Origin of the sequence: Paenibacillus sp. YAF4_2, from assembly GCF_052113225.1 — a bacterium.
In the GTDB taxonomy this organism is placed as follows: domain Bacteria; phylum Bacillota; class Bacilli; order Paenibacillales; family Paenibacillaceae; genus Pristimantibacillus.
The window spans coordinates 346,028-403,698 of the sequence record NZ_JBFRCT010000006.1; the positions used below are offsets into that span (position 1 = coordinate 346,028).

General features: G+C 47.2%; 46 protein-coding genes (2 of these 46 running past the window's edge). 37 read left to right on the top strand and 9 right to left on the bottom strand.

Annotated features, from left to right (window positions below; translation table 11 throughout):
* The 3 genes from pheT to AB4Y93_RS16735 all read left to right on the top strand — a co-directional run.
* Positions 1-1,412: the 3' portion of a phenylalanine--tRNA ligase subunit beta gene (gene pheT / locus AB4Y93_RS16725; RefSeq protein ID WP_441893840.1), read on the top strand. Its footprint begins 1,036 nt before the window's first position; 1,412 of the gene's 2,448 nt are visible here — the last part of the coding sequence; its start codon lies off the left edge, out of view; the stop codon is at positions 1,410-1,412.
* Positions 1,413-1,625: 213 nt separating this feature from the next.
* The gene (locus tag AB4Y93_RS16730) at positions 1,626-5,531 is read left to right on the top strand and encodes a hypothetical protein (protein ID WP_441893842.1); all 3,906 of its coding nucleotides are present in this window, start codon (positions 1,626-1,628) and stop codon (positions 5,529-5,531) included.
* Between the two features lie 184 nt (positions 5,532-5,715).
* The gene (locus AB4Y93_RS16735) at positions 5,716-5,943 is read left to right on the top strand and encodes a hypothetical protein (RefSeq protein ID WP_441893844.1); all 228 of its coding nucleotides are present in this window, start codon (positions 5,716-5,718) and stop codon (positions 5,941-5,943) included.
* A gap of 137 nt (positions 5,944-6,080) precedes the next feature.
* On the opposite strand, the gene AB4Y93_RS16740 is transcribed toward AB4Y93_RS16735, so the two are convergent.
* The 3 genes from AB4Y93_RS16740 to AB4Y93_RS16750 form a co-directional block, all read right to left on the bottom strand.
* Positions 6,081-6,761, bottom strand: a complete 681-nt coding sequence (locus AB4Y93_RS16740) for an SDR family NAD(P)-dependent oxidoreductase (protein WP_441893846.1) — start codon at positions 6,759-6,761, stop codon at positions 6,081-6,083.
* A gap of 288 nt (positions 6,762-7,049) precedes the next feature.
* Entirely contained in the window at positions 7,050-7,403 is a 354-nt protein-coding gene (locus AB4Y93_RS16745) for a cytochrome C oxidase subunit II (protein ID WP_441893848.1), read from the bottom strand.
* Positions 7,404-7,561: 158 nt separating this feature from the next.
* Positions 7,562-7,930, bottom strand: a complete 369-nt coding sequence (locus AB4Y93_RS16750; RefSeq protein WP_441893849.1) for a phage holin family protein — start codon at positions 7,928-7,930, stop codon at positions 7,562-7,564.
* Positions 7,931-8,089: 159 nt separating this feature from the next.
* Between AB4Y93_RS16750 and AB4Y93_RS16755 the strand changes: the two genes are divergently transcribed.
* From AB4Y93_RS16755 to cysK, 5 genes are all read left to right on the top strand, one after another.
* On the top strand, positions 8,090-10,462 hold the full coding sequence (locus AB4Y93_RS16755) for an endonuclease MutS2 (RefSeq protein ID WP_441893851.1): 2,373 nt from the start codon (positions 8,090-8,092) through the stop codon (positions 10,460-10,462).
* Between the two features lie 49 nt (positions 10,463-10,511).
* Positions 10,512-10,934: a DUF350 domain-containing protein gene (locus AB4Y93_RS16760; protein WP_441893853.1), complete on the top strand. Its 423-nt coding sequence runs from the start codon at positions 10,512-10,514 to the stop codon at positions 10,932-10,934.
* Positions 10,935-11,231: 297 nt separating this feature from the next.
* On the top strand, positions 11,232-11,747 hold the full coding sequence (locus tag AB4Y93_RS16765) for a hypothetical protein (RefSeq protein ID WP_441893855.1): 516 nt from the start codon (positions 11,232-11,234) through the stop codon (positions 11,745-11,747).
* 158 nt (positions 11,748-11,905) lie between these two features.
* Entirely contained in the window at positions 11,906-13,189 is a 1,284-nt protein-coding gene (locus AB4Y93_RS16770; RefSeq protein WP_441893857.1) for an MFS transporter, read from the top strand.
* Between the two features lie 190 nt (positions 13,190-13,379).
* Entirely contained in the window at positions 13,380-14,297 is a 918-nt protein-coding gene (gene cysK / locus AB4Y93_RS16775) for a cysteine synthase A (protein WP_441893859.1), read from the top strand.
* A gap of 22 nt (positions 14,298-14,319) precedes the next feature.
* Here the strand turns inward: cysK and AB4Y93_RS16780 are convergent, their stop codons facing one another.
* On the bottom strand, positions 14,320-15,384 hold the full coding sequence (locus AB4Y93_RS16780; RefSeq protein ID WP_441893861.1) for a CotH kinase family protein: 1,065 nt from the start codon (positions 15,382-15,384) through the stop codon (positions 14,320-14,322).
* 316 nt (positions 15,385-15,700) lie between these two features.
* On the opposite strand from AB4Y93_RS16780, the gene AB4Y93_RS16785 reads away from it, so the two are divergent.
* From AB4Y93_RS16785 to AB4Y93_RS16875, 19 genes are all read left to right on the top strand, one after another.
* Positions 15,701-16,507: a hypothetical protein gene (locus tag AB4Y93_RS16785; protein ID WP_441893863.1), complete on the top strand. Its 807-nt coding sequence runs from the start codon at positions 15,701-15,703 to the stop codon at positions 16,505-16,507.
* 73 nt (positions 16,508-16,580) lie between these two features.
* Positions 16,581-17,246: a DUF2642 domain-containing protein gene (locus AB4Y93_RS16790; RefSeq protein WP_441893865.1), complete on the top strand. Its 666-nt coding sequence runs from the start codon at positions 16,581-16,583 to the stop codon at positions 17,244-17,246.
* Positions 17,247-17,355: 109 nt separating this feature from the next.
* On the top strand, positions 17,356-18,462 hold the full coding sequence (locus tag AB4Y93_RS16795; protein ID WP_441893867.1) for an endospore germination permease: 1,107 nt from the start codon (positions 17,356-17,358) through the stop codon (positions 18,460-18,462).
* Positions 18,463-18,476: 14 nt separating this feature from the next.
* On the top strand, positions 18,477-19,973 hold the full coding sequence (locus AB4Y93_RS16800; RefSeq protein ID WP_441893869.1) for a spore germination protein: 1,497 nt from the start codon (positions 18,477-18,479) through the stop codon (positions 19,971-19,973).
* Positions 19,974-19,999: 26 nt separating this feature from the next.
* Positions 20,000-21,142: a Ger(x)C family spore germination protein gene (locus AB4Y93_RS16805; RefSeq protein WP_441893871.1), complete on the top strand. Its 1,143-nt coding sequence runs from the start codon at positions 20,000-20,002 to the stop codon at positions 21,140-21,142.
* A 64-nt stretch (positions 21,143-21,206) separates the two neighbouring features.
* On the top strand, positions 21,207-21,431 hold the full coding sequence (locus AB4Y93_RS16810; protein ID WP_243865575.1) for a hypothetical protein: 225 nt from the start codon (positions 21,207-21,209) through the stop codon (positions 21,429-21,431).
* A 23-nt stretch (positions 21,432-21,454) separates the two neighbouring features.
* On the top strand, positions 21,455-21,835 hold the full coding sequence (locus tag AB4Y93_RS16815) for a spore coat protein (RefSeq protein WP_441893873.1): 381 nt from the start codon (positions 21,455-21,457) through the stop codon (positions 21,833-21,835).
* A gap of 94 nt (positions 21,836-21,929) precedes the next feature.
* On the top strand, positions 21,930-22,421 hold the full coding sequence (locus AB4Y93_RS16820; RefSeq protein WP_441893875.1) for an Lrp/AsnC family transcriptional regulator: 492 nt from the start codon (positions 21,930-21,932) through the stop codon (positions 22,419-22,421).
* Between the two features lie 13 nt (positions 22,422-22,434).
* Positions 22,435-23,643: an aminotransferase class I/II-fold pyridoxal phosphate-dependent enzyme gene (locus tag AB4Y93_RS16825; protein ID WP_441893877.1), complete on the top strand. Its 1,209-nt coding sequence runs from the start codon at positions 22,435-22,437 to the stop codon at positions 23,641-23,643.
* Between the two features lie 130 nt (positions 23,644-23,773).
* Positions 23,774-24,346, top strand: coding sequence for a cob(I)yrinic acid a,c-diamide adenosyltransferase (locus AB4Y93_RS16830; protein ID WP_441893879.1), 573 nt, complete (start codon positions 23,774-23,776; stop codon positions 24,344-24,346).
* A complete protein-coding gene (locus AB4Y93_RS16835) occupies positions 24,343-25,293 on the top strand; it encodes an RluA family pseudouridine synthase (RefSeq protein WP_441893881.1) in 951 nt (316 codons plus the stop codon). The genes AB4Y93_RS16830 and AB4Y93_RS16835 overlap by 4 nt, the downstream gene beginning before the upstream one ends.
* Before the next feature lie 53 nt (positions 25,294-25,346).
* Positions 25,347-25,709: an arsenate reductase family protein gene (locus tag AB4Y93_RS16840; RefSeq protein ID WP_441893883.1), complete on the top strand. Its 363-nt coding sequence runs from the start codon at positions 25,347-25,349 to the stop codon at positions 25,707-25,709.
* A 4-nt stretch (positions 25,710-25,713) separates the two neighbouring features.
* Entirely contained in the window at positions 25,714-26,910 is a 1,197-nt protein-coding gene (locus tag AB4Y93_RS16845; RefSeq protein ID WP_441893885.1) for an aminotransferase class I/II-fold pyridoxal phosphate-dependent enzyme, read from the top strand.
* A gap of 709 nt (positions 26,911-27,619) precedes the next feature.
* The gene (locus tag AB4Y93_RS16850; protein WP_441893887.1) at positions 27,620-28,477 is read left to right on the top strand and encodes a 5'-3' exonuclease; all 858 of its coding nucleotides are present in this window, start codon (positions 27,620-27,622) and stop codon (positions 28,475-28,477) included.
* A 274-nt stretch (positions 28,478-28,751) separates the two neighbouring features.
* The gene (locus AB4Y93_RS16855) at positions 28,752-36,452 is read left to right on the top strand and encodes an S-layer homology domain-containing protein (RefSeq protein WP_441893889.1); all 7,701 of its coding nucleotides are present in this window, start codon (positions 28,752-28,754) and stop codon (positions 36,450-36,452) included.
* Positions 36,453-36,623: 171 nt separating this feature from the next.
* Complete coding sequence (locus tag AB4Y93_RS16860; protein WP_441893891.1) at positions 36,624-37,109, top strand: GNAT family N-acetyltransferase; 486 nt, start codon at positions 36,624-36,626, stop codon at positions 37,107-37,109.
* The gene (locus tag AB4Y93_RS16865; protein ID WP_441893893.1) at positions 37,106-37,621 is read left to right on the top strand and encodes a phage tail protein; all 516 of its coding nucleotides are present in this window, start codon (positions 37,106-37,108) and stop codon (positions 37,619-37,621) included. The genes AB4Y93_RS16860 and AB4Y93_RS16865 overlap by 4 nt, the downstream gene beginning before the upstream one ends.
* Before the next feature lie 28 nt (positions 37,622-37,649).
* Entirely contained in the window at positions 37,650-38,147 is a 498-nt protein-coding gene (locus AB4Y93_RS16870) for a phage tail protein (protein ID WP_441893895.1), read from the top strand.
* A gap of 18 nt (positions 38,148-38,165) precedes the next feature.
* Positions 38,166-38,690, top strand: a complete 525-nt coding sequence (locus AB4Y93_RS16875; RefSeq protein WP_441893897.1) for a phage tail protein — start codon at positions 38,166-38,168, stop codon at positions 38,688-38,690.
* A gap of 50 nt (positions 38,691-38,740) precedes the next feature.
* Here AB4Y93_RS16875 and AB4Y93_RS16880 read toward each other — a convergent pair whose 3' ends face one another.
* Both AB4Y93_RS16880 and AB4Y93_RS16885 read right to left on the bottom strand, forming a co-directional pair.
* Entirely contained in the window at positions 38,741-39,013 is a 273-nt protein-coding gene (locus AB4Y93_RS16880) for a hypothetical protein (protein WP_441893899.1), read from the bottom strand.
* A 59-nt stretch (positions 39,014-39,072) separates the two neighbouring features.
* Positions 39,073-39,369 carry a DUF3055 domain-containing protein gene (locus tag AB4Y93_RS16885; RefSeq protein ID WP_441893901.1) on the bottom strand — a complete coding sequence of 99 codons (297 nt, stop codon included), beginning with the start codon at positions 39,367-39,369 and terminating at the stop codon, positions 39,073-39,075.
* Positions 39,370-39,574: 205 nt separating this feature from the next.
* Here AB4Y93_RS16885 and AB4Y93_RS16890 point away from each other — a divergent pair, with 205 nt between their 5' ends.
* Positions 39,575-40,558 (top strand): HRDC domain-containing protein, encoded by a 984-nt coding sequence (locus AB4Y93_RS16890; RefSeq protein ID WP_441893903.1) that lies wholly within the window; start codon positions 39,575-39,577, stop codon positions 40,556-40,558.
* 43 nt (positions 40,559-40,601) lie between these two features.
* Here AB4Y93_RS16890 and AB4Y93_RS16895 read toward each other — a convergent pair whose 3' ends face one another.
* Positions 40,602-41,579, bottom strand: a complete 978-nt coding sequence (locus tag AB4Y93_RS16895; protein ID WP_441893905.1) for a zinc dependent phospholipase C family protein — start codon at positions 41,577-41,579, stop codon at positions 40,602-40,604.
* A gap of 168 nt (positions 41,580-41,747) precedes the next feature.
* Here AB4Y93_RS16895 and AB4Y93_RS16900 point away from each other — a divergent pair, with 168 nt between their 5' ends.
* The 6 genes from AB4Y93_RS16900 (at position 41,748) to AB4Y93_RS16925 (ending at position 47,978) form a co-directional block, all read left to right on the top strand.
* Positions 41,748-42,209, top strand: a complete 462-nt coding sequence (locus AB4Y93_RS16900; RefSeq protein ID WP_441893907.1) for a chemotaxis protein CheX — start codon at positions 41,748-41,750, stop codon at positions 42,207-42,209.
* A gap of 103 nt (positions 42,210-42,312) precedes the next feature.
* Positions 42,313-43,086, top strand: a complete 774-nt coding sequence (locus AB4Y93_RS16905; protein ID WP_441893909.1) for an SDR family NAD(P)-dependent oxidoreductase — start codon at positions 42,313-42,315, stop codon at positions 43,084-43,086.
* Between the two features lie 24 nt (positions 43,087-43,110).
* The gene (locus tag AB4Y93_RS16910) at positions 43,111-44,544 is read left to right on the top strand and encodes a DEAD/DEAH box helicase (RefSeq protein WP_441893911.1); all 1,434 of its coding nucleotides are present in this window, start codon (positions 43,111-43,113) and stop codon (positions 44,542-44,544) included.
* A 115-nt stretch (positions 44,545-44,659) separates the two neighbouring features.
* A complete protein-coding gene (locus AB4Y93_RS16915) occupies positions 44,660-45,865 on the top strand; it encodes an S-layer homology domain-containing protein (RefSeq protein ID WP_441893913.1) in 1,206 nt (401 codons plus the stop codon).
* A gap of 125 nt (positions 45,866-45,990) precedes the next feature.
* Positions 45,991-46,737 (top strand): ABC transporter ATP-binding protein, encoded by a 747-nt coding sequence (locus AB4Y93_RS16920; protein WP_441893915.1) that lies wholly within the window; start codon positions 45,991-45,993, stop codon positions 46,735-46,737.
* Positions 46,734-47,978, top strand: a complete 1,245-nt coding sequence (locus tag AB4Y93_RS16925) for an ABC transporter permease (RefSeq protein ID WP_441893917.1) — start codon at positions 46,734-46,736, stop codon at positions 47,976-47,978. The genes AB4Y93_RS16920 and AB4Y93_RS16925 overlap by 4 nt, the downstream gene beginning before the upstream one ends.
* A 229-nt stretch (positions 47,979-48,207) precedes the next feature.
* Here the strand turns inward: AB4Y93_RS16925 and AB4Y93_RS16930 are convergent, their stop codons facing one another.
* Positions 48,208-49,503 carry an aminotransferase class I/II-fold pyridoxal phosphate-dependent enzyme gene (locus tag AB4Y93_RS16930; RefSeq protein WP_441893956.1) on the bottom strand — a complete coding sequence of 432 codons (1,296 nt, stop codon included), beginning with the start codon at positions 49,501-49,503 and terminating at the stop codon, positions 48,208-48,210.
* Positions 49,504-49,840: 337 nt separating this feature from the next.
* Between AB4Y93_RS16930 and AB4Y93_RS16935 the strand changes: the two genes are divergently transcribed.
* The gene (locus AB4Y93_RS16935; protein WP_167279552.1) at positions 49,841-50,626 is read left to right on the top strand and encodes a helix-turn-helix domain-containing protein; all 786 of its coding nucleotides are present in this window, start codon (positions 49,841-49,843) and stop codon (positions 50,624-50,626) included.
* A 304-nt stretch (positions 50,627-50,930) separates the two neighbouring features.
* Here the strand turns inward: AB4Y93_RS16935 and asd are convergent, their stop codons facing one another.
* Positions 50,931-51,713: an archaetidylserine decarboxylase gene (asd, locus tag AB4Y93_RS16940; protein WP_441893918.1), complete on the bottom strand. Its 783-nt coding sequence runs from the start codon at positions 51,711-51,713 to the stop codon at positions 50,931-50,933.
* A 188-nt stretch (positions 51,714-51,901) separates the two neighbouring features.
* Between asd and AB4Y93_RS16945 the strand changes: the two genes are divergently transcribed.
* Complete coding sequence (locus AB4Y93_RS16945; RefSeq protein ID WP_441893920.1) at positions 51,902-53,194, top strand: glycosyltransferase family 4 protein; 1,293 nt, start codon at positions 51,902-51,904, stop codon at positions 53,192-53,194.
* 131 nt (positions 53,195-53,325) lie between these two features.
* Positions 53,326-57,671: part of a hypothetical protein coding region (locus AB4Y93_RS16950; protein ID WP_441893922.1), annotated on the top strand (this coding region is incomplete at its 3' end). The annotated region continues 246 nt past the right edge of the window; the window shows 4,346 of its 4,592 annotated nt.

Consider the following 57,671-nt stretch of genomic DNA (forward strand, 5'->3'; position numbering starts at 1 on the left):
GATTTGACGGTGGTACGGTTCGCAAAACCTCCCGTCAGCTTGGTCTCCGTTCGGAATCAAGCATCCGCTTCGAGAAAGAAGTAGATCCTGGCCGCGTTATTCCAGCTCTGAACCGCGCTGCAGCACTTATTGCTGAGCTTTCAGATGGACTGGTTGCAGAAGGAATTGTTGAAGTGGTTACCGCTGAGGCGAAGCCGGCTGTTGTTGACGTGACACTTGCGAAGATCAATGGCTACCTTGGAACGGAACTCTCGAGACTGGAAGTGGAAACGATCTTTGGCCGCCTTCACTTTGGTTTCCGTTTAGCAGATGCAGATGATCGTTTCTCCGTAACAGTACCAACTCGTCGCGGCGATATTACGCGTGATGTAGATTTAATTGAAGAAGTAGCTCGTTTGTACGGCTATGACAATATTCCAACGACGCCTATTCACGGTGATGTGACGCCTGGCGCGTTGACGAAGCCACAAGCGATTCGCCGCGAGCTTCGCAGAAGACTGACGGATGCAGGTCTGCATGAAGTGATGAGCTATTCATTCACTGGCCCTGCTCGTACGGAAATATTCCCTGATCTGTCTGGCGCGGGATTAAAGCCAGTGAAACTGGCGATGCCGATGAGCGAGGACCGCAGCGTCCTTCGTACAACGCTTCTCGCACAGTTGCTTGAGACGGCGACTTATAATCGTAATCGTAAAAATGAATCCTCTGCTATTTTTGAAATCGGCAGTGTATTCCACACGGAGGAAGAGGAGCTCACTCGTCTTCCACATGAGAAGCATCGCCTCGCAGTTCTTCTTACTGGTAACCGCGTTGATGCACAGTGGAACCGCAAATCGGCTCCGGTTGATTTCTATGATGCCAAAGGCGTCCTTGAGACCGTTATTGATGTTCTTGGCTTAACGGCTAAAGTACGTTATGAATCGGCGCAGCCTGTGAACTTCCATCCAGGAAGAACAGCAGCTGTAATCGTGGATACAGCACATGGACCGGAAACAATCGGTTATGTTGGCCAGCTGCACCCTACACTGCAGTATGAGAGCGATCTTTCTGACACTTATGTAGTTGAGATAGAGCTGGGCAAATTGTATGAGCTGGCAGATTCCAGCATTGTATACAAGGCGCTTCCTCGTTACCCGGCTATGCAGCGTGACATTGCGGTTGTGCTCGATGCTGCCGTTCCGGCTGCGAAGCTTACAGCAACAGCTTGGGCCGTTGCCGGTGAATTGCTCGAGTCTGTTCGAGTGTTTGACGTGTTCACAGGTGAGAAGCTTGGAGTAGGCAAGAAGAGCGTTGCTTTGTCGCTCCTTTACCGTCATGCGGACCGTACGCTGACCGACGAAGAAGTGACAGAACTGCACGGTAAAGTTGTTGCAGAACTAGAACAATCTTTTGCGGCAGAATTAAGGAAGTAGGCAGGAAACCTTTTAAGTCGCATCGAAATAGTTCCTTGTGAACTTTCGATGCGGCTTTTTTTGTGTTTTTTGCCCATGAAAGGCTTCTCAAAATGAGTTTTTTCACATAAATGAAACTTTAGCTGTCGTTTCTTGTTACATAGATGAAGGCAAATGATTGAATTTGATGAAGCACCTTAAAATGTGAGGCAGATAAATAGGAGGTTACCCAGTATGGATACTGATCAAACCGTTGTAACCGTTGATATATACGGACATCAATATAAGCTTAAGGGCCACAATAATGCTGATTATATTAAAAGGGTAGCCAGCACGATTGACGATGCCATGAAAAAGCTCGCGATCGGCTCTCCTCGTCTTGATATGCCTAAACTGGCTGTTCTGGCTGCTGTGCAGATGACAGAGGAAGTATTCCGTCTGCGCCGCGAAAATGATACTTTGCATGATGCGGAAGCAAAGCGTCTTGTACTGGTAGATTTGCTTGAGCAGGCAAGTAGACTTGAGGTATCACTGCGTGAGGAGCTTACTGCCGTTCAGCGTAAGTCGAAGACTGAGCTCGAGGAGCTTCGCGGCGAATATGAAACCGAGATTGCCGCAGCGAAAGCGGCTGCTGCTGAGGAATTGACCACAAAGCTGGAAGAAGCAGCTGAGCTGCTTGCACTTGCTCAAGCGGAGGCAACTGAAGAGATCGAGCGTGTACAAGCTTTTGCAGCAGCTGAGCTGGAGCGGGAATTGGAGATTTCACAAGCGAAAGCTGAAGCTGAGCTGGAGCGTGAGCGTGCAGAAGCCGCGGTTCAAATCGAACAAGAGCGGGAAAAAGCTGCGAAAGTGTTAGCGGAGCAGCAGGCAGCAGCAGCGCAGGAACTCGAGCGCGAGCGAGTAAGAGCTAGGGAAGCGGCAGACGAGCTGGCGTTAGCACAAGAGCTGGCTGCAGAAGAGCTGGACCGTGAGCGTACGCAGGCTGCGAGAGCGTTGGTTGAGCATGTGGAACGTGAGCGCGAGAAAGCAGCGAGATCGTTAGCAGAGCAGCTCGAGCAGGAGCGGGAGAAAGCGGCAAGAGCGTTAGCGGAGCAGCAAGCGCAAGCGGCGCAGGAGCTGGAACGCGAGCGAGTAAGAGCAGCCGAAGCGGCCGAGGAGCTGGCGTTAGCGCAAGTGCTGGCAGCGGAGGAGCTGGAGCGTGAGCGTGCGAAAGCGGTGGAAGCAGCCGAGGAGCTGTCACTGGCACAAGCGCTGGCTGCGGAGGAGCTGGAACGCGAGCGTGTGAAAGCAGCTGAAGCGTTGGCGGAGCAAGTGGAGCGTGAGCGCGAAAGAGCAGCGAGAACGTTAGCGGAGCAGCAAGCGCAAGCGGCGCAGGAACTGGAACGCGAGCGAGCAAGAGCAGCCGAAGCAGCCGAGGAGCTGTCACTGGCACAAGCGCTGGCAGCGGAGGAGCTGGAGCGTGAACGTGCCAAAGCGACGGAAGCAGCGGAGGAGCTGGAGCGCGAGCGTGCTAAAGCGGCGGAAGCGTTAGCGGAGCAGCTTGAGCAAGAGCGCGAGAAAGCAGCAAGAGCGTTAGCAGAACAAGTGGAGCGTGAGCGAGAAAGAGCAGCGAGGGCGTTAGCCGAGCAGCAAGCGCAAGCAGCGGAGGAGCTGGAACGCGAGCGAGCGAGAGCAGCGGAAGCAGCCGAGGAGCTTACGCTGGCACAAGCGCTAGCTGTTGAGGAGCTGGAGCTTGAGCGCGAGAAAGCAGCGAGAGTGTTATCCGAGCAGCAAGCGCAAGCAGCGCAAGAGCTGGAACGCGAGCGTACGAGAGCGGCTGAAGCGGCCGAAGAGCTGGCACTGGCCCAAGCGTTAGCTGCGGAAGAGCTAGAACGTGAGCGTGAGCAGGCGGCAAGAGCGTTGGTAGAGCATGTGGAGCGTGAGCGAGAAAGAGCAGCGAGAGTGTTAGCCGAGCAGCAAGCGCAAGTGGTGCAAGAGCTGGAACGCGAGCGTGCTAAAGCAGCAGAAGCAGCCGAGGAGCTGGCGTTAGCGCAAGCGCTCGCTGCTGATGAGCTGGAGCATGAGCGAGAGAAAGCAGCGAGAGCTTTAGCTGAGCAGCAAGCGCAAGCGGCTCAGGAGCTGGCGCTGGCCCAAATGCTCGCCGCAGAAGAGCTGGAACGTGAGCGCGAAGGTGCGGCGCAGGAGCTGGAACGCGAGCGAGCAAGAGCAGCAGAAGCAGCAGATGAGCTGGCGCTCGCCCAAGCGCTGGCCGCAGAGGAGCTGGAGCGTGAGCGTGCGAAAGCGGCAAACGTATTGGCAGAGCAGTTGGAACTGGAGCGTGCAAAAGCCGCGGCTGCTTTGGCTGAGCAGCAAGCGCAAGCAGCGCAGGAGATTGCGCGTGAGCGAGACAAAGTAGTAGAAGCCGCTGATGAACTTACATTAGCTCAAGTCATTGCTGCTGAAGAACTGGAGATTGAACGTGCGAGAGCACTCGAATTAATCCAATCAAAGGAACAACAATGGCAAGAGCAGATCGCTCAGCTTGAGCAGGAGTTAAAGGCTGATTTTGAACGCCGCCGTAATAACTGGATTGAGGAGCGTACAAGGCTGCTGACGAAAGCAGCCGAGCTTGAGCAAGCCTGGAACCAAGATAAGCAGTCTCATGAACTGCGTCTGCAAGCAGCTGATGATCATTTGATGCAGGCACTGGAGCAGGAGGAAGCATTGCGTGCTTCTATTCGAGTTCTGGAACAGGAAGTGCAAGAGCTTGGTCAGCAGTTTGCTGAGACGCAGGAGCAATTAGAAGAACAATCACAGCAATTAATACAATCGCTTGAAACAATCGCGCAAATGGAACTGCAGGCTGGTAAACAGCAGGAGCTGCAGACTGCTATAGAGGCTCTTGCAGCGGAACAAACGGAGAAGCTGCAGCAAGTGCAGGAGCAATATGTGTATCTTCAAGATGAACTAGAGAAACAGAAGCGTCAGTTTGCTGCGGAACGTTCAGCTATCGAGCAGATTCACGCTGATCGATATAGTGAAGCGGAGAGCCGGCTCGAGGAGCAAGCACGTCAGCTCTCTGAGGCCAAAGCTATCTTTGAAGAGAAGGAAATTGAACTGGAGCTTCAATACGAAGAAGATAAATATAAGCTGCAGCGTAAGTATGAAGGGCAGCAGGAGCAGCTTGAACTACGCCATGCTGAGCAGCAATTTGAATTAAAAGAACGTTATGAAAAGCAATATGCGGAACTTCAGCATCTGTTAGAAGCTTACCAACTGACGCAGAAGGAACTGGAAAGCCAGCTTGAGCAGCAAGGCCAAACAATGGCTAAACAACAGGAAGAAAAACTCGCTGAGCTCGAGCAACGTCATCAAGAGCAGCTTCGTACGCTGCAGAAGCAATTTGTTGATCAAACAGAACTATTGGAGCTTCAGCATATGGAGCAAATGGAACTGCTCGAACGTCAGCAGCAAGAGCTTAAGGTGGAGCTCGACGAGCGGGAGCATAACCATTCCCGTCAAATCGAACAGCAAAGATTACATTTGGAACAACGCTTCGAAGAGCGTCAAGCTGAAGCACAGGAACGTTATTCCGAGCTTATGGCGAAGCAGGAAGAACAGCAGCGTAATCTGCGTGCTCGAATTGAAGAGCTTCAATTGTCGATAGAAGATGTTGAGCTTCGCGGACTGGAAATGGAAGAGCAACTCGCAAATTCTATGGAACGTGAGAACCAGCTCTTGGAACAGCTTGAGTATACGGCAGCTCGTGAGCGTATCACTGTGCAGCACCTGGAAGCAGCATCATCAAGAGTTCAAGCATTAACGGAGCAACTGGAGAAGGAACAAAAGCTAGCCCGTCAAGCAAGGCAAGAAGCAGAGCGGCTGTCCGAAGCTGAACGTGCCCGTGAAGCCGCAGAGAAGACACTCTTTGCTCAGCTTGAAGCGGCACGCTCTGAAGCAGCGGCAGCGGCTGAATTGCGGGTGATGCTTGAAGAGCGGACACAATCACTGGCAACAGAGCATAATGAAACTTCGGGCGAAACGGATGCCCTTCGTGAGGAGCTTCAATCGCTCACTCATACACATCAGAAGCTGGAGATTGAATACCGCAAGCTTCAAACCGAGTATAATGAGTGGATCGAATTAATCGAGCATAGCTAAATAAGATACAAAAGAGAGTCATCTGAGTTATTTCGGATGGCTCTCTTTTCGCCGTGGCCGAACGATGTGATCTGAGATAGGAGAAAAACGAACCTATGAAATTGAAGTAACTAAAAGGGGGGAAGTTACGATCCAGTATATTAATTTCTACTTATCTTACCCCCTTCTCCAATCTAATGGGGCTATGGAAAATTCCTATAAAATCGAAGGCGTAACAAATGATAGTCAGCCTATTATTCTAAAAAGCGGTGAGAAAATAGTATGCCGGGTGAGCGCTCCTATTACTGAAGTGTTCGGAAATAAGAGTCTGCTGGACTTCAACAATCCGAATATCGAACTAAAAGGTTATGTGAAAGTTGGAGGCAAAGATAGTCCGTTTGGAATGGCGGGCAATTTAGAGGCCTTTCAGTAAATAAGGGTTATCTACCTGATGCGCCGCGCCAAATAAGACGGAAAATCTGTATTGCAGTGATGGAATAAGCGGATGGGGTAATAAAAAAAGCCGGTCCAACGTTTAGTATTGGAACGGCTACCTCTATAAACTCTCTATTAACCGTAACTCACGATGGTACCGGTTGGGCCGCCTTGCGGCAGACTGGCTAAGCGGATGAGGTCGGGTGTGACAATTGCCGGATCTTTGCCAGTTGCATGCATTTCGGTTCGCAGGGTGCCGGGATTATATAAATTAACGAGGATGCCATGCTCATGCTCTTCGTCAGCAAGCGTACGCGTTAGAGACTCAAGCCCCGCCTTGGCTGCACTATAGGCTGCATAGCCGCCGGCTCCGTTCCAAGACAGGCCTGTAGTTATATTAATGATACGGCCATATTTGCTTTTGCGCATAGCCGGAAGAACAGCTTTGGTCAGCAGAAAAGGGCCTGTTAAGTTAGTAGCTACCTGCAGATGCCATTCCTCAGACGTTAACTCAAGTACAGAGCCAGGCTCTAATACAGCGGCATTATTTAACAAGACATGTATGGAACCCCATTGGTCCACGATCTGCTGGACTGCGGTCTGAATTTGGTCTTCTTGTGTAACATCGGTAGGGATGATAAGTGCTTCTTGGCCCGTTGTTTGTTTGATAAGCGCCGCAGTTTCTTGCAGCTTGTTCTCACGGCGGCCTAATAAAGCAACTTCAGCCCCTTCCTTAGCGAATGACAGGGAAGCTGCCCTGCCAAGTCCAGAACCAGCACCGCTAATGACGGCAATCCGTCCGTTTAATAAGCTCATATGATCATACCCTCCTCAAATGAAAATAGCCAAGTATGAGCTATAAATGATTATTCATACATCGTAAGCATATTCATTTTTCATAAACATTGGCTAAGATGGATTTATGAATCATCTTATCAGACCGGAAGGTGATAGGGGAAGAGGCATGACGATCAGTCTTTCTTACTTATTTGAAAAGGAATCATTATAATTCCTATGTGGCTTATGGCCACGCTATGACAGCGAATATAAGAAGAACCTCCCGGCTTCTTAGCCAAGAGGTTCGATTACTAATTCCATAACTGCTTATTCAACAATAAGCTTGGCTGACATTTTCGAATGTCCACCACCGCAAGGGATGTTGCAGTTGATTTCATACTCGCCAGCGTCGAGCGTAACGGTTTTTGCTTTATTGTTCGTCAGCTTTAGATCTGTTTTGGCAACTTGTACGCCATGCACGCCATCGATTAATTCCAGCTCCAGCGTCTGGCCCTTCTTAATATGATATTCTGGCTGATCGAATTCCCAGCTGCTTGCTTTAATAACGACGTCTGCCGGAGTTGAGCTTGCTGCTTCTGAATTGCCATTGTTATTGGATCCGCAAGCGGCAATAACGAATACCAGGCACAATACAGATGCGAATAGTAACCATTTTTTCATCGAGAATACCCCTTTCATTGCCAAATAGCTTTAAATACATTCTTGTACTATTGTAACTTATCCCCATTTGATTTGCAGTGACAGCTACGTGACAAAAAAACTCCCCTGCCCATCGTTTCCGACTGGGCAAGGGAGCTCATGAACAACATCTGGATAGGTTATTCCCGATTGCGGTAATCGCTTCTGCCAGCCTCATATGGCGTGCTGACTGGAATAAAGAGGTCGATAATCCCTATGACAAGAGCGGCAAGAATTGCTCCAAGCCAAGTTACCTGTACCCCTCCGACGATAAATTGAGCTATCCAGATGACGGCTGCGCTGGCGATAAAGCCAACAATACCGCGTCCAAAAGGTGTGACTTTCTTGCCGAAGATACCCTCGATGATCCAGCCAAGCGCTGCAATGACCAGCGCAAGCAGGAGCGCACTCCAGAATCCACCGACACTAAACTGTGGAACGATCCAGCCGACAACCATAAGAACAATGGCCGCGACGATAAAACGGACTACATGACCAAGAAAACTCATATCGTTAGCCTCCTCAAGTTAGGTTAGCCTAAGTATGGTGCGCTTCTTTTTCCACTTCTATTATGACCATATTTCGGGGAAACATGTATGAAACAAATGGGGATATCGTGCATCCGCAACATTGTTCAGCTATAATAAAAGGGCGAGAGGAGTGTTCACTTGGACAGCAAAATTTTATCCACTTTGGAATTTCATAAAATAACTAATAAATTGGTACAGCATGCCTCTACTTCGCTTGGGAAAAGTGAAGCAGAACGCCTTGCTCCCGTCTCCGATTTGGAGGACGTGAAGCTCATGCTGCAAGCAACCGATGAGTCCTTTAAGGCGGACCGGTTGAAAGGCAATGCACCGTTTGGCGGCGTTGTAGATATAAGCGCTTCCCTGCACCGGTCGCGGATCGGCGGAACGCTGAACCCTGTTGAGCTGCTTGATATTGCAGCAACAGCAAGAGGCGCGCGCCGCGTGAAGAGACATATCGACAACTTGCATGAGGATGATCCGATTCCGCTGCTCTTCCAACTGGCTGATCAATTAGCCGAGCATAAACCGCTGGAAGATGCGATCTTCGACTGCATTGATGATCAAGGCGAGGTTATGGACAGCGCAAGCCCGGAGCTTGCTTCCATTCGCAGAGAGCTGCGCAGCGGGGAATCACGTATACGTGAGAAGCTTGAGTCGATGCTTCGCTCCTCTTCGGTACAAAAAATGCTGCAGGATGCCATCATCACGCTTCGGAATGACCGATATGTTATTCCAGTCAAGCAGGAGTACCGTTCCCATTTTGGCGGAATCGTCCATGATCAGTCGGGCTCCGGCGCTACACTCTTTATTGAACCGGAAACAGTCGTAGCGATGAATAACAAGCTGCGGGAGACGAAGGCGGCTGAACTGCGCGAGATCGAGAAGATTTTGCAAAAGCTGACTGCAAAAGCTGCAGAGCATGTAGAGGATTTACTCTACAACCAAGAGCTGCTTGGCAAGCTGGATTTCGCTTATGCGAAAGCTCGGCTCGCACATGAGATGAAAGCCACGCTGCCTCGTATGAATGACCGGGGCTTCCTTAAGATTAAGCGTGGACGTCATCCTTTAATTGCACCTGAGAAGGTTGTACCGCTTGATGTAGAGCTTGGCAATCAATTTACAGCCATTATTGTCACTGGACCAAATACAGGCGGTAAAACGGTATCGCTGAAAACAGTTGGACTACTCAGCCTAATGGCGATGTCCGGTTTGTTTGTTCCTGCTGAGGATGGCAGTCAGCTATGTGTGTTTGACTCGATTTATGCCGATATTGGGGATGAGCAAAGTATCGAGCAAAGCCTAAGTACATTCTCCAGCCATCTGACCAATATTATTCGCATCCTGAAGTCGATGACGTCGAAAAGCCTCGTACTGCTTGACGAGCTTGGTGCGGGGACAGACCCTGCCGAGGGCTCGGCACTAGCGATTGCTATTTTGGAGCATATCCATAAGCTGGACAGCCGTATTATCGCGACTACCCACTACAGTGAATTAAAAGCTTATGCCTATAACCGGAAAGGCGTTATTAACGCCAGCATGGAATTTGATGTTGCTACATTAAGCCCTACTTACCGTCTGCTTGTTGGCGTGCCGGGCCGAAGCAATGCGTTTGCGATTGCAGAACGGCTTGGTCTTAGCCGAGACATCATCGATCATGCACGAGGTGAAGTTAGCGAAGAAGACCTGCGTGTGGAGAATATGATCGCTTCACTTGAGGAAGATCGTCTTAGTGCTGAGTCTGACCGTAATACAGCGGAGTCTATGCGTAAGGAAATGGAAGCGCAAAGGGCACGCCATGAAGCAGAGCTCGAGCGTTTCGAGGAGCAGCGGGATAAGATGCTTCAGAAAGCACAAGAGGAAGCACATGAAGCTGTCGCAAAGGCAAGACGAGAAGCCGATCAGATCATTACGGACTTGCGCAAGCTTGCGCTTGAAGAAGGTGCATCTGTCAAGGAGCATAAGCTTATTGAGGCGAAGCGGAGGCTGGAGGAAGCGGCGCCAGAGCTTACGTCGAAGAAGAAGCGTCCTGCAGGCAGCGCTATCAAGAAGCCGGCGAAGATTGGAGCAGGAGACGAGGTCATGGTCTACAGTCTCAATCAGAAAGGCACAGTTGTAGAGATCGGTAGCTCGGACGCTATGGTACAGCTTGGCATTATGAAGATGAAGGTTGCGCTGGATGATCTGGAACTGATCAAGACAGTAGCGCAAGTTAATAAACAGCAACAGCCAAAACAAACGGCAAGCCTCAAGCGTACCAAAGACGACAATCTGCGAATGGAGCTTGATCTTCGTGGTGCGAATCTGGAAGAAGCGATTATCGAGGTTGACCGTTTCCTGGACGAAACGTATTTGGGCGGCCTTGGCCAAGTGTACATTATTCATGGAATCGGGACGGGTGTGCTTCGCGCGGGTATACAGCAATATTTGCGCAGACATAGCCTTGTGAAGAGTTACCGGCTTGGACAATACGGTGAAGGCGGCGCGGGCGTAACAGTGGCGGAGCTGAAATAGCTTCGCTGCTCCACTTGCAGGAAGGTAGCAAGCCATAGGAGTGATAAGGATGGGTACGGAAGTCGATCGTTTGCTTAGCAATTCGTATGCGGCATCACTCGTTTATGTATCGCTGGTCGTGTTGTCGCTTATCGTCTTTTTGTCCGTGTTTGAGCTGGTGACCCGTTATAACTGCTGGAAGGAAATCAAGAACGGCAATATGTCGGTCGCAATGGCTACAAGCGGGAAAATATTTGGGATATGTAATATTTTCAGATTTTCAATTGAGGCTAATGTTTCGGTGTATGAGAGTCTGATCTGGGGCTTATTCGGCTTTATTATTTTACTTGCTGCTTATTTTTTATTTGAATTTCTAACTCCGGTATTTCGTATAGATGACGAAATAGCAAAGGATAACCGGGCTGTAGGATTAATCGCAATGGTTATTTCTATTTCTTTGTCTTATGTAATTGGAGCAACGGTTATTTTGTAAGTGGCTCAGCAATTCTTTGGGCTTATGCTTTCGAAGTAAGAATTGCTTTGCAATTCTTTAAGCTTATGCTTTCGAAGTAAGAATTGCTCTGCAATTCTTTAAGCTTATGCTTTCGAAGTAAGAATTGCTTCGCAATTCTTTAAGTTTATGCTTTCGAAGTAAGAATTGCTTCGCAATTCTTTGTAGGAGGGCAGTCATGAAATACTTATGGGGGATTTTACTCGCGATTGCTATTATATTTTTTGGTCTTGGTGTTATCTATATGATGAATAATTAAGCTTTGGAGGTTATTAAGGAATGGAAGAGCAAAACATTTGTCCGTGGTGTTATACAGAAATCGTATGGGATGAGGAAATTGGGCCGGAGAAACACTGCCCACACTGCGAGAACGAGCTTAGCGGCTACCGCACGATGCAATTTGGAATTGATCGTCCAGATGACGACAATGATGAAAGCTGGGAAGACGAGGAAGAGGTACAGGAGCAAGCAGATTCCGAGGAAACAGATGATAATTCAAATGGGGGCTACCGTCAGGTGAATCTCTCGTGGCTTGCTGCGGAAGAGACGATTCGTCAAATTACGGACAGCCAGGACGAAGCACCGGAATGTCCGACATGCCGCGAGTATATGCTGGAGGCTGGAAAGCAAAGCATTTCGTTGCAGCCGACTGTTCACACCGTGACAGGAAGAGCTGTTATTCAATCGCCGGTTGAGACCGTAACCTATATTTGTCCGTCTTGCTTCCAAGTATCGACGATTCTAAGCCAGGAAGCCCGCGATCAGATGCTGGCTTTACTTGCGCCTAAGGAATAATTAGCTTGAGCTGGTAAAGAGAGGACGGCATGACCCCTGCTCTTTTGGGAATTCTAACAGTGGATAACCATTGTTAGGTGATCCTTACGAACAAAGAATGACCACAAGCAGCTTTGATGAGGCTTATCGTGTGGCAATTCTTTTTAGGAGGAATCGGATTGAAGCAGAGTCATCATGGCGTTAAGACCGGCGGACGTCTAAGCGGCGCAGGCCGAAGCGTCACAAGTTCACGCCAAGGCGGAGCGCTGGGATCACAGGCGATCTTGCTGCTTGCTGTTCAAGGCTTGTTCGGCATCGCAAGTGCGCTGTCCGGGACGTTCATACCGATCTATCTCTGGAAAGCAAGCCAGTCTTTTATGCTGATCGGTTGGTATACACTTGGCCAATATGTGACAAGTGGTATTGTCTTCTGGCTGGCAGGCAAATGGGTGAAGGAACATCATAAGATGTACAGCCTCCGTCTTGGCATTGTGCTGTCGGGGGCGTTTTACTTTACAGTACTCCTTTTAGGTCAGCAGGCAAAAGTCTACAGTATTCCGCTTGGCATGTTAAGCGGTATGGCTCTTGGCTTCTATTGGATGGCTTATAATGTTGTTTATTTTGAAATTACGGAGCCGGATAATAGGGACCGTTTCAACGGAATTGCCGGTATACTTGGCGCCTTGTCCGGTATTATCGCCCCATGGGTGTCTGGATACTTAATTACGTCGCTTCAAGGTGAGAGCGGCTATAAGCTTATTTTCACCATATCGCTTGTCATCTTCGGATTAAGCATGGTTGGAAGCTTCTGGCTTACCAATCGAGGAGTCCAAGGCGAGAAGTACAAATGGTTACTCGGTATTGATCAATTGAAAGAGAAGGGTAATCCATGGCGGAGAATGTTCGGAGCTATAGTGACGCAGGGTGTCCGCGAAGGCGTATTTATGTTCCTTATCGGGCTGGTCATCTACATTGCGACTAAAAATGAAGGCAAGCTGGGTAATTTCTCGCTTATTACCTCTCTTGTTGCGTTGATCAGCTTTTGGTTTGTAGGAAAACGCCTCAAAGCAAGCAATCGGAAAATCGCGATGCTGATTGGAACGATTATGATCGGGTTGATCGTTCTTCCTTTGTTCATTAAAGTGAACTATAGCACTCTGCTTATTTTTGGTATTGGCACCTCGTTGTTTATACCACTGTACATTATCCCGATGACATCGCGGGTCTTCGACCTAATCGGCGATTCTGAGGAAAGCGCTAAGAACCGTGAGGAGCTGATCGTCCTCCGTGAAGCCGGTCTAATTATCGGCCGTGTCATCGGCCTAGCTGCTTATCTGATCGTCTTATCCCAGACGCAGACACCAGCGGCAATCGTTACCCTTATGTTCTGTGTTGGTATCGTCCCCATCGCCGGATGGTTCTTCATCCGGCCCTTCCTATCTGCCAACAATAAATTTCGTTAATAATTTTTGAACTGTAATCAAATCGTAGCGTGCGAAACGAAACTATTAGGAATGAGAAGTGCAACGTTCGCCTTTGTCCCGAATTTCAACCGCTAAAGCGGTTTACAAATGAAGAAATTCGGGACAACAGCGATCGAATCCTAATAGTTTCGTGAAGCGCAGCCTCACGATTTGAACTAAAGGAGAACTTATGCCACGAATAGTGCAAACCATCATTGACCTCATCGGCGATACGCCAGTCATTAAGCTCAATCGGCTTGTAGAAGCCGGAAGCGCAGACGTATTCGTAAAGCTTGAGCGGTTTAATCCTAGCGGCAGCGTAAAGGATCGCGCTGCATCAGCACTTATCCAAGCAGCTGAACAAGGCGGACAGATTAAGCCAGGCAGCACCATCATCGAGCCGACCAGCGGTAATACCGGCATCGGGCTCGCGATGAACGCAGCTGCCAAGGGCTATAAATTGATTCTTATCATGCCTGACAATATGTCGGCAGAACGAATCAAGCTGCTTCAGGCTTATGGGGCAGACGTTGTATTAACGCCTGCTGCCGAGAGAATGCCTGGTGCAATCCGTAAAGCATTAGAGCTGCAAGCTCAAATTCCGGGCAGCTTTATCCCGAATCAATTCGAGAATCATGCTAACCCGGATATCCATCGTACGACTACGGCAGTAGAGATTTTACGGCAAACCGAAGAAAAGCTTGATGCCTTTATTGCTACGGCAGGAACTGGGGGCACTGTTACAGGTACGGGCGAGACGCTTAAAGCAGCTCTTCCGAATCTACATATCGCGGTTGTTGAGCCTGCCGGTTCACCTGTCTTGTCTGGTGGTAAGCCGGGGCCGCATAAACTGGTTGGAACAAGTCCTGGATTTGTGCCAACGATTCTGAATACGAATGTGTATGATGAAATTATTCAAGTAACCGACGAGGATGCGCTTCAAACCATGCGAAGCCTGGCTCGTCTGGAAGGACTATTACTTGGACCGTCATCCGGTGCCTCCGTATGGGCGGCCATGCAGGTTGCGAAGAGACTTGGTCCGGGCAAACGAGTATTGTGTATTGCTCCCGATACAGGTGAACGTTATTTGAGTATGGATATATTCTAATAAGAAGCGAGGCCCTTAAAGCTTATTTCCAAGCTTTAAGGGCTTCTTTTATAAGGCCTCGCCGTTCGCGTACATAATCAAGAATAAAGGAAGGCTCATCGAGATACGTATCAAAGCTGCTTTTCCTCGTGAAGTCATCCCGGATTGCAGGTGTAATCTCTTTGTACATCCGGTTAATGATGGGATCGATTCGTTCGACTGTAAAGGCTGTTCGTAATAAGTTTAGCAGAATTGCACGATATTTCTGCCGGCAGGAGGCAAAGGTAAACAGCTTGCCGGTTAATTGATTGTAGCCCTGTAAACGTACCAAATCACTGCCGCAAGGTTTTCCGTAGCAATTCCTTCCCCAGGTCCCTTCATAATCCCAAGGAATAATACGGTATTTGCGGCTATTCTTATGTTCGTATAAGGCGTAGTTCTGATCGAATCCATCATAGTTGCCGGTGAGAACTGCTCCTGCCAGCCACAATAAATACTGGTTGATATCCAGCCGTTTGGCGGTGTATACGTTTAGTTGTTTGCTTGTCATGGTATTAATATTGCGGATGAATCGGACCAGACGATATTTGGTATTTGTCTCTCCCTTAACGATTTCATATCCATCAAATAAGGAGTTCTTCTTTTGATTGGAGTTCTGATCAATAAGGCTGAAATCCGCACTGTCATTGACGGCATAAATAATGGAGTTATAGCCTATTCCTCTCTTTTTGAAAAATCGCTGATCAACCGCCTCGATTTCTAAGTATACCCCTTGCGGATAACCGTTAATTTCGACGGATATATGCGTTGTTTCCGGAGAGGGCACGCCAATGGTATTAAAGAATGTAAAAGATAACGCATTACGGATCATGGAAGGATCATCAAACTCTGCATTCCAGTGCAGTGTTTTTCCTCCATCTAATCTGACCTCGAAGGATTTCTTGTTGTAATTACGCGTATGACCGCCTCGAATGCCGAATGTCGCTGTATAAAGTTTCCCATCTAATTCGATATGAATCGGCTTGAAGGATTTACTCCAAGGGTTATTTTTTAGCTCCTTTAGATCATCCTCGTCAATCTCGATTTTGCGAATAGGCAGCGTTGCCACGGGCTTCACCCCTTAGACCGAAGTCAAAGCCTATCGTGGCTGATAGGCTTTTGTGCTTATTTACCCTATTCGGGTATCGGGGCAAGTGACACCATTTACGTCATTATTTTGCTTATTTCTCCCTTTTGTCCAGATAAATGGTTACTAATCTAGTACCTCTCATATACGGGTTACATATAAATATATTACAAACCGTCACCAATGGTAGATGACTAGAAAGCAAACAACAGCAAGATCAGCCTATTAGTGGCAAAAGGTCAATTGGATGGTACGGTTGTAAATCTATTAATGCGAGAATCATCGGAGGGATTTACACATGTATGATGGCAATCACTGGCAAGGACAACAATGCCACAAGAGTCACAAAAGTCACAATAGTCATGTGAGCACAGGAACAACAACACCAACAAACGGCGGCAACACTCAAATCAGAAATTTGGTAGGTGAAATGGTTAAAATTAACCGTGGCGGCCCGGAATCATTAGTAGGAACTCTGTTGGCAGTAAAAAGCGACTACCTGGTTCTTTCGACAAGAGGTGGAGTCGTATACGTTGATCTTAGCCATGTAAAGAGCGTAACAAGGCTTGCAGATGGTGGAAGAAGCGGTGGTATTGGCAATGACTTCATCAATGCTGATAACTTTAGAGGAGTAGTAAGAGCATTACAAAAAGAATTCGTGCAAATTAACTGGGGCGGACCGGAGAAAGTAGAAGGCTTCCTCGCTGAAGTACAAGGCAACACAGCACTTATAGCTGTGAAAAATGAAGTGGTCTATATCCTTATTGATCATATCAAAACAATCAAAAAACTTAGCTTCAACAAATCAAATGGCAACAAATCCGGAGGAAACAACAACAACAATAATCAATCCGGCGGCAACAACAACAACAACAAAAACAACAATAACAACAAAAACAAAAACAACAAATCCGGTAATCAAGGACAATCGGGCGGTAACAAGTCTGGCAACAAATCAGGTGCACAAGCGCAAGGCCAATCAGGCAATAAAACAGGCAATAGAACAGGTAATAGAACAGGTAATAGAACTGCAGCTCAAACACAATCCACTGGCAATAAATCGAATAAAAAATCTGGAGGCGGCAACCGCTCGAAAAAAGGCTAATCGGAGGATGCCGGGCATGATTACCTGTGCCCGGCATCAACTTCAGATTCGCTTTTAAAAGGAGGTCGAGCAGTTGAAGAACCGTCATCCACTTTTAGATTCACAGGTTGAACTCGTTATTTCCGGGAAGGCGGGGATAAGAGGGAAAATCATCGATTTTGGACCGGATATATTAGTGCTGTATAATGGCATTCAGTTTTTCTATATTCCACTTATTCACATGCAGCAAATGAGAATTGTAAATGATGAGGAAGAGAGCTATGGCAGCACACCTGAATTGCCCTTTGAACCTTATAATGATTCCATTTCATTCCGCAAAATTTTATTGAATTCCAAAGGGATGTTCTCTGAAATCTATATTACAGGCAATCAATCTATCCATGGATATGTGACGGCTGTCATGAATGATTTCTTTGTTTTCTATTCTCCTATCTATCATTCTGTTATGATCTCGATGCGTCATCTTAAGTACTTGGTTCCATATAACGCTAATGTAACCCCTTATTCCTTATCTGCTGAACAATTCCCACTTAAGCCTACACCGTTAACCCTTGCCCGGACCTTCGATCAGCAGCTTCGCAAACACATTGGGCAATTTGTTGTTCTTGATCTAGGAGAGAACCCGAGAAAAACTGGCGTTCTCAAAAACGTTGATCTTAACTTGCTCGAACTTGCGGATGCAAGCGGATCATCGGTATTTATCCATTATGACCATGTAAAAACGCTTCATCTGCCCTAACAAATAAAGCCCTTTTAATGGCGATTTGCCAATCTGAGGGCTTTTTTTTATGGAGAAAAACATGCATCACTTTCCTTCCTTAGGGGAATGCTGGAAGCGAAGGATGTGAATGTCTGTGCAGCTTGCTTCCAAACCTATCGGGTTATGGCCAATCGTTATGATGACTCTGCTAAGTGTTGGCCTTGTTAATCACGTCATTGTTGTTCCAATGCTGCTGGCTGAAGCCAAGAGAGACGCCTGGCTGTGCATTCCGGTCGCGCTTATTATTGCCCTTCCGATTGCCGCTTTTCCTCTGCAGCGGGTTATGTTCAAGATGAACAGGGTACGCTTTGATGAGTGGCTTAAACAACATGTTCCGGCCTTTTTTGTATGGCTGATTCTTGCAATTATTAATCTCGCGTTACTGTTTGTTGCCTTTGGTACATTAGTGGATGTTGTTTCCTGGACGTCAAATACTTACTTGCCGGAGACCCCTCAAATAGTCGTTCTTTTTGTCTTTTGCTTTATTTGCATGTTTGCAGCAATGAATGGACTGCGCACCATTACTTATGTTTCTTGTATCTTACTTCCCATTGTTGTTGGATTAGGGGACTTTGTGATGTCGGCTAATATGCCCGTCAAAGACTATCGGTATTTGCTTCCGATGTTCGAGATGGGTTTCTCCCCGATATTCAAGGGAGCGGTACATTCACTAAGCGCCTTTATGGAACTGTCCTTCTTGCTGCTCATCCAACATGAGATGACGAAGAGCTTTAAGAAATGGCATCTTATTCTTCTGACGGTCATGCTTATGGTACTTACGATTGGTCCTACAATGGGAGCAATCACTTTGTTTGGACCAAACGAAGCCAGTCTCATGCGTTACCCGGCTTATTCCCAGTGGCGGCTCGTGAAGATTGGCAAATATTTCGAGCATGTTGATTTCTTTGCTGTTTTTCAATGGCTCTCAGGTGCTCTAGTCCGGATATCACTGCCGCTTTATCTGATTCAGATTTATGGCCCGTTCAAGAAGCTGAAGAACAAGTGGATAAGCATGCTTATCACGGTTCTTATCCTGGCTGTTGCAAGCTTTATCGTCCTTATGAAAATGAAGTGGTATATGATCCTGATGCATGCTTATTTCTCGGTTGCCTGGATCATATTTGGCATCCTTTTGCTGCTGCTGTGGATGCTTTCTTTCCGAAAAGTGAGGAAAACAGCAGAGCCGAAAGCTTAAGGGGGTTAAAAGCTATGAGTCGCGAATCGAATGAGCAAGATCGCAAATGTGATCGTCTAGATATGATTTATGATGAGCTGGCTGGTTCCGGCGATGTCGTCAACCAAACAATTGAGGTCGGTGAAGATCCAAAGCGGGTATTCCGCATTCTCATGTGCAGTGGCATGGTAGATATGCAGACCGTATTTATTGCTTTATTACCACAGCTGGACAAGCTTGCTGAAAATTTAAATAGAAATAGTAGTCAGCCAGAGCATGACGACCACGAATATGCTCGGGTCACAATGGAAAATTACCAATCGCATAAAGAGGGCTTTTCGTTTGGCGCACGCCTGTCATTCGATAATGAAAGGGAGACTGCCCATTTCTTCTCTAACCTCTATTCGGGAAGTGTTATCGTTATCGATGAAACTACGCGATCCGTCTATTCCTTTGATATCGCCAGCATCCCGGGCCGCCAGCCGGAAGAATCAACAATGGAGTTGTCTGTTAAAGGACCGCGGGACGGGTTTGTTGAAGGAATAGCTACGAATATTGCGCTGATTCGAAGGAGGCTAAGGACCCCCGACCTTTATGTGGAATATTTGAAAATCGGGACTGAATCACAGACAGAAGTCTCCATGATGTTCATGAAAAGCAAAGCCAAAGCCTCTCTGGTCAAAGAAGCTAGGAAGAGGCTTCATGCCATTCATATCGAGGCGCTGTACAGCTCATCCGAGCTGGAAGAACTCGTATCGGACAGGCCGAACAGTCTGTTCCCGCTGGTTGATTATATTGGTCGTCCTGACTATGTTGTTCAAGCGCTTATGCAAGGCAGAGTATGTCTATTGATAGATGGTAATCCATCTGTCATTATTCTTCCTGGCAATTTGACGCTGTTGATTAAATCGCCAGAGGATGCTCACCTTCCCTATTATTATGTGTCGCTTGAACGGATTCTCCGCATTATCGGTTTTGTTCTTGCTATTTGTCTTCCAGGCTTTTGGATCGCATTATCGGCCTATAACACGGATCAAATTCCGTTCACGCTCTTGGCTACGGTAACAAACTCCCGGATCGGACTCCCAATGTCTGCAACGATGGAAATGTTTCTAATGATGGGGATGTTCGAGTTATTCCGGGAGGCAGGTGTCAGGCTGCCGAGGCCAGTTGGCCAGACGGTGTCCGTCGTAGGTGGTCTTATTATCGGGGATGCCGCCATCCGGGCAGGCATAACCTCTCCGACCATGCTCGTGGCAGCGGCTGTGGCAGCCGTCTCAACCTTTACGCTGGTTAATCAAACGTTAAGTGGTACAGTGAGCATCTTAAGGTTTTTCGTGTTAATTCTCTCTTCGATATTTGGGATATTTGGTTTCTTCGTTGGTGTGTTTATAATCCTGATCTATATGTGTTCGCTGGAAACGTTTAATCAGAACTATATGCAGCCGCTTGCCCCAATCAAATGGAGGGAGCTCATAACGGGATTACTGCAGAAGCCTTGGAAGGCCAAAGCCAAAGGTGAGAAACCATGACCATTCATGCCAGGATGCGAAAATATGTGAAGTCTCTTAAAGTAAGCTTGATATTAGGTACAATGCTAATAACTGGAGGCTGCTGGGACGAAGTGAATCTGCAGGATGTCACTTACATTTCAGCCATTGGTGTTGACTATGTAGATGAACATTTTGTCGTGTATGCCCAGATGATTTCATTTGGCGTTATCGCCAAGCAGGAGGGGGCACCGCCACCAGGCAGTCCGATATGGGTAGGGAAACATGAAGGGGATACCAATCTGGCTGCCATATTTAACCTGATGGATTCTTCCCAATACAAGCTGTCGCTTAATCATCTGAAGTCGGTCGTAATCCACGAGCGTGCTTTCAGCGAAATTGAACAGATTATCGACAGCCTTAACCGGTTGAGCTCCACAAGATTTAATTCGCTTGTATTTGGAACCAAAACAGACATTAATGATTTATTTACGATGGATATGCTATTCAACAAAACACCATTAACGACCCCGCTGTATGCACCACATATTGAGAATAATCAGAACAGCTATGTTGTGCCTATGACGCTTCAGACGTTGGTACGCGGAGCACTTGAGCCTGCTATGACAGTAAAACTGCCTTCCCTTTCCCTCTTACCGGATGACTGGGAGAACAACAAAAAGATGCTGAAGTTTTTAACCATTAACGGAACGTTTCTATTTAATGAAAAGAAATCAGCTGGCTTTGTATCACGAGAGAAATCCAAGGGACTGATCTGGACGAGTGAAGGTTTCAAGCGGTCGCTCGTTCCGATTCGGGTTGATGATCAAAGAGCTTCTGTTATCATTGATTCGGCCAAATCAAAGATTAAGGTTAAGTGGGATAACAATAAGCCTCAATTTGTATTAAAGACAAGTCTGACGGGACACTTAATTGAAGCATCGACCGATTTTACAGATCAGGAGCTTAGATCTCATGTGGAACAGGTTGTAAAGGCTCAGTTGGAGGATACCTATTTGAAGGGGTTAGCCATGAATGCCGATCTTTATGATTTGGAGCACGAGCTTTACAGGCATAAGAATAAAGAGTGGAAACGTCTGGTTCAAGAGGAATGGAAGCCTGGCCCAAAGGACTTGATCATCGAGGTGAAATGTCGGATTACGAAGGAATCGGAGCTTCGCTCGAAATCAGAACTCCAATTGCATACATAATCCATGGGATTTACGCCCATAATACGTATGCTTCCATAATCTTGGCATGAAGGAGACGAGACATATGCTTCAAGCTCTAACCGCGAAAGAATTGGAATATATCGCGGATTCACTATCCAATGAAGATTTGTTGATTAAGCAAAATGCCCTGCTGGCATCGCTTGCGATGAACCCACAGTTAAGACAAGCAGGTGCCAGTGAATTGCAGACGCATCAGCATCATTATCAAATGCTGATGCAGGCACTGCAGCAGCACCAGCACATGGCGCCGACACAACCGCAGCAGTAATAAGATAGGGAGGAATCTAAACCATGTATCAACAACATCATTTACCAGACGAGGATTTAGCGTACACGGTATTATCGGATCTGAAGCGTGTCGTTCGTGAATATGCAACGGCTGCAACGGAATCGAGTTGCCCGGAAGTACGTCAAATGTTTACTCAATTACTGAACAGCACATTGAAGCTGCAAGGGAACCTTTTCACAACGATGCAATCGGCTAATATGTACAACACAGCATCACCTGCTCTGCGCCAAGAGATCGACAAGCAGACGAAAGAATATCAACAAACGCAGCAAAAGACATCACAATATTTACAGCAGCGTATGGGCACAGCACAGCCATCGTTCATGCAATACGGGCAATCTCAACAGCCGCAGCAACAGTCTCATCAGCCTTTCTACATGTAAAGACCCTTCGGGGTCTTTCGTTTTTTTTCTTTGCAGGAACCTTTAATTCGTTGTAAAATATTTTAATAACCGCAGTTTTGGAAGGAGTTTGACGATGAACGAACTACAGCTGAAAGTGCTGGAGCTGCTGAAGGAAGACGCGCGCCGTGATGCGGAGCTGATCGCCGCCATGTTGAATGAGCCTGTGGAGAGCGTGAAGCAAGCGATTGCATACATGGAAGAAGAACATATCATCGTTAAATATGCGACAGTTGTGAACTGGAGCAAGGTTGATGACGAGAAGGTTACGGCATTAATCGAGGTTCAAATTACACCTGAGCGCGGGCGCGGCTTTGAAGGCATTGCCGAGCGCATTTACTTATATCCGGAAGTGAAGTCAGTCTATCTGATGTCCGGGGCTTATGATCTGCTTGTAGAAATCGAAGGAAAAAACTTGAAAGAGGTTGCCTCTTTCGTTTCCAATAAATTATCTCCAATCGACAAAGTGCTGTCGACGAAAACAAACTTTATTCTGAAAAAATACAAACAGGACGGAATTATCTTCGAGGAGCATGAAGGCGACCATCGACTGATGATTTCGCCGTAAAAGGATGATGGCTATGATTAAAGACGAGGTTACATCCAATCATCGCCAATCAATGGCAGAATATTTATCGCCTCTTGCACGGAGTATTAAACCGTCAGGTATCCGGCGCTTTTTTGATTTGGTAAGTACCCGTAAGGATGTTATTACTCTTGGCGTTGGCGAGCCGGATTTCGTAACGCCATGGCATGTGCGTGATGCAGCTGTATATGCGTTGGAGAAAGGTAAGACTCAATATACATCCAATGCAGGTATGCCGGAATTGCGTGAAGCAATCGGGCAATATTTGAATGATTCTTTTGCTGTATCCTATAATCCAGCTAATGAGATTTTGGTAACAGTAGGAGGCAGTGAAGCAATTGATCTGGCGCTTCGGGCGTTGATTAGTCCTGGTGATGAGATACTGATCCCTGAGCCATGCTATATTTCTTATTCTCCGATTACGACATTAAGCGGCGGCAAAGCAGTGGGTATTGAGACGTTCGCGAAAGATAATTTCAAGTTGAAGGCTGAGTCGCTGCAAGCGGTGATTACGCCAAAATCAAAAGTCCTTATTTTATGTTATCCAAGCAATCCAACCGGCGGCATTATGACGTATGAGGATTGGCTGCCGATTGCCAAGGTTGTTGAAGAGAATGACCTGATCGTGATCTCGGATGAGATTTATGCGGAGCTTACTTATGGCACGAAGCATGTGAGCTTTGCTGCAATGCCAGGCATGAAAGACCGGACACTACTTGTGAGCGGCTTCTCCAAAGCTTTTGCAATGACCGGCTGGCGGATGGGCTACGCTTGCGGCCATCAGGATCTGATCGGGGCAATGCTGAAGATTCATCAATATACGGTCATGTGTGCTCCAATTATGGCACAGTATGCGGCCCTTGAAGCGTTAACACCGCATGGTCTGGAAGAGAAGGATCGGATGATGGAAGCTTATAACCAGCGGAGACGTCTGGTTGTCAAGGGCTTCCGTCAGATTGGTCTCGAATGTCATGAGCCTGAAGGTGCGTTCTATGCCTTCCCGTCAATTACGTCAACTGGACTAACCTCCGAGCAATTCGCTCAGCGTCTGCTGGAGGAGGGCAATGTTGCTGCTGTTCCAGGGGATGTGTTTGGACTCGGTGGAGAAGGACATCTGCGCTGTTCTTATGCGACTTCCGTTGCTCAATTGACAGAGGCTCTTGACCGAATCGGACATTTTGTTCATAAGCTTAAGCAGGGCTGATACGTGAACAGCGATAGGCAGGCAGGGCGCGTCCCTTGCCTGTTTTTTTATGGCCTCAAGCTTCGAAGGCAAGTTAATTTATGGTATAGTGTAGGAAAATTCCCCCTAGATGAAAGGGCTGATCAGCTAGATGAAAATATATACACGTACAGGAGATAAAGGGCAGACCTCCCTTATCGGCGGGCGCGTAAGCAAGGATGATATCCGGGTAGAGGCTTACGGTACAATCGATGAACTGAATGCATTTGTTGGGCAGGCAGCAGCGGAAGCAGCAAAGCACGATGAACTGAAAGACATGGCTGAGCTGCTCGGTGATATTATGCAGGAGCTGTTCGACTGCGGTTCGGATTTGGCGTATGCGAGCCCTGGAGCACCGCTGAAAATGACGGATGAACCGGCGGCAAGACTGGAAGCGATAATCGATCAATACACCGAGGAAGCTCCGGAAATTACGAAATTTATTTTGCCGGGAGGAAGCCCGGTGTCGGCCTTGTTGCATGTATGCCGGACCGTATGCCGCCGTGCCGAGCGCCGTGTTGTGACGCTGGCAGCCGAGCATCCGGCTAATCCGGAAGTGCAGAAATATTTGAACCGGCTATCGGATTTCTTCTTCGCTGCGGCAAGAGTCGCTAATGCGAAGCTTGGCGTACCGGATACGGAGTATGTACGGAGTGCGAATGTGTTCCGCAAGTCTTCTAAATGATGATAGAAGATATTGCAGGTTACTATAAACCGCTGGTCGTGGAGGTCAGCGAGGAAATGGCCGGGAAGGATGTCCGGACCGTGCTGGAGCGAAAGCTGGGCGTGTCACGTACACTTCTTTCGAAGCTTAAGCTCACCGAGTTTGGCATTACCATAAACGGAGTACGGGCCTATACAACAGCGAAGGTCGCAGCAGGAGACCTCGTTGCGATTCGAATGGAAGAGGAAACCTCGGATGATATTATGCCGCAGGAGATGCCGCTTCGTATTGTGTTTGAGGATGAATATTTATTAATCGTTAATAAGCCGGCGGGTATTGTTGTTCATCCCACACATGGGCATTACACCGGGACTCTTGCTAATGGAATCGTACAGCATTGGCAGGTTCGTGGCGAAAAGGTAAGATTTCGGCCGGTGCACCGGCTTGATGAAGATACATCAGGTCTTGTAGCGATTGCGAAAAATCCATATATTCATCAGCAGCTTTCAGAACAGCTTCAAGCGGGAACAATTATGAAACTATACTGCGCGTATGTGTACGGAAGTCCAGATCCGGCAGATGGTACGGTTGATGCTCCAATTGACAGGGATCCGGATGAGCCGCATGTCCGCATTGTAACGCCGGAAGGATATCCTTCTGTAACGCATTATAAGACGGTGCTGGTGTTTGGCGAAGATGCGGCGGCGAAGGTACGCCTTAAGCTTGAGACAGGACGGACACATCAGATCCGAGTTCATATGAAACATATCGGATGTCCGCTTATTGGAGATCAAATGTACGGACCAAAGACGAGTGGGAATCAGGAATGGGAGAGCACGGCAGGCAGGCAGGCACTCCATGCGGAGACGCTGGGGCTGACTCATCCGATGACGAAGCAATGGATGGAATGGACGGCAGATTTGCCGCCGGAGTTTGTTGCGTTAGAAGAGGTTCTTAGCGAAGCTTGAAAGCAGCATAGGAAGTAGAATTGCTTCGCAATTCTTTAGGAGGATACAGACAGATGAGCAAGTTAACGATTTATCAATATCCGAAATGTGGTACATGCCGTGCAGCAGTCAAATCGCTGCAGGCGAAAGGCAACGAGCTTGAACTAAAACATATCGTAGAAGAAACACCAACGGCTGCTGAATTGAAAGTGCTTGTGGAGAACAGCGGACTTGAGCTGAAGAAGTTCTTCAACACATCGGGTGATGTGTACAAATCGCTTGGGCTGAAGGACAAGCTTGGCGCAATGAGTGAAGAAGAGCAGCTGGAGCTGCTGGCTTCAAGCGGTATGCTGATCAAGCGGCCAATCGTAACAGACGGCAAGAAAGTGACGGTCGGCTATAAGGAAGAACAATACGAGCAAATATGGAATGGGTGAGCGCATGAAAAAACCGTGGCGTTCTGATCGTTTGTCACAGCTTGGCTCATCAATCTTTGCCGAGGTAGCGGAGTGGAGAAAGCAAGCGGCCGGCCATGGCAGGGACATTATTAACCTTGGCATAGGCAGTCCGGATAAGCCGCCTACGGAGGCGGTAAGAAAAGCGCTTAGCGAAGCAGCGCTCCGTACAGATACGTATTCCTATCCGGGAACGCATGGCAGTGAAGCTTTCCGTGGTCAGGCGGCTGCGTGGATGGATTATCGGTTTGGTGTAAAGCTTGATCCCGATTACGAGCTTGTTTCCTTGATGGGATCGCAGGATGGATTATCTCATCTTGCGATGTCGCTATGTAATCCGGGAGATGTTGTTATTGTGCCTAACCCTGGTTATCCCATCTATACAGCTGCATTAGCGTTAGCAGGCGTAGAACCTTATTTGCTGCCGCTTAAGGAAGAGAATCGGTTCCTTCCGGATCTGGATTCGGTGCCGGATGATGTGTGGCAGCATGCAAAATTTATTTTGCTGAACTATCCTGGTAATCCTGTATCGGCGGTTGCCGATTTGGCGTTCTTCGAACGTTTGCTGGCGAAAGCTAAAGAGTACGGTGTGTTAGTCGTGCATGATGCCGCGTATTCAGAAATGGCCTTCGACGGCCATGAGCCCCCAAGTATCCTTGCCGTACCAGGTGCACTAGATGGGGCAGTGGAATTTCACTCCTTGTCCAAAAGCTTCAACATGGCAGGCTGTCGAATCGGTTTTCTAGCAGGCAACCGAGAAGCAGTTGGAGCGCTGCGCGAGTTGAAAGAAAATATTGATTATGGCGTATTTGGCGCTGTGCAGGAAGCGGGCGTCATTGCTTTGCAGGAAGCCATGTCTGCTTCTGCGCCGCCAAAAGCCGGCGTATTATATGAGAAGCGGCGTGATTCATTTATCGAGGCATTATCCTCAGCCGGCTGGATTGTCCAGAAGCCAAAAGCGACGATGTTCATCTGGGCGAAGCTGCCGAAACGCAGCAACGGAGAGGCGTGGACTTCACGTGCTTTTGCTCAGGAACTATTGGCGCAGACTGGTGTAGTCGTAATTCCAGGCGAAGCGTTTGGGAGCGAAGGCGAAGGTTTTGTGCGGATTGCTTTGGTCGAAGACGAAGCAAGGTTGCTTGTGGCTGCTAGTAGAATCGGGAAGTTTATAAATTTGAATTGATTGCGATGTGGTACTGCGCAAGCCAATACTCTTCCGATCGCCATTGTCCCCGAATTTCTTCATTATAATCCGCTTTAGCGGATGAAATTCGGGGACAAAAGCGAACGCTTAAAAGCTTTCTGAAAGAAAGCTACTTCGGAAGCATAAACCTTTCTCCAGAGTATTGGCTTGCTTCGCTTCGTCCAGCAATTTTTAAAGGGACAGTAGTTCATCACTTACTTCCCGAGTGATGAATATTTTTATATGTCATCACTCGAAATATGAGTGATGGATCTTTAATAGTTAGTTCATCACTCGGGAATTGAGTGATGGTATATGGCCCCATGCCAGGACAGGGTTTGGGTTCATCTTAATGCAAGGCAGCGGCATAGCGTTAGTGGCGTGGGAGCGGGGAACGGAGCGAGTGAATGTTCTCTTGGGGAGGGAGCGATGAGCGGAGTAAGGGAATATTTTTGAGAAGCGGAGCGCTCGCCTTTGTGTCCGGATTCGGACCATGGTCCGATTGTTCAAGGAATCCGGACACAACAGCGATCGAAAGAATATTCCCTTACGCAGTGAAAACAGCGACTCCCCTCAAATAAAATATTCACATGCTCCGTGACCATAGCGACCACAGCACACTACACGATAATGCCAGCTTTTGCATTACAATGAACACCAAATCTACTGTACAATAAAGTTATATTATGTGTAGAGGATGGCTTCTTATATGAATGAAAATAAAATACTGATTGTGGACGGGATGGCTTTGCTGTTCAGGGCTTATTTCGCACAGCAATACAGCGCTAGACGGCTGGCTGATGGTACGCCAACGAATGCGATTTATGGCTTTTTGCAATACTTATTTGACGCCGTGAACCAGTTCCAGCCGACCCATGTGGCTTGCTGTTGGGATATGGGCAGCAAGACGTTCCGCACCGAGATGTATACGAACTATAAAGCAAACCGGCCGGAGGCTCCGGAAGATTTGATCCCACAATTTTCGCTCGTCAAAGATATCGTTGCCGCGCTCAACATTCCGAATATCGGACTGGAAGGCTATGAAGCGGACGACTGCATCGGTACGGTATCGAAGCAGCTCAGCCAGATGGCGCATGTTTACATCCTGACAGGTGACCAGGATATGCTGCAGCTGGTAGAAGAACGTATCCATGTTGTCATTATGAAAAAAGGCAGAGGCAATTATGCGGTCTACGATCTAGATTTCCTCAAAGAAGATAAAGGTATCCATCCTTTCCAAGTGGTTGAGATGAAAGGCCTGACTGGCGATACAAGTGATAACTATCCGGGTGTTAAAGGGATCGGCGAAAAGACAGCCTTGAAGCTTCTTCAAGAGTTTGAATCGATCGATGGCATCCTTAGCAATCTAGACGCTATCTCCAAAAGCATTAAAGCGAAGATCGAAGCCGATTTGGATATGCTGCATCTGTCCCGCACGCTTGCACGTATCAACATTGAAGTTCCAGTTGCTTGCAGCCTGGAGGAATGCTTATGGAGTGTTCCGACTGAAGCGGAAATCGTGTTTGAAAAATATCGTCTGGCCTCATTATTAAAATTGATCGTTTAATCCCAAGGCAGCTGCTAAACGCAGCTGCCTTTTGTTTTGCCAAAAAATACTAAGTTTTTGCCATTGAGAAAGGAAACTGGAAGGAAATGTCGAATTAGTAGCCAAGACCTACATTGGCTAAAAAAAAGCAACTTCTTGAGTTAGCTTTCCCTAAATAAGGGGCAGGCGTTTTAAGAAGGATTTTGGCGTGAAATCCGGCAGAGTTGCGATCAATAGGGGGAAGACGAACAGTACGGGGAAAAGGTCAATTACAAACAGTTACAGGAGGCGAATTATGAAAGGTGTTTTACGAAAAATAGGAATGGCGGTTATGTCCGTGCTGCTGGCCTTGATTGTGTTCAGGCTGCTGCCTGCACAAACGGGATATGCGGCTACGTTATCTCCAATTCCGGTAACTCTTGATTATTTTCACGATAATTCCGGTTATTATCCTAGTGGTGATGACACATTAGGGCCAGCATATAACTGGATCGGCACTCACTTTGACCCTACTTACGGAACAGCTGAGACCGTTATGCAATTTGATCTTAGCTCGATTCCTGCAACAGACACCGTTTCGAATGCAATTTTACAGTTGTATGTAAGGGATACGGATTATAATTTATCCGACCCTACCCCTCTATTTGTTAATGTATATGGTTCCAATGACGATGCGGTGACGGAGAATTCAACAAAACTACCAACAAAAGACGTTCCAATCGTTACAAACAAGACAGGGATTGTAAAAGATCAGTTCCTGCAAATTGACATCACTAGTTATATCAATAGTCAGGTAGCAGCTGGTGATACAAAAGCGACCTTGGTACTGACAAGTAAAGTCACTCCTAATACCTCAAATCAATTTGCTATCGCATCCAACCAGACAGGAGCGAATGCACCAACGCTAAACGTAACAACAGCGACAAACGCCAAGGTAACTTCGGTATCAGTTCCGAGTAATGCTACATATAAAGCCGGACAAAATCTGGACTTTACGGTGAACTTTGACCGCAATGTTTATGTAACAGGTACCCCTTATTTGCCTCTCACCATTGGTTCAACTCCCGTACAAGCTGCGTATCAATCGGGATCAGGATCTAAAGTACTCCTTTTCCGTTACACAGTGTCAAGCGGGCAGCTTGATACAGACGGTGTCGCTCTAGGTGGTGGTGCTATTACTTTAAACGGCGGTACCATTAAAAATGTAAGCAATGAAGACAGTATTTTAACACTAAATGGTGTTGCATCTTTATCCAATGTAAAAGTGGATGCTGTTGCTCCAACGGTTTCATCCGTAACCGTACCCGCTAACAAGACTTATGGCAACGGACAAAGCTTGACGTTTGCGGTTAATTTTAACGAGCCTGTAACTGTTTCGGGCGGCATACCAAGCATTTCGCTAGTCATTGGTGTTACAACCGTACAGGCTACTTATACAGGCGGTACGGGAACCAATGCTCTTACTTTCAGTTACAGTTTGCTAGACGGGCAAAGCGATGCAGACGGTATTACGGTGGGGGCGCTTAGTCTTAACGGTGCAACTATGGCGGATACTGCAGGTAATGCTGCGACTCTATTGCTTAACAATACAGGTAACACAACCGGTGTGTTGGTGGATGGCATAGCACCAACAGTCAGTAATGTGACAACACCTGTAGACGGTACGTACAAAGCAGGAGATCAACTTGATTTCACTGTCCACTACAATGAAAATGTAACCGTAGCAGGTACCCCTTATTTACCGGTAACAATCGGCAGTACACCGGTACAAGCCAGCTATGTATCAGGCTCAGGAACGCAAAATCTCGTGTTTCGCTATAGCGTACAAGCAGGTGACAGTGATGCAGATGGGGTCGTTGCAAGTCCAAGCCTGATGCTGAATGGCGGAACAATTCGAGATGGAGCACTCAATAATGCAAGTCTAACGCTTGCAGGAATCGGCAGCACGGCAGCAGTACTGGTGGACGCTGTAGCACCTGCTATTAATAATGTGGACGTGCCAACATCAGGCACTTATTTGGCAGGAGAGAACTTGGAGTTTACCGTTCATTACAATGAGAAGGTTACGGTGAATGTAACTGGCGGAACACCTTATTTACAGATCACGATCGGCAGTACACCTGTGCATGCACCTTATGTATCGGGTTCGGGAACAAATGCGCTTCTATTCAGCTACACGGTTCAGGCAGGAGATGTTGATACAGATGGTATTACAGTTAACACAAGCATCACGTTAAATGGCGGAATGATAAAAGATACAGCAAGCAATAATGCCAATCTAAGTTTAAATAGTGTTGGCAGCACGACATCGGTGCTGGTAGATACTTTAGCTCCTTCGGTGAGCAGCGTAACAGTACCTGCAAACCAAATCTATGGGGCATCTGCTCAATTGAATTTTACGGTTCATTATAGTAAAAAGGTTGTCGTTGCTGGTGGAACACCATCCATACCTGTAACAATTGGTTCCTCAACCGTTCAGGCGGCGTATTTATCAGGCTCAGGAACGGATACGCTTGAATTCCGTTACGTCGTTCAAGCTGGCGACAATGACAACGACGGTATTGCAGTGGGCAGCGTAATGGCTCTGAATGGCAGCACACTTGAAGATGAATCAGGGAATTCCGCAACGCTGACGCTGGCTGGCGTTGGAAGCACAACAGCCGTCCTAGTAGATACAACTGCCCCAGTAGCGACTACTGTAGGCGTACCGGCAGATGGAAGTTACAAAATGGGATCGGCACTTGATTTTACTGTTCATTACAGTGAGAGCGTAACGGTTACCGGCACACCTTCCTTGTCTCTCACGCTTGGTTCTTCAACGGTGGAAGCAACCTATGTATCCGGCTCCGGTACCAATACACTTGTATTCCGTTATACGGTTCTTAACGGGCAAGAAGATTTGGACGGTATTGAAGCGGGTAATACATTGGCACTGAATGGCGGTACACTGAAAGATGCGGCAGGTAATACTGCGGGCTTGTCATTGACAAGTATTGGTTCAACTAGCGCGGTGCTGGTGGATGCCGTGGCCCCTTCGGTTGTAAGTGTTGATGTTCCTGCAGATGGGATATATAAAGCAGGTACGGCACTCGCAATTACGATCCACTATAGTGAAAAAGTAGCTGTATCCGGATCGCCGTATGCAGCAGTCACGATTGGTTCTTCAACGGAACACGCAGTATATGTAGCCGGTTCCGGTACGAATGATTTGACATTTAGCTATACGGTTCAAGCAGGAGATACAGACACGGATGGTATTGAACTTGGTTCTATCAGTTTAAATAGCGGTACTTTGAATGACGCAGCAGGTAATGCTGCAAGCCTCTCACTAACTGCTGCAGGCAGCACAAGTGCTGTTCTTGTAGATACAACTGCTCCTGCTGTTAGCAATGTGGATGTACCTGCTAATGGAATTTATAAAGCAGGAGAAGATTTGGAGTTTACTGTTCACTACAATGAAAAAGTAACAGTAACCGGTGGAACGCCAGCGCTTCCAATTACAATTGGCGCCACAACAGCTCAAGCTGTTTATGTATCTGGTACGGGCACGAATGCACTTCTTTTCCGTTATGAAGTGCAGGCTGGAGACAATGATACTGACGGAATTCAAGTTGGCAGCTCTCTGAATCTGAATGGTGCAGTGCTTCAGGATACGGCAAGTAATGCTGCTTCAGTAGCTCTTGTTGGCACTGGCAGCACAAGTGCTGTTCTGGTTGATACGACTAATCCAACAGTCAGTAGTGTGGATGTACCATCTAACGGGTCCTATAACGAAGGATCAATAGTTAACTTTACCGTACATTTTAATGAGAAAGTAACGCTGACAGGAACACCTTCCATTCCGGTTACGATTGGAACTACAACGGTTCAGGCGGACTACGTATCGGGATCGGGAACAGACACATTGGTATTCCGTTATACGATACTGAGTGGTCAATTGGATACGGACGGGATTGCAGTTGGCAGTGCGATTTCTCTTAATGGCGGCACACTTCAAGATGTTGCTGGCAATGCGGCTGGCCTAACTCTTGCTGCAGTTGGCAACACAAGTGCAGTACTGGTTGATGCTATTGCTCCTTCGATTGATCGTGTAGATTTACCTTCGAACGGAACGTATACAGCAGGACAGCAATTGAATGTCACCCTTCATTATGATGAAGCAGTAACTGTAACGGGTACACCTTCTATATCGGTGACGATTGGCTCTGCAACAGTCAACGCATCTTATGTTTCCGGTACGGGAACGGATACAATTGTGTTCCAATATACGGTGCAAAATGGAAACAACGATTCAGATGGCATCGAAGTTGGTACGTTGGCTCTTAATGGCGGAACTCTTAAGGACGCGACTGGTAATAACGCAGCAACCGTACTGAGCGGATTAGGAAGCACTTCTGCGATTAAGGTAGACGCTGTTTTCCCAGAAGCAACAAGTCTAGATGTACCGGCAAACGGAACATACAAAGCAGGAGAAGCTTTGAATTTCACAGTTCATTACAGCGAAGCCGTAAATGTAACTGGCGGAACACCTTACTTGTCTTTAACAATTGGCACGACTCCAGTCCAAGCACTGTATGTGTCCGGGTCGGGAACTAATGAGCTGCTCTTCCGTTACACCATTGCTGGCGGTCAGGAAGATACGAACGGTATCGAAGTAAGCAGCTCGGTGAATTTGAACGACGCAGCTCTACAAGATGAAGCTGGTAATGCAGCTGGCATTGCACTCAGCGGAGCAGGCAGCATCAGCACGGTTTTAGTCGATGCAATTGTTCCGGCAATAATTAATGTAAGCGTGCCAGTTAACGGCATCTATAAAGCCGGAGATCATTTGACCTTCGCGGTTAACTTTAATGAGAATGTACTGGTTAATACTGGAGTTCCTTATTTGACCATCACCATTGGCTCTACTACTGTACAAGCCGGATATGTATCCGGTTCAGGAACAAGTGCACTTCAGTTCGATTACGAGGTACAGACTGGAGATCTAGATGCAGATGGAATTGCAGTAGGCGGTGCAGTTGTTCTTAACGGCAGCTCGATTAAAGATGTGTCAGGTAACGCCGCAGGTCTAACACTTGCTGCAGTAGGCAGCACAAGTGCCATACGGGTAGACGCAATTTCCCCATCTATTGACAGTGTAGATCTACCTGCGAACGGAACTTATACAGCAGGGCAGCAATTGAACTTCATCATTCATTATGATGAAGTGGTAGCAGTAACCGGAACGCCATCTATCTCCGTAACAGTTGGCTCTTCTGCCGTACAAGCCTTTTATGTTTCCGGTTCCGGGACTGATACACTGGTGTTCCGTTATACGGTACAAAACGGCGATAATGATTCGGATGGTATCACGGCAGGAACATTAGCTTTAAATGGCGGTATGATTAGGGATGCAGCAGGCAACAATGCGAATTTAACCCTGAGTGCAGGCAATACAAGTGCAGTACTCGTAGACGCGGTATCGCCAGCGATTAGCCAAGTTGATGTTCCTGCCAATGGTGCTTACAAAGCGGGGACAATCTTACAATTTACGGTTCATTACAGTGAGAATGTAAGTATAACGGGCGGAACTCCGAGTTTGAACGTGACCCTTGCCGGGAAAACGGTTCAAGCCGATTACGTATCTGGTTCAGGAACAAATGCGCTTGTCTTCCGGTATGAAGTACAGGCCGGAGATACGGATTCGAATGGCATTCAATTAGCATCGAGCATCTCATTGAACGGTGCTGCACTTGCAGATCAGGCTGGAAATTCCGCTGTTCTAACCCTTACTGGCACAGGTGATACAAGCGCAGTATCAGTTGATACAACTGTACCAGTCGTAAGCTTGGTCACTGTTCCTGCTGATGGAACTTATCATGCCGGTGCGAATCTTGATTTTATCGTAAAAATTAGTGAGCCGGTCCTACTTGATACGACAAGCGGAACACCTTCTATTCAAGTGCAAATCGGTTCTTCAGTAATACAAGCGGAATACCTCGAGGCGGTAAATTCAAGCGAGCTCAAGTTCCGCTATACGGTTCGTCTTGAGAATCAGGATGCAGATGGTATCAGCATTGACTCGGCTGCCTTAGCCTTAAATGGAGCAGTCATAACAGATACTGCTGGCAACAGTTTCAGCACGACGCTTAACAGTATCGGAGCACTTCAGAACGTCAAGATCAGTAATTACCTCTCTGTTACACTTAGTGAAACAAGCTGGACGAACAAGGATGTAACAGTAACCGTGACCACAGATCCGGACAACAGCATAGAGTACAAGCTAGGAAACAGCGGATCATGGACCAGTTATTCGGCTCCAGTGGTTGTGTCGCAAGAAGGTCTGACAAGCTTTATTGCGAGAGTTATCGATCCAGCTAATCAGGCAAGCGATAGTGTATCAGCGGATGTGAAGATTGATAAGACCGCTCCTGTCATCGTGTTGAACGGTAATGATACTGTAAATGTTTACCTGGGCAGTACGTATACAGAGCAAGATGCAAAAGTGCAGGATGCTAACTCTGCAGCTGCTCTGGCAACTGTAACTGGAACGGTAGATACCAGTACACTGGGTACTTACATTGTGCACTATAACGCAGTTGATCTGGCCGGCAACCAGGCTGTAGAAGTTATTCGTACGGTTAAAGTAATCAATAAACCGACTAGCAGCGTCAGCAATGTGCGCCAAGTAAGAGTAGAGGTCGGAGATCCTGATCATCCTCAAATCATTGTACAAATTGATATTGTGCGGGAAGTGATTGGCGGCAAGAAAGTAGATACCGTCATTATGAACGAAGATAAAATTAAACAGGCCGTTGCAAGCGCAGTTGGAGCACATCAAGGAACGATAAGAATCATCGTAGATGATATTCCTGGCGATCCTGCAGACTTGGTTAAAGTTAAGCTTTCCGTCAATGCCGTTAAGTATCTGTTAGACAGCTCTCTTAATGTCGAGATTCGTACCGAGAATGCAACGCTTTATCTGTCTACCGATGCTCTGAGTGCGATGAAGGGCAGTCAGGAATTTTTCTTCGACATTGTGCCGATCCGGAAGAAGGATGACCAGAATGTCGTGAAAGAAAGAACAATTAATGCTGAGGCTGTACGTAAAATCGTTAAGTCAGGCAAAGCCATTGTCATTGGCATGCCAATGACGATTGAAACGAACCTGCCAAAAGTTGCGGTTCAAGTGACATTCCCGCTTGACCCTAATTTTATTCCAAGCGATTCAGCTAAAAGAAAGTTGTTCCTAGCCACCCTTGGGGTATACATCGAGCACTCTGACGGAGAGAAAGTATTCCAGCGTGGTCAGATCGTTTACGATGACAAAGGGTATCCAATCGGTATTAAGATTGAAGTCAATAAATTCTCTACCTTTACGATTGTGTCCGCTGAAGGCGGAAACGTCCATCATGATGCTTATATTACCGGTTACTCAGATGGAACTTTCCGTCCTAATCAAGCGGTAACCCGAGCAGAAATGAGCACGATGTTGTACCGTCTATTATCTGGATCGATGCAGACTGGTACTGCACCATTTGTCTTTACCGATGTTTCGAACGGCTATTGGGCGGCAGCAGCAATTAAGTGGGGTCAAGGAGCGGGAATTCTAAATGGGTACTCAGATCACAGCTTTAAACCTAATGCTTCTATCACGCGAGCTGAGATGGCTTCCATTCTAGTAAAATGGCTGAAGCTGGACACTGCAGCAGCGAATCATACCTTCACGGATTCGAACGGACATTGGGCTTCTGCCCAAATCGCGGCTGTTGCTGAGAAGGGCTATATGACCGGATATGCAGACGGTTCGTTCCGTCCGGATCAGGCGCTTACACGTGCAGAAGCGGTTGTTATTATTAATCGAATTCTTGAGCGCGGGCCGTTGACTGGTGTTCCGGATCCAACCTGGAAGGACGTACCTGCATCTTCATGGGCATTTGGAGCGGTTGAAGAAGCCTCCAGAACACATGATGCTTCGCGAGAATCGAATGAAAGTGAAGCTTACATTCCAGAGTAAATAACTGATTAATAATCCGATGTAAGTCCACTCCTCCTGCTTTTGGGAAGGGGTGGATTTTTTTTGTTAACCAAGTATTCCATACATTAATTGACAATATCCGCCTCTTAAATCTATAGTAGAATTGCACTATGTTTTTTCTAAATTTTACTATCTTTATATGGGGGTGCGATGCTGGTATTAGAGTTTGCTATTCCTGAGGATGATGGTTTTGTGTATGAGGTTTATTCGGACTTAAGACGTGCGGAAATGGATGCCTGGGGATGGCCTGACGAGGAATCAGAAGCTTTCTTGCGTATGCAGTTTGATCTTCAAACGAGATCTTATGCCATGCAGTTCCCAAATGCCGTAACGCAGGTGATTATGCATGAGGGGAAGAAGATTGGCAGGATGATCGTGTCCAGGAACCATTCTATTCATCTGATTGATATTTCTTTGCTGACGGCTTACCGCAATAAGGGTTTAGGAACGGCAGCTATGGCGGGCTTGCAGCAAGAGGCGACACTGACAGGGCTTCCGTTAAAGCTGAGCGTACTAGGGAACAATCCGGCTAAGCTGTTGTATGAAAGACTTGGCTTCAAGACCATTGGAGAAGCTTTCCCTTACATCTCTATGTCCTGGGAGCCAGATATGAGAGAGGAGAAGATAATAATATGAGTGATCAATATGTTGGGGAAATCCGCATGTTTGGCGGCACTTTTGCTCCGGTAGGCTGGGCATTCTGCAATGGGCAGCTATTGTCGATTAGTGAAAATGATGTTTTGTTCAGTTTGATCGGAACAACATATGGAGGTGACGGACAATTAACCTTCGCTCTACCGGATCTTCAAGGTAGATTACCGGTACATGCGGGTAGAAGCTCCTCCGGAACGACATATATTATTGGGCAAAAAGCAGGCCAAGAGAATGTAACATTAACGAACAATCAATTACCTGCCCATACCCATTTTGCTAATAGTTCGAATCTTGCAGGAACAACTAACAGTCCAGAGAATGCATTCTGGGCAACCAGCTCCAAAAATCAATATTCAGACGCTCTACCAGATACACAATTAAATCCTGCAGTCATCGGAGCAACTGGCGGCAGTCAGCCACATGACAATCTGATGCCGTATACCGCTTTATCTTTTATTATTGCACTCAATGGCATTTGGCCGTCGCAAAATTAATAATTTGAGAAGATAAGGAGGAAATATCATGGCAGAACCATTTATTGGCGAGATCAGACAGTTTCCGTTTAACTTTGCTCCTAAAGGCTGGGCGCAATGTAACGGACAGCTCCTTCCAATACAGAATAATCAGGCTTTATTTTCTATTTTAGGTGTGACATATGGCGGTAATGGCACTAATAATTTTGCCCTTCCGAATTTGCAGGGCCGGGTTCCTATTCATCCATCGGGCACTGTTACTTTAGGACAAACAAGCGGTGAAGAAGCCCATGCTTTAACTGTGAATGAGATTCCTCAGCATACGCACCAAGCCATTGGGGGTTCGGATGCAACAGCATCAGCACCTGGTGGGAAAACATGGGGGACACCGCCGAGTGTACAGCCATTTGCGATAGCTCCCAATGCAGTGATGTCACCTCAAGCAATTGCCCCTGCAGGCGGCAGCCAGCCCCACTCCAATATGCAGCCTTACACTGTACTGAATTTCTGTATTGCACTAACCGGGATTTATCCGTCTAGAAACTAGGAGAGAGGGCTGAGTTATATGGATCCATTTATTGGGGAAATTCGATTATTTGCAGGTAACTACGCACCAAATGGCTGGGCGTTATGCAATGGACAACTTATGTCTATTCGCTCAAATACAGCTTTATTTTCTCTCCTTGGCGTCAATTACGGGGGCGATGGCATGAACACTTTTGCACTGCCAGATCTTCAGGGGAGAGCACCAATGCATTGGGGAGAAGGAGCGGGGCTTACGCCTAGATCCATAGGTGAGACAGGCGGCGAACAGAGCGTAACGCTGCTCATTAACGAGATTCCTGCTCATAATCACCTTGCGAATGCACAAACCGTATCTGATAAATTAGAGGCTTCAGGAGATATTTGGGCAAATGCAGGAGCACCTGGGCGTGGCGGTGTTCAAAACTATTCAGAAAAAGCAGATGTACGATTGAATCCTATGGCCATTGGACTAGCTGGCGGCTCACAGCCGCATAATAATATGCAGCCATACCAAGCACTCAATTTTATCATTGCACTCCAAGGGATTTTCCCTCAAAGACCATAATGGATAAACAAAGCCCCGGCCAATCAATTGGCTGGGGCTTTGTTTATCCATTATGGTTCATCCATCGCATCAGGGAGTGCATCATAATCATCATCGCCTGGATAGTCACGGCCGAGGTCTTCGTGAAGGGAGCTGTTCTCATAACCATAAGGCTTCGACGAACGTTGATCGATACGCCAAGGTTTGCTTTTTCCAGTTGGCCCTGTAATGCTGGAGCCGTAGGAACCGTCCGGAAACTCCTCATGCGAGAGATCATTTCGCTGTGATTCCACTGTTGATAAATCTGAGTACTCGCTGCGATCTTCGTTGCTAAACGGATTCATCCGAAATCTCCTCCTGAAATGGCATAAGTTTGAGCTTACGCTCTTCAGTGTACCCCTGATTAATCGGTAAAATTCACCGTTCCGACCACAAAATATAAAAACTGGGCGAGCTCTGCTGCCTCTTCCTCTGACAGCTTAAAGGTATATTCCAGATATCCATCTTGCTCTAAGTCATCCGGTCCAATAATGGCCGTACGTCCTGCCTGCAGGTCGGTTACAAGCTTCTTGCCATAAAATCTAGCAGTAGACATGATAGCCAGGTCAAACCGCTTCAAGCTTGGCGTAATAAAGGTGACGAATCTAGTAGCTGTATCTTCCGTTGTATCGGACATAAAATCATAATCAGGCAGCAGCATGTTGTAAAGCCTCCACATCTCGTTTCCACACATTATACAATAAGAAAACGCTTGTAAGAAAGAGACGCTTATGATAGCATGGAGCTAATCGAATAACTGACCGTGAGGAAGCACCTCTCTTGCAATTTTGCAGGAGGGGTGCTTTTTTTGCGTTCTTGTTTATTCGCGTGAATAGCCAAACTTAAATTAGAGGAGTGAAGGCAGGGTGCAAATCGTTTTTTTGAACACATTTGAGAAACCCTCGAATGAAGGTGCAATTGTGAGTGCAAGGCTGTCAATCTGCGAGAGGGAGGGTATTTGGACCGTATTGTGGTCAGAAGGCTCGCAAGAGACGATAAGCTGGTTTGAAGGGACCTCGTGGGAAGAGATGATGATCGGATTCCGTCATGGTGTGGCGGTAAAGATGGGAGAAGGCTTTACGCCGGTTGTTGATGGGATGCTGGAAGAGAAGAGAGGCGGAGCAGGCAGTTATTTGTCGATGCTGCAATGTTATGGCGAGCTGCACACAAAGCCGGAGTTATTCGAAGCACTTCGCGAGTGGCGGCGTAAGAAGGCTTTGACGGAGAAACGGTCTGCCTATCTTATCGCAACAAACCGGATGTTATGGATGATTAGCAGCTTTGTTCCTTATTCAGCGGAAGAATTGCTGCAAATTCCAGGTTGGGGTGAGCAAAAGCATGCTTCGTACGGACAAGAAGTACTAGAGATTACAGCGTTGCACGGCCGAGAAACCGATTTCCCACTCAAGTGGGTTGCTGAAAAGCTTGACCCAACGGCTTATACCCAATGGATGTATAAGCAGAAGGAAGCCAGATACAAGAATGATATGATGAGGCAGCAGCAGAAGAAGCGGATCTTAAGCTTTGTATTCGAGGGCGGAACAATGGAACAGCTTCAGACAGAGCTGGAGCTTCCTCGCAGAGAGATTATGGATCGGATTGAGCAGCTCGAGACGGAAGGGTATGATTTCGAACCATTAATCGCAAGAGAGCTCGCGGATATGCCGGACACGGAGAAGCAACTAATCTGGGAAACCTTCCGCCAAGCAGGTGATCGTTATTTGAAGCCTGTTCTGCAACGTGTTTATGGTGAGGATGGCGTGAAGGACAAACAGATGGATGTGCTATATGAAAGGCTGAGACTTGTTCGTCTTCACTTCCGTAAATCGGCGAGGCAGCAAGCGATGTAATAGATCTGAAGAGAAGCGCCCTGTCAGACAGATCATGTCTAGATCAGGGTGCTTCCTTTATCCCGTCAGGCCAGATTGGCTCTGCATATTGAATCGTGGCATCGGCATCACAGGGCAAACCGGTTTCGTATGACAAATTACCTATTTGCTCAACCACGGTATTTCGAAGAGAAGAGATGTCAGGACGATCCCCACTTCTTAAATAGGCCAAGACAGCTGGAATAACCGCTAGTGCATCTTCCATAGCCCGATCCCATAAGGCCCATGCGCTTTCATGATGGATAATTGTCTTGTCCGTTGGATTGATCCAAGGCTGCTCCGCTTCATTAAGAACATCGTAAGGTACGTTTTTTCGGAAAACGAATGGGTCAATTTGACCAAAGGTGACAGACCGCTTGATGGCCATTGGATCATGGAACAAACGTTGTGCACGTGTCATATCACGAATGGCGTTATTCCAATCCTGAGCACGGATGTACGGTGCTAACTCGGTATAATAGTCACTTGTGCTGGTCTGGAATGCCTGGACGATCGTATCAGGAAGCTTGCCTCCGATATCAATCTTTTTCCAGACTGGCGTCTTCCAAGTTTCAACTCCCCACTGCTGCCTCGCAATCAACGTATCCATCATAACCTCGTAACGCTGATGATCCCATTTGCGGAAGCCTGATTTGCTGAATACGAAAGGATGCATATGTCGGTCAAGGACATGGTGCAAAATGAAGCCAAGAGCATACACAACTGCAGGATCAGGGTTCTCGGTAGCGGCTAATCGTCCATGAATGGAATCAAGCAGCCTCATCATGACGGGACCGCAGCTCCGATTATGCATTTCCGTGCCGAGCTGAAGCATGGCTGACTTACCCTGCCAAGGAAGAAAACGATGATAGAATAAGAAATCAGGACCTTGGCAGCCCATATGAAACAGACGACTGTTCTTTTCCGAGTGGACAAGATCAGTTTCTTGAAGGCTTTCAAGTACTTTTTGTCCAAAAATAAGATGGGACCAGACGTTCGGCATGGAAGAAAACCTCCGTTTTTTGTCAAAATTAGTATGAGAAAGCGACTAATTGCGTAGGTCTTAAGGTTCATTAATAACAATATTAGTATACTTGTCCTACATATTTCAGTATAATGGAAATTAGAATAGAACATGCGCGAATTTTGTCGAAAAGGAGCGGTCCCGCTAATGAAGGCAGAATACATTAATCCATTTCTTGAAGCCGCAACGATCGTCATTGAACAGGTGATCCAGATTCGGCCTTCCACAGGTAAGTTAGGCCTGAAGAATATCGAAATGGTAGAAAATCATATTTGGATTCAAATTGGGATTAACGGACAAATGAATGGTGATATTGTATTCGGATTAAGCGAAGAGGTGGCTCTGAAGATGGTCTCAGCCATGATGGGTGGATTCATCATCTCTGAACTGGACGAGATCGGCCGCAGTGCGATATCTGAGCTTGGCAATATGATTAGCGGAAACGCAAGTACCATGCTGTACAATCAAGGTGTTACGGTGGATATCACACCACCGAGAATTATTCAGTCAGCAAGCGCTGAAGGCTTGAGGTCTGGCAAGGCTTTATCTGTTCCACTCATCATGGATGGCATTGGTGAATTTGATATTCAAGTGTTAGTCGCATCGTAGCATAAGAAGCAGCTCCTTCGGGAGCTTTTTTTTTGCTTATCGAGGGCTGATCAAGTACACTGAAAAGATAGAGATTGAGAGAAGCGAATGCAGGTGATGATAAGTGCTTAAGGGGAAGATTGTCCTTATTTCTGGGGCTTCCAGCGGGATTGGAGCCGTCACGGCCAAACAACTTGCCAAGCTTGGAGCCATCCCTATTTTGACCGGTCGTAATCTGGAACGTCTTCGCAAGCATGCAGCTGCTATCGGAACAGCCTGCCCCATGTATCAGATGGATGTCACGGATATGAAGCAGGTGAAGCAAACGGTTGATGCTATAGTTGCGAAGTACGGCAGAATTGATGTCTTATTGAACAACGCGGGATTTGGGAAATTCGAGACGTTCGTGGAAGCGGATGTAGAGAGCTTCGAGCAGATGATGGATACGAACTATATGGGCGTAGTCCGTTGCACGAAAGCGGTGCTGCCTTACATGCTGAAGCAGGGAAGCGGACATATTGTTAATATCGCTTCCATGGCTGGAAAGATCGGTTCCTCGAAGTCGACGGGTTATTCGGCGACCAAGCATGCAGTGCTGGGCTTTACGAATTCTCTGCGCATGGAGTTGAACGGAACGGGCATTATGATCTCCGCGGTAAATCCAGGCCCGATTCGGACCGAGTTCTTTGACGTAGCTGATCCGTCAGGAACCTATGTGAAAAATGTCAGCTGGTTTATGATGAAGCCGGATTATGTGGCCAATCAAATTATTAAAGTGATGGAACGCCGGAAAGCCGAAGTAGATTTGCCGAAAACAGCGGCTGTCGGTATTAAGCTATATCAGCTATTCCCGCGGATAGCCGACCGTATATTCGGCGGTTGGTTTAATCGAAAATAGCGGTGCGATAAGAGAGGAAACAATATGAGTCAGAAAACATGGAATGAATTAGGGATTTCAGATGCGTTAAGCGAGAAGCTTGAGGCGAATAGTATAAAAGTACCATCGGCGATTCAAGCCGATGCAATACCTACTTTGCTGGAAGGGCGGGATGTATCCGCACGATCGCAAACAGGTTCGGGTAAGACACTTGCCTATTTGCTGCCGATGCTGCAGCAGTTGAACGCATCTTCGAACGCTATTCAAGCGATTATTTTAGCGCCAACGCAAGAGCTTGCCATGCAAATCGTACGGGTAGCCGAAAGTTATGCTGAGCCCCTCGATTTACGTGTTCAGCAGTTAATCGGAGGCGCAGCGATGAAGCGTCAGATCGAGAAGCTGAAGCTTCGTCCACAACTTGTAATAGGAACACCAGGACGCATTCATGAGCTGCTTAAGCTGCGCAAGCTGAAGCTGAGTGAGGTCCGTCATATAGTCATTGATGAAGCGGATCAGGTGTTCGAGCTTGGATCTACGCGCGAAGTGGAGACCATCCTGTATGCCATGAGCCAAGAGCGCCAGATGGCCTTCTTCTCTGCGACTTATCCCGATGTAATGTCACGTTTTGAGAAGCGTTGGATGAAGGACCCCGTTCGTATTCAAATTGCGCCAGAGCAGCGGGTATCGGAGACGATTGATAACTTCTATGTCGTATGTGATAAGCGGGACAAGCCGGATGTTGCAAGAAGAATCGTACGGATGCTGAAGCCTGCATCTGCGCTGTTATTCTTGAACGTGACTGAAAATATTGCTAACTGGGAAGCGAAGCTCAGCTATGAAGGCTTTACGGTTGAGACTTTGTATGGCGATGCGGATAAACAGCGTCGTGCTGCAACATTGACACGGTTCAAAGACGGCAGATGTCAGTTGTTGATTGCAACCGATGTAGCAGCAAGGGGCCTTGATATTGAGGGGCTTCCACTCGTCATTAATTTGGATCCCCCGATTGATGCGGACCATTATGTTCATCGTGCCGGCCGCACTGGCCGAATGGGGCGGACAGGAACGGTAATTTCACTCATTACACCGCAAGAACGGTTCATTATGGATAAATTCCGTAAGTCGCTGCATATCGAATTGCCGGAGAAGGCGATGTACAAAGGGAAATTTGTATTGCCTAGTGAGCTGCCTGATAAGTCGGATGTCTCAACACGACCAGCTCCGCGGAGACAAGCTGAGCAGCAGGCTTCTGTAAGCACTCGTTCTGCAGCTCCCCCGCAAAACAGCAGGGAATGGGAGTCGCTTTTGAAGGAACAAAAGAAATCCAAACCAAAATCAGCCCAAACCGAGACACCAGTACCAGCACCAGCGCCGCGTGCAAAGCAGGCTCCAAGCAAGCAGGAACGGCTTCGGGACAAGAAAGACAAGGGCGCTCCTAAATGGCTGAAAGCCAAACGTGAAAGTAAAGAGAACCAATAGTTAGAAAATTTTTTATAAGCCACCCTCCCAAAACAATTAACCCTCGACGAAACGTATAGGCGAAGGTACAAACGGAAAAAATTCCGTAAATTGTCTAAGGGAGAGTGGCTTTTTTATGACGAAACGAACGGTATGGAAAAAAACAGCAATATCTTCAATGGCATTGCTTATGCTTGCAGGTGGTGCATCGTCAGCATTCGCAAACGGCAGCCATAACGGTAACGGCGAAGGAAAAGGCGACGACCGTGATAACAAAAAAGAGCATGAAGTTGAAGTTAAATGGAAATTTAACGATGAAGAAGATATGAAATGGGCGACAGAATATATTATGCGTCTGGCATCAAAAGGCGTATTTACTGGTTATGAGGATGGTACATTTAAACCGAACCAGCAGATTTCCCGCATCGAAACGATTGTAGCTGCGGTTCGTCTGATGGGACTGAGAGAACAAGCCGAGTCAACAGCAGAAATGAACACGGAACTGAACTTCAAGGACGCGGATCAAATTAAGAAGAAATATCCTTGGGCAGTCGGTTATGTTGCTGTCGCAGTAGAAAATGACCTGTTCTCTGAAACAGATTTCGAAGTGAAACCGCAGCAAAGTGCAACTCGTCTGTGGGCAGCAACTATTCTCGTTAAAGCGCTTAAATTGGAAGATGAAGCAAAAGCGCTCAGCAATACGAAGCTGGACTTTAAGGATGCGAAGAATATCCCTGCCGGATCTGTTGGCTATGTGGCACTCGCTATCAAGAAAGGCATTATTACAGGCTACTCGGATAAAACATTCCGTCCGAACCAACCGGTATCACGAGCGGAGCTTGCAGCCTTGCTTGATCGTACGGATTCCGAAATTCCGGATAATGATGGACTGGCTATTACAGGTAAACTGAAGGCAACAGCCGCAAACGGTCAAATTACGATCGCTCAAACAAATGGTACGGATTTGACACTGAATCTGGATCCGAATGTATTTATTTTCAGAGATGACAAGAAAGTAGCTGTTAGCGCACTGAAAGCCGGCGACGAGGTTCTTGTCCGCACTTATCAGAATAAAATTGTATTCATCGAAGTAACGAAAGAAGTAGTTGATGAATCTAAGCTGTTTGACGTAACAGGAAAAATCAATACGATCACTTATAATGCAAATGGCAAGCTGTCCACGATTTCCATTACGAAGCAAGAAGGAAATCAAACCATCGTAACGATCTATAATGTTGCGGACAACGTACTGATTGCAGGCGATCGTAATAATCTTGTAACAGGTCATGACATTAAGGTAACAGGTAATGATGGCGTTATTGCAGGTATTACGATTATATAAGTTGAAACGAAACGGGCATTCTTTTCCCTTGTGGAAAGGAATGCCTGTTTTTTTTGATATTAACGCTGTAATTCGGTATGCTTGATAGATAAAGAGCAATTTATTTATTGAAGGTGATGGATAACATGAGCGAACCTATTCTGCAAGTTACAGGCTTGACTGGCGGTTACAGTCCGCGAAGACCCGTGCTTCATGATGTGAATTTTGAGGTCCGGGCAGGGGAAATGGTAGGTTTGATAGGATTAAATGGTGCAGGGAAAAGCACTACAATTAAGCATGTCCTTGGCTTAATGAAGCCGCATCAGGGCGTTGTGAAAGTCGATGGCGTGACGCTTGAGGAGAATGCAGAGCGGTACCGGTCAGCTTTTGCCTATGTGCCCGAAACGCCTGTATTATTCGATGAGCTGACGGTAGTAGAGCATTTGCGCTTAACAGGCATGGCTTATAATGTATCGGTACCGCAATTCGAAGAGCGTCAGGATCAACTTCTAAACGAATTTCAGATGACGGCCAAACGTACGGCTTTTGCTTCCCATTTATCCAAAGGGATGAAGCAGAAGGTAATGATTATGAATGCACTGCTCGCTGAGCCGCCGCTGTATATGATTGATGAACCGTTTCTTGGACTCGACCCGCTTGGCATTCGATCTTTGCTGGAGAGGCTGGTTGAGGTGAAGAAAAGAGGCTCGGCGATCTTGATGAGCTCTCATATCTTAGCAACGGTGGAGGCCTATTGTGATCGTTTTATTATCATGCATCAAGGCCGAGTTGCAGCATATGGCACGCTGGATGAAGTATGCCAGGCTGCAGGTGTTGAAGCGCGAGGCGGCGCGCTGGAGGATGCCTTTTACAAGCTGGTTACTGAGCAATGAGCGGGGCACTAATAGAGAAGTTATGGCTGAAGAGGTCGAGTGAATTCCGCAAAGAAGTAACTCCTTACTTCGGCTATATGGCGCAAAGCGGTTTCCCGTTATTTATGTCATTTATCGTTCTGTCCTCGGCATTTGGTTACATAAAGCTGATTCGGGATTTACCGGAGCATTTTCCCATTACACTTGTAGGGATCCTTGCGATGTTTCCCGTCTTAAGCTGGAGTCCGCTCCGGACTTGGTTAACTTCTCCCGATCTTGTCTTTCATATGCCTCGAGAGGCAGAAATGAGCAGCTATATGCGGAGATCCTTCCGCCGCTCGGCTGTCTTGACTTTCTTGCTGGGTGCAGCTGTTCTGCTGCTCTATTGGCCGATCTATCGGCAGGGAGATAGTGAAGCAGGCTTCTGGATTTTACTCCTTGTTGCGGCTGTAATAAGGGCGTTAAATCTATGGGGAGGATGGCAGGAAAGAAAGCTGGCCTGGTCAGGTGTCCGCCGGCTGCTCCGGTTTATTCGGTGGGCGGCAAATGCGCTGACGCTGACTGTATTGCTAACTTGCCCGCCATGGCAGGCCGCGTTGTTCCTGCTGCTGCTCATGGCCTTATTCACCCTGCTGTACAGGATGCCGGACAAGCACTCGTTCCCATGGGAGAGGCTGATTGAAGAAGAAGCTCGAACGAGAAGAAGCTACTATTTGTTCTTTGGGCTATTTATTGATGTACCTACAATGCCTTCTCGTACAGCCTCCAGATCATATCTAGCCTGGATCCTGCGGCTTATTCCGAATCTACATCGTTTTACCTATGTATATTTGTATACAGCATCACTTGTTCGAACAGAGATTGGCGGCATCATGCTGCGGCTGGTTGTATTATTTGCATTAATTTTGTATTGGTTTGCCGAAGACGGCTGGCTGTCCGGCTGGGGGGCTGCGGTGGTGTATCTCGTACTGCTGCAGTTAATCGCCGTGCAGCTTGCAGGCCTCCGACATGCTCATCGATACTCCGTATGGCGCCATGTTTATCCGCTGCCTGAGACGGAGAGAATGAGCAGTCTCCTGCTTGTTGACCGCTGGGCGATGGCGATTGTTGCCTTTCTTACTTGGCTGCCAGCTGCCATTATGCTGCTGGTCCAAGGCCTCGTTCTTCCTGCTGTCGCTGCGCTATTGATCGCGTATGTGCAGGTTCTGTTCATTCGACCGGGGCGGTTACGGCGTAAGCTGGTTGATGACGAGGAAGAGTAGACGGTTAAAGAGCAAACTCCGCATTCGAATGTTCTTCCGAGCGCCATTGCTCAGGGATTCCCTAGAACAATTGGAATAGGGTTGGAATCCCTTCACAAAAGCGCACGCTACGCTTCTACAGAATCATTCGAAATGCTACGTTTGATTTTAACCGTGATAAAAAAAACAAAAAGCGGTCGTACAGGAATGAACCTGCACGACCGCTTTTGTTTTTTTATGAAGGAAGCGATTAGCCGATTAGTTCGGTAACTGCTTTGTAGATGGTGTCGAACAATTCTTCGAGGTTAGGCTCTTCGATACAAGAGAAAGCAACACGAAGATCGGTTTCGCCAAGCGCAATTGTACCAATTCCGTATTCGTCCAGGAGACGGGTACGAAGGGCTTCTGCCGATACACCATTCAGCTTGAGGCACATAAAGTATCCGGAGTTAAATGGATAGTAGCTCCACACATCACCGTAACGACCGCTGTCCAGAAGTGATTTTACTTTATTGGCACGTTGCTTCATCACATCATATTTTTCTGCTTTTTGCTCATCGAATTCTGGTGATTGCAGTGCACGAAGAACGAAGGTTTGTGATGGATGTGGACCACTCGAGATCGTAGCACGGATAATGCCCATCGTTTTTTGCTCAAGAGCAGCCAGTACTTTATCAGAAGTAGAGGCGAAAGTAATGAAGCCTACGCGGAAGCCCCATACATACTCTTCTTTTGTTGCGCCGTCAACTTTGACAGCGAGCACACGCGGATGCAGGTCAGCAAGTTTGCCGAACAGCGACTCATGCATCGAATCTTCAAAGAACAGGCCGAAGTATGCATCGTCGGTTACTACAACTACATTAATACCAGCTTCCGCAGCATCACGGATTGCAGCAACAATCTCATCGCCTTCTTGTGGATCTGGTGAATAACCAGTAGGGTTATTCGGGAAATTGAGGACAACAATGGCTTTGCCTTTGTCCTTCTGGCTGAGTAAAGCTCCACGCAGACCAGCACTGTTGAAACGGTTATCTTCATTGTAGAGCGGATATTCAACGATTTGGGCACCACGGCGGATACCGAATGTTAATTCATAGTTTTCCCAGTTCTTGTTCGGAATAATGACAGCATCTCCTGCATCTGCGAACAAGTCAGCAACAATACTCAGTCCATGTGTTAATGCGTTCGTAGCGACAGGGTTGCTGAAGTTTTTACCTTCAAGAGAAGGATTTTCTTTAATCATCTTCGTGCGCCATGCAGCGCGCAGCTCCGGCTTACCTGCAGGTGGTGCATATTCATATATATCTTTTGGATCGTAAGAGGATAACGTGTCTTGAATGACCTTCAGGTGCATTGGCTGGCCATTTTCTATTGCTATGCCGATTGTGGCGTTAAATTTCTTAGCCTTGGCCTTTGCTTCTGCGGATTGGCTGAGTATGCCTTCTTTCGGGAAATAAATCGCTTTTCCTAAAGCGGACAACATGTCATAGACGTTCGGACATTCAGTAGCGAGCGTCTCATTCAACTGCTGAGCAAGTGGGTTCATGGACTTCATTCCATCCTTCCGGGAAATCAATTCGTCATTTAACGCTTATCGGGTGCTATTATAACATTTTTTCAATAAAGCAAACCATCCAAAAATGCAAATTTTTTTGTCTTTTGTGCAAACGAGTGTCTCAGAATGCTTGCGCGGGAGATTGAGGCTGTTGTATGATGTCGGCAAGAACGCCATTTTTCGCTGAAAAACGACTTAAAACAACAAGTTATGGTAATGCTTACCGGCTGATTGATGATATGATTATGCTTACGAAGTACGTTTGCTTATAACCAAGTATACACTTGGTCAAGGAAAACAAATGCATAATCCTTTTAGGAGGAAACCCATGCTGCACTTATCTCCAGATTCGTACATTAAATTGCCGCCTATTGCCAAGATCGTTTGTGAACCAGGCTGGAAATGGCAGCGGCGGGAAAAGCCGATGGCGAACTATGATTTATTTTATGTATGGAGCGGCGAAGGGGAAGTGGAAGTTAACGGGACGACGTACCCGGTCGGGAAGGGAAGCTGTTTTTTATTCCGGCCCGGCGATTATACGAGCGCTACTCATAATCCACAGAAGCCTCTTGTACTGACTTATATCCATTTCGATGTACGCGAGCCTGTACAGCTTGTACCGGAGCGATACCGCAAATTAAACGATACCGTTGACTTTGAATATTTATTGTCCCGCTATGTAAGGCTGTTCCTTGTAGAAACCTACGCAGCCGAGGAAGAAGCGCTTCTTGTGCTTAAGCAGTTGATGATTCATCTGCTTCGGGAGGATCGGGAGCTGCCAATTGAGAAGAAAGCAAGTAATCAGTTGACGGAAGCCATTCATGAGGTGGCGAATTTCGTGAAGCAGCATCCGAGTGTTGCCCATCGCGTCGAGGATCTAGCAATGCGCGCGCAGCTGTCTCCGCGGTACTTTTCCGTAAAATTTAAAGAAATGATTGGTATGTCCGTGCAATCCTACATGATCCGGACAAGGATTGAGCGTGCTCAGCACCTGCTTATGCATGAAGGGATGAATGTGACCGAAGTAGCGGATGCGCTTGGTTACCGGGATATCTTCTTCTTCAGCAGGCAGTTCAAACAATATACGGGACGCAGCCCATCCGAAATTCGTTAACCACAAAAAGGCGCCACAGGTGTTTGTCCCTGCGGCGCCTTTTGTATTTATTGTAAGCCATTCGAGAAGATATGGCGTCACTTTTGTTAATAAAATAAGTGGATTGGTAAAGTAAAAACGGAGCACTTTGAATGATTCTGGAGAAGCGAAGCTTATGCTTACGAAGTAGCTTTCTTTCAGAAAGCTTTAAGCGTTCGCATTTGTTTGGGGATTGTCTCCGTATAAACCAATTCAAGAAATCCCCAAACAACAGCGATCGGAAGAACATTCAAATGCGAAGTTTACCACTGTACCTAAATCCACTTCACACCAGCTCCCCAAGCTTCTCGCCCATACGAACTTTTAATCCAACGGCCAGATCCTGCCTGGGTACAAAGGTATCATCTTTTGTCAATAGAACAACTGTCGAGCCAAATTCGAAGTAAGCCAGTTCTTCGCCTTTCTTCACGTTGTCATGAATGGGCTCGCAGTACCGGATACTGCTGACATTCATTGCACCAACTTTGACAACGGCCGTTTCGCCTGTGGCATGCTTGATGTATGTAATGAGCCGCTCATTGCGGCTAAGCACTCGGCGCATGCGCCGAAGACCAAAGTCATTGACTGGATATACTTTGCCGAGCACATGCTCGCGCTCCACAATACGTCCGTCAACGGGTGTATGTATTCGGTGGTAGTCGGTTGGACTTAAATATAGAACGATGTAATAGCCTTCAAGATAATGGCCCGCGCGTGGGGAGCGATTGAGAAGCTCTTCGATCGTATAGTCCTGACCCTTCACATTCACAATCGTACCGGATTTAATCGGACCTGCGCCCGTTATTAGAGCATCAACTGGACTTATAAGAGCAGTAGTCTCTTCATGTATAACCCGGGAACCTGGCTTCAGACGCCTGGTGAAAAATTCATTTAATGTGCTGTATTCATGCAGCGGTTTTTCCGCTTCTTCTACTTGAATATTGTACATGTTGGCGAATCTTGGAATCCACCCTCGGCTAGCCTTCGATTGTGCGAAGCGGCCGGTTAATCTGGAAATCCATTTGCGCGAACTAAGTTCCGTCATGGCTTGAAATAACCATCCCATCATGCCCGCACCTTCACGTCCTTTCCTTGCAACTTGCCTTTCGATGTTCTCCGAACAGTGTGACACAACCTGCTTTACAAATCAATAGTACCAGCCGCTATACCGTAGGCGTTCGCTCAACCTTGTGTCAAGAAGCTATGGATTAGCGTATGCTATCTGCAAATTGATTACGAAGGAGGCATTCCTTCGAAATGTCGCCTGTTAAAGTGGCATTCGTTACGCCTGGAGCCTTTCCAATCCCATCAGGGAACAGCAGCTCTGTTGAACGGGTTGTAGAAAAATTCGTTCCTTTGCTGCGTCCTAATGTTGAACCTCGTATATATGGGAAAATCGGGCGGAATTTGCCCCGCAGAAGCCTGGTTAATCATGTCGTATGCGAGAGATTTCCTGCTGGCAACAAATCATCCTATCTTGTTGATGTAGGACACGCCTTGAAGAAATTTAATCCGCAAATTATTCAAGTCGAGAATCGTCCTAGCTCCGTGCTAAAGCTGAAACGTTCGAATCCCAAGGCTAAAATTTGGCTAAATCTACATTCTTCTACCTATATCAGTCCAAGGCATATTTCTGAAACAAGTCTTCGCAAGAGCTTTTTAATGGCAGATCGGATTATCGTAAATAGTGAATTTTTGAGAACTCACCTGGTCACAAAAGTTCCGGAAGCCAGGCATAAAATTCGCGTCGTGTATCCGGGAGTTGAGACGAAACGTTTCCCATCCCGTTATTCGTCTGAGGGTGAAACAGCCCGTAAATTCCATCGCGAACAAAAAGGACTTGTCCATCGCAAGGTTGTCATTTTCCTCGGTAGATTGATCCCGCTTAAAGGTGTTCATCATCTGCTGGCAATCGTGCCAAAGCTGGCTAAAGTTCATCCCGATCTTCTGGTTGTCATTGTGGGCAGCCCCTTCTACGGTTCTCACCGTTCAACTCCGTATTCACGCAAGCTAATGAAGATGGGTGAACGGTACAAGAAGCATATCCGGTTCGTGCCTTATGTACCTTATTCCGAGGTACCGGGATGGTTTATGGCTGCTGATCTAGCTGTTGTGCCGTCTGGTAAACGAGAAGCATTTGGGCTTGTAAACGTGGAGGCCATGGCAACAGGTTTGCCAGTTATCGCGACACGGGCAGGCGGTATGCAAGAGATTATCCAAGACGGCGAGACGGGATATCTTATTAATCAAAAGAATATCAAGGCTGAATTGACCGAGAGGCTGCTGTTATTGCTTCATAATACATCCCTGCGAAGGCAAATGGGTCTGAGGAGCAGGGAACGGGTAGAGCAGTTGTTCACATGGGAGCATACGGCCAAACGATGGTTAAGGATTCAAAGAAATGATGAGGATATGAGATTCCATGATCATGAGGAGATTATTGAAGAGACGATTACTCCTGACTCTAATCATGGGAATATGGCTGGAAACGATGAAGTAATCAGCTATGAGATGTGCTTCGAGAACGTTAATTTGTCTAAATATAAATAGGATTTCTGCAACTAGGACGGCAGGTTCACCTGCTGTCCTTTTGTTCGTCTATTCAGAAAACGGTGTAGCGAGCCCATGGGTAGGAGCATATAGTGAAATAACTTTGAGGAGGAAGAAAGAAGGAGAGGTCAATGACTAAAGGTAAATCGTCAAAAAACGCCAAAGGGCGTAAGCCAAGTTATTATGTCGATAATCCCAATGCTTCGGAATTAAAGTGGCTGGATGAATTAACCCGCAAAAAAAATACGGTGCAGCAGCCTGTAATTAATCGTATTGTCCCACAGCCGCAACCGCAACCGCAGCCGCAGCCGCAGCCACAGCCTATGCCGGCAGAACACAGAACGGTTAATATTAACGCTATCGCTCCTGTAGAATTGGAGCCTCAACCGGAGACGCTCGAACTCCCTGCATTGACGGAAGAATTGATCCTTATTGCCGATGCCTCCTCATCGGCTGAAGTGAGCATTGCTGAAACAGAGCGGCTTATAGAGGAAATCGTTTCGTATCATGCAGTTCCCGAGCCACAGCTTATTCTTAAGCCTGAACCAGAGCTGCAGCCTGAGCCCACTTATGATCAGAAGCTGGATAAACTGGTTGAAAAACAAGATCTATACAAACCATTCCCGTTTATTTATACCGATGACATTGTGGATGGCGCGGTATCGAGCGCTAAACTCGCCTCTTATTCTGTTGACTCGGATAATTTGCGTCCAGGCAGCGTTACATCATCTACTATCGCCGATTATGCGGTAAATAACATTCATCTTGGCTCGGGAGCGGTGACAGGAAATAAAGTTGCACCTTCTGCCATAACGGGCAATCATCTGTCAGACAGTTCCATTACGGGGGACAAAATAGTCGATTCTTCTATAAACGGCAGCAAGCTGGAAGATGGGAGCATTACATCTGAAAAGCTGGCTGACAGGACGATTGACTCCAGTAAAATTGCTGATGGCTCAATAAACTCGAGGCATCTACAATCTTTTCTAATTACAGAAGAGCTGCTCGACAAACAATCGATCTCTTCGGAGAAAATTCAGAACAGCGCCGTCCGTACGGAGAAAATTGCGAACGAAGCGATTACTAATTCAAAGCTTGGTGAGGCTTCGGTAACTCATTCCAAGCTTCGAGATGGAGCTATTACGGGAAGTAAACTAGCCTCTGATACGATTGAGTCGGTTCATCTTAAGCAAGGACTGCTGTTGGCTGAGCATGTCTCGATTGGAGCTATCCTGGGGAAGCACCTGGCTCCAGGCGCCATCGCACAAGAGCATTTAGCGGAAGGGGCAGTGGGCACCGAGGCCCTTCAACCTCAATCCGTAAACGCCGAACGGATAGCACCCGGAGCCGTTAATTCTACACATCTTCAGCCTGAGGCTGTAACTGGCGATCATATTGTTGCTGGACAGATCGGCAGCAAGCATCTTGGAGATCAAAGCATCATTTCAATCAAGCTAGCTAATGAAGCGGTTCAAACCCGGCATATTGGCCGTAGCAGTATTATTTCGGACCATATCTCCATCGGACAAATTGAACAGCGTCATATTGCTCATCAAGTCGTTTCCCGTCAACATCTGCAAGCAAGCTCGGTCGGCAGGGATCAATTACAGGACGGCTCGGTGAAGAGTGAAAAAATCGCTGCTCAAGCGATCGGTTCGGAGCACTTGAGCGACTCAGCAGTTGGTACTCCTCAACTCGCTGATCAATCCGTAACCGATAAGAAAATTGCAGATGGCGCGATAAAAAGTTCAAAGCTTGCCGCAGGAGCAATCGAAACCAACCATCTGAAGAATGAGATCATCACTTTCCAAAAAATTGCGCCGGAGACTATACGGGCCTATCATTTCTCTCCAGGTGCCGTTACAGAGGAAGCGATCTCGCCTGAAGCCGTAACCGGAGAACATTTGAAGCCAAAGCTCATTGAGAAGCAGCACATTGCGAATCAAGCGGTTGGTACGGACGCCTTGCAGGACTTATCCATTACAAGTGGGAAGATCGCATTTGGTGCGATTACGGAATTCAACTTAGCACCTAATGCCGTCCATCTGCATCACCTGGCTGATTATGGCATCGGCTCGCAAAAAATGGCGCCGGAATCGATCACAACCGATAAACTTGCCGAGTTTAGTGTGACATCGTCGAAGTTAGCTGAAAGCAGTGTGAATGAACAGCATATTGCACCAAGCGCGGTTAATGCTGAGGCGATTCAGTCTTCCTCCATTCATGGCGGTCACGTTCAGTCGTTTTCTATTGATAGTCAACATCTGAAGCATGGTACGGTTCAGTCTGAGCATCTCGCAGATGAGGCGGTTACCGAGCAGCATTTGTCAGGCAGCAGTGTAAAGACAGAGCATCTGTCTGATCTTTCGGTGACAACAAGCAAGCTGTCTTCTCAATCCGTTACAAGTGATAAGCTTGCAGATTCCAGTGTGACATCGTCGAAGCTGGCCGATGGCAGTATACTTTCGAATCATATTGAGGCCGGTTCTATTCATTCTGAATTAATCCGTCCTTCAACTATTACATCGGAGCATCTGCAAGCAGGAATCATACATTCCGAGCACATGGGCTATCAATCAATTACGGAGATGAATCTGTCGTACGACATTATTAATACGGATCATATTGTCGATCAGGCAGTGACTTCAAGCAAGCTGTCCAAGGAATCCGTCACAACAGAGAAGTTATCTGATTCTAGCGTAACAGCCTCCAAACTGGCTGATGGCAGCGTAACGGCAAGTAAACTTGCAGAGGAATCGATCTACTCCGAACTCATCCGTCCTTTATCGATTCAAGGAGACCATATTCAATCACTCTCTATTAGCGCGGAGCATCTGCAGGATAGTATTATTCATGCGAATCATATCCGTAATGGTGCAGTAGGATCAGATGCTCTCTCCAACTATTCGGTAACAGCATCAAAGCTGACCAAAGAGGCTGTTCAATCGAGCCATATCGGTAATGAAACGGTGTTGAGCAGGCATTTGGCTAATGAATCTGTGCTTGGTATTCATATCGGCGCAGAGAGTGTCCGTTCCATCCACCTTTCGGATGAAGTAGTCACAGAAGCGAAGCTGGCACCAAATAGTATTGGTGAGGCGCATATTCAAAGCGGAGCGGTACATTCGGAAGCTTTGCAGAAAGAAATTGTTGGTACGGAGCATCTAGCCAATGGTGCTGTACAAGAATCGAAGCTTTCATCCCTCTCGGTCAACTCTCGCCATATCCAGCTTCAATCCATACAAGATAAGCACTTGACGCCAGGAAGTGTAGATGAGAGTAAGCTGCAAAATGGGGCCGTTACATCCTCTAAGCTGGCTGTAGATACAGTATCAGGCGATCATTTGCGGCTCGAGACCATTGCAAGCAAGCATATTAAGGCAGATTCTATCCAAAGCTATCATCTTCGCAAAGGCACGGTCTCATTCGATCATTTGAGCGCGGATGTTCTTAACGAATTTAAGCCAAAGCTCATCGCGAGCGAGCAGCTGACGGACGGGATTATTGACCATGCAAAACTGGCTGATGGCAGTGTATCAAGCCATAAATTAGGCGACGAATCTGTTACCACGGAAAAACTGGCAGATGACAGCATAACGAGCCTTAAGCTTGTAGATGAGAGTATTACGAGTGAGAAGCTGGCAGGCGATAGCGTTACGACCGACAAGCTTGTGGACAGCAGCATTATTAGCAGCAAGCTGGCTGACGATAGCGTAACGAGTGAGAAGCTTTCAGACGGAAGCATTACAACCAGCAAGCTGGCGGACGAGAGCATCACAAGCGGCAAGCTGGCAAGTGAGAGTGTCACAACCGATAAGCTGGCAGAAGCAAGCATCTCGAGCAGCAAGCTGGCTGATGATTGCGTCACAAGCGAGAAGATCGCTGAGGAGAGCATCACAAGCAGCAAGCTGGCAAGTGAGAGCGTCACAACCGATAAGCTGGCAGGCGGAAGCATCATAAGCAGTAAGCTGGCTGATGACAGTGTGACGAGCGAGAAGCTTGCAGATGAAAGTATAACAAGCAGCAAGCTTGCGGGCGAAAGTGTCACGACTGAGAAGCTTGCGGACGGCAGCGTAACAAGCAGTAAGCTGGCGGATCAAAGCTTCACGAGCGAAAAGCTTGCGGACGGAAGCATCATAAGCAGCAAGCTGGCAGACGAAAGCATCACGAGTGAAAAGCTTTCAGACGGAAGCATTACAAGCAGTAAGCTGGCAGACGAAAGTGTGACGAGCGAGAAGCTTGCAGACGAAAGCATCACGAGCCGTAAGCTCGCAAACGAAAGTGTCACAACCGATAAGCTGGCCGATGAGAGCGTCACAGGTGAGAAGCTTGCGATCGGCAGTATCACGAGAAGAAAATTGGCAGACGAAAGTGTCGCAACCGATAAGCTTGCGGACGACAGCATCACGAGCCGTAAGCTGGTAGACGAAAGTGTCACGACAGAGAAATTGGTGGACGAAAGTGTCACAGCTGAGAA

Coding starts and splice junctions, on each gene's coding strand:
- AB4Y93_RS16730 (WP_441893842.1), top strand. CDS start 1,626: ATGGATACTGATCAAACCGTTGTAACCGTTGATATATACGGACATCAA.
- AB4Y93_RS16735 (WP_441893844.1), top strand. CDS start 5,716: ATGGAAAATTCCTATAAAATCGAAGGCGTAACAAATGATAGTCAGCCT.
- AB4Y93_RS16740 (WP_441893846.1), bottom strand. CDS start 6,761: ATGAGCTTATTAAACGGACGGATTGCCGTCATTAGCGGTGCTGGTTCT.
- AB4Y93_RS16745 (WP_441893848.1), bottom strand. CDS start 7,403: ATGAAAAAATGGTTACTATTCGCATCTGTATTGTGCCTGGTATTCGTT.
- AB4Y93_RS16750 (WP_441893849.1), bottom strand. CDS start 7,930: ATGAGTTTTCTTGGTCATGTAGTCCGTTTTATCGTCGCGGCCATTGTT.
- AB4Y93_RS16760 (WP_441893853.1), top strand. CDS start 10,512: ATGGGTACGGAAGTCGATCGTTTGCTTAGCAATTCGTATGCGGCATCA.
- AB4Y93_RS16765 (WP_441893855.1), top strand. CDS start 11,232: ATGGAAGAGCAAAACATTTGTCCGTGGTGTTATACAGAAATCGTATGG.
- cysK (WP_441893859.1), top strand. CDS start 13,380: ATGCCACGAATAGTGCAAACCATCATTGACCTCATCGGCGATACGCCA.
- AB4Y93_RS16785 (WP_441893863.1), top strand. CDS start 15,701: ATGTATGATGGCAATCACTGGCAAGGACAACAATGCCACAAGAGTCAC.
- AB4Y93_RS16795 (WP_441893867.1), top strand. CDS start 17,356: ATGTCTGTGCAGCTTGCTTCCAAACCTATCGGGTTATGGCCAATCGTT.
- AB4Y93_RS16800 (WP_441893869.1), top strand. CDS start 18,477: ATGAGTCGCGAATCGAATGAGCAAGATCGCAAATGTGATCGTCTAGAT.
- AB4Y93_RS16810 (WP_243865575.1), top strand. CDS start 21,207: ATGCTTCAAGCTCTAACCGCGAAAGAATTGGAATATATCGCGGATTCA.
- AB4Y93_RS16815 (WP_441893873.1), top strand. CDS start 21,455: ATGTATCAACAACATCATTTACCAGACGAGGATTTAGCGTACACGGTA.
- AB4Y93_RS16820 (WP_441893875.1), top strand. CDS start 21,930: ATGAACGAACTACAGCTGAAAGTGCTGGAGCTGCTGAAGGAAGACGCG.
- AB4Y93_RS16825 (WP_441893877.1), top strand. CDS start 22,435: ATGATTAAAGACGAGGTTACATCCAATCATCGCCAATCAATGGCAGAA.
- AB4Y93_RS16830 (WP_441893879.1), top strand. CDS start 23,774: ATGAAAATATATACACGTACAGGAGATAAAGGGCAGACCTCCCTTATC.
- AB4Y93_RS16835 (WP_441893881.1), top strand. CDS start 24,343: ATGATGATAGAAGATATTGCAGGTTACTATAAACCGCTGGTCGTGGAG.
- AB4Y93_RS16840 (WP_441893883.1), top strand. CDS start 25,347: ATGAGCAAGTTAACGATTTATCAATATCCGAAATGTGGTACATGCCGT.
- AB4Y93_RS16845 (WP_441893885.1), top strand. CDS start 25,714: ATGAAAAAACCGTGGCGTTCTGATCGTTTGTCACAGCTTGGCTCATCA.
- AB4Y93_RS16850 (WP_441893887.1), top strand. CDS start 27,620: ATGAATGAAAATAAAATACTGATTGTGGACGGGATGGCTTTGCTGTTC.
- AB4Y93_RS16855 (WP_441893889.1), top strand. CDS start 28,752: ATGAAAGGTGTTTTACGAAAAATAGGAATGGCGGTTATGTCCGTGCTG.
- AB4Y93_RS16860 (WP_441893891.1), top strand. CDS start 36,624: ATGCTGGTATTAGAGTTTGCTATTCCTGAGGATGATGGTTTTGTGTAT.
- AB4Y93_RS16865 (WP_441893893.1), top strand. CDS start 37,106: ATGAGTGATCAATATGTTGGGGAAATCCGCATGTTTGGCGGCACTTTT.
- AB4Y93_RS16870 (WP_441893895.1), top strand. CDS start 37,650: ATGGCAGAACCATTTATTGGCGAGATCAGACAGTTTCCGTTTAACTTT.
- AB4Y93_RS16875 (WP_441893897.1), top strand. CDS start 38,166: ATGGATCCATTTATTGGGGAAATTCGATTATTTGCAGGTAACTACGCA.
- AB4Y93_RS16880 (WP_441893899.1), bottom strand. CDS start 39,013: ATGAATCCGTTTAGCAACGAAGATCGCAGCGAGTACTCAGATTTATCA.
- AB4Y93_RS16885 (WP_441893901.1), bottom strand. CDS start 39,369: ATGCTGCTGCCTGATTATGATTTTATGTCCGATACAACGGAAGATACA.
- AB4Y93_RS16895 (WP_441893905.1), bottom strand. CDS start 41,579: ATGCCGAACGTCTGGTCCCATCTTATTTTTGGACAAAAAGTACTTGAA.
- AB4Y93_RS16900 (WP_441893907.1), top strand. CDS start 41,748: ATGAAGGCAGAATACATTAATCCATTTCTTGAAGCCGCAACGATCGTC.
- AB4Y93_RS16910 (WP_441893911.1), top strand. CDS start 43,111: ATGAGTCAGAAAACATGGAATGAATTAGGGATTTCAGATGCGTTAAGC.
- AB4Y93_RS16915 (WP_441893913.1), top strand. CDS start 44,660: ATGACGAAACGAACGGTATGGAAAAAAACAGCAATATCTTCAATGGCA.
- AB4Y93_RS16920 (WP_441893915.1), top strand. CDS start 45,991: ATGAGCGAACCTATTCTGCAAGTTACAGGCTTGACTGGCGGTTACAGT.
- AB4Y93_RS16925 (WP_441893917.1), top strand. CDS start 46,734: ATGAGCGGGGCACTAATAGAGAAGTTATGGCTGAAGAGGTCGAGTGAA.
- AB4Y93_RS16930 (WP_441893956.1), bottom strand. CDS start 49,503: ATGAACCCACTTGCTCAGCAGTTGAATGAGACGCTCGCTACTGAATGT.
- AB4Y93_RS16935 (WP_167279552.1), top strand. CDS start 49,841: ATGCTGCACTTATCTCCAGATTCGTACATTAAATTGCCGCCTATTGCC.
- asd (WP_441893918.1), bottom strand. CDS start 51,713: ATGATGGGATGGTTATTTCAAGCCATGACGGAACTTAGTTCGCGCAAA.
- AB4Y93_RS16945 (WP_441893920.1), top strand. CDS start 51,902: ATGTCGCCTGTTAAAGTGGCATTCGTTACGCCTGGAGCCTTTCCAATC.